The 54,196-nt window shown below is 69.7% G+C and carries 59 protein-coding genes (1 of these 59 cut by a window edge); 43 read left to right on the plus strand and 16 right to left on the minus strand.

The genetic code is table 11. The features are described 5' to 3' along the window. The first annotated feature begins 208 nt into the window (after window positions 1–208). The gene (locus AMS65_RS14240; protein ID WP_053384970.1) at window positions 209–1,243 is read left to right on the plus strand and encodes a 4-hydroxy-3-methylbut-2-enyl diphosphate reductase; all 1,035 of its coding nucleotides are present in this window, start codon (window positions 209–211) and stop codon (window positions 1,241–1,243) included. 103 nt (window positions 1,244–1,346) lie between these two features. On the opposite strand, the gene AMS65_RS14245 is transcribed toward AMS65_RS14240, so the two are convergent. Genes AMS65_RS14245 through fbaA form a run of 4 tightly spaced genes read right to left on the minus strand, consistent with a single transcriptional unit; the run spans window position 1,347 to window position 6,053 of the window. Beyond that, a complete protein-coding gene (locus AMS65_RS14245; RefSeq protein WP_053384850.1) occupies window positions 1,347–2,831 on the minus strand; it encodes a pyridoxal phosphate-dependent decarboxylase family protein in 1,485 nt (494 codons plus the stop codon). After that, a complete protein-coding gene (locus tag AMS65_RS14250; RefSeq protein WP_053384851.1) occupies window positions 2,828–4,267 on the minus strand; it encodes an MFS transporter in 1,440 nt (479 codons plus the stop codon). The genes AMS65_RS14245 and AMS65_RS14250 overlap by 4 nt, the downstream gene beginning before the upstream one ends. A gap of 2 nt (window positions 4,268–4,269) precedes the next feature. Next, on the minus strand, window positions 4,270–5,025 hold the full coding sequence (locus AMS65_RS14255) for a DUF6264 family protein (protein WP_053384852.1): 756 nt from the start codon (window positions 5,023–5,025) through the stop codon (window positions 4,270–4,272). Beyond that, complete coding sequence (gene fbaA, locus AMS65_RS14260) at window positions 5,025–6,053, minus strand: class II fructose-bisphosphate aldolase (RefSeq protein ID WP_053384853.1); 1,029 nt, start codon at window positions 6,051–6,053, stop codon at window positions 5,025–5,027. Before fbaA ends, AMS65_RS14255 begins: the two co-directional genes overlap by 1 nt. 78 nt (window positions 6,054–6,131) lie before the next feature. On the opposite strand from fbaA, the gene glpX reads away from it, so the two are divergent. Next, window positions 6,132–7,115 (plus strand): class II fructose-bisphosphatase, encoded by a 984-nt coding sequence (gene glpX / locus AMS65_RS14265; protein ID WP_053384854.1) that lies wholly within the window; start codon window positions 6,132–6,134, stop codon window positions 7,113–7,115. Window positions 7,116–7,190: 75 nt separating this feature from the next. Here the strand turns inward: glpX and rmuC are convergent, their stop codons facing one another. The 3 genes from rmuC to AMS65_RS14280 form a co-directional block, all read right to left on the minus strand. Then, entirely contained in the window at window positions 7,191–8,498 is a 1,308-nt protein-coding gene (rmuC, locus tag AMS65_RS14270) for a DNA recombination protein RmuC (RefSeq protein WP_075201021.1), read from the minus strand. A 95-nt stretch (window positions 8,499–8,593) separates the two neighbouring features. Beyond that, the gene (locus AMS65_RS14275) at window positions 8,594–9,976 is read right to left on the minus strand and encodes a hypothetical protein (RefSeq protein ID WP_053384855.1); all 1,383 of its coding nucleotides are present in this window, start codon (window positions 9,974–9,976) and stop codon (window positions 8,594–8,596) included. Window positions 9,977–10,005: 29 nt separating this feature from the next. Continuing rightward, window positions 10,006–10,590 (minus strand): 3'-5' exonuclease, encoded by a 585-nt coding sequence (locus tag AMS65_RS14280; protein WP_053384856.1) that lies wholly within the window; start codon window positions 10,588–10,590, stop codon window positions 10,006–10,008. Between the two features lie 292 nt (window positions 10,591–10,882). On the opposite strand from AMS65_RS14280, the gene AMS65_RS14285 reads away from it, so the two are divergent. The 4 genes from AMS65_RS14285 (at window position 10,883) to AMS65_RS14300 (ending at window position 13,546) form a co-directional block, all read left to right on the plus strand. After that, complete coding sequence (locus AMS65_RS14285; protein ID WP_053384857.1) at window positions 10,883–11,203, plus strand: antibiotic biosynthesis monooxygenase family protein; 321 nt, start codon at window positions 10,883–10,885, stop codon at window positions 11,201–11,203. A gap of 183 nt (window positions 11,204–11,386) precedes the next feature. Continuing rightward, a complete protein-coding gene (gene ychF / locus AMS65_RS14290) occupies window positions 11,387–12,460 on the plus strand; it encodes a redox-regulated ATPase YchF (RefSeq protein ID WP_053384858.1) in 1,074 nt (357 codons plus the stop codon). A gap of 40 nt (window positions 12,461–12,500) precedes the next feature. Further along, a complete protein-coding gene (locus tag AMS65_RS14295) occupies window positions 12,501–12,965 on the plus strand; it encodes a hypothetical protein (RefSeq protein WP_053384859.1) in 465 nt (154 codons plus the stop codon). Between the two features lie 155 nt (window positions 12,966–13,120). Further along, on the plus strand, window positions 13,121–13,546 hold the full coding sequence (locus AMS65_RS14300; protein WP_053384860.1) for a VOC family protein: 426 nt from the start codon (window positions 13,121–13,123) through the stop codon (window positions 13,544–13,546). Between the two features lie 73 nt (window positions 13,547–13,619). Here AMS65_RS14300 and AMS65_RS14305 read toward each other — a convergent pair whose 3' ends face one another. From AMS65_RS14305 to AMS65_RS14315, 3 genes are read right to left on the minus strand one after another with little or no spacing between them, the layout of a single operon-like run. After that, on the minus strand, window positions 13,620–13,931 hold the full coding sequence (locus tag AMS65_RS14305; RefSeq protein ID WP_053384861.1) for a hypothetical protein: 312 nt from the start codon (window positions 13,929–13,931) through the stop codon (window positions 13,620–13,622). Further along, window positions 13,928–14,548, minus strand: coding sequence for an Asp23/Gls24 family envelope stress response protein (locus tag AMS65_RS14310; RefSeq protein ID WP_053384862.1), 621 nt, complete (start codon window positions 14,546–14,548; stop codon window positions 13,928–13,930). The genes AMS65_RS14305 and AMS65_RS14310 overlap by 4 nt, the downstream gene beginning before the upstream one ends. Beyond that, on the minus strand, window positions 14,545–15,099 hold the full coding sequence (locus AMS65_RS14315; protein WP_053384863.1) for an RNA polymerase sigma factor: 555 nt from the start codon (window positions 15,097–15,099) through the stop codon (window positions 14,545–14,547). The genes AMS65_RS14310 and AMS65_RS14315 overlap by 4 nt, the downstream gene beginning before the upstream one ends. A 149-nt stretch (window positions 15,100–15,248) precedes the next feature. Between AMS65_RS14315 and AMS65_RS14320 the strand changes: the two genes are divergently transcribed. The 10 genes from AMS65_RS14320 (at window position 15,249) to AMS65_RS14360 (ending at window position 19,831) form a co-directional block, all read left to right on the plus strand. Then, on the plus strand, window positions 15,249–15,728 hold the full coding sequence (locus tag AMS65_RS14320) for an Asp23/Gls24 family envelope stress response protein (RefSeq protein ID WP_053384864.1): 480 nt from the start codon (window positions 15,249–15,251) through the stop codon (window positions 15,726–15,728). Further along, entirely contained in the window at window positions 15,725–15,913 is a 189-nt protein-coding gene (locus AMS65_RS14325; protein ID WP_053384865.1) for a DUF2273 domain-containing protein, read from the plus strand. Before AMS65_RS14320 ends, AMS65_RS14325 begins: the two co-directional genes overlap by 4 nt. After that, complete coding sequence (locus AMS65_RS14330) at window positions 15,910–16,317, plus strand: hypothetical protein (protein WP_053384866.1); 408 nt, start codon at window positions 15,910–15,912, stop codon at window positions 16,315–16,317. The genes AMS65_RS14325 and AMS65_RS14330 overlap by 4 nt, the downstream gene beginning before the upstream one ends. Continuing rightward, complete coding sequence (locus AMS65_RS14335; RefSeq protein ID WP_053384867.1) at window positions 16,314–16,892, plus strand: DUF6286 domain-containing protein; 579 nt, start codon at window positions 16,314–16,316, stop codon at window positions 16,890–16,892. Before AMS65_RS14330 ends, AMS65_RS14335 begins: the two co-directional genes overlap by 4 nt. Beyond that, a complete protein-coding gene (locus AMS65_RS14340) occupies window positions 16,889–17,503 on the plus strand; it encodes a hypothetical protein (RefSeq protein WP_053384868.1) in 615 nt (204 codons plus the stop codon). Before AMS65_RS14335 ends, AMS65_RS14340 begins: the two co-directional genes overlap by 4 nt. A 43-nt stretch (window positions 17,504–17,546) precedes the next feature. Continuing rightward, complete coding sequence (locus AMS65_RS14345; RefSeq protein WP_053384869.1) at window positions 17,547–17,741, plus strand: hypothetical protein; 195 nt, start codon at window positions 17,547–17,549, stop codon at window positions 17,739–17,741. 83 nt (window positions 17,742–17,824) lie between these two features. Next, entirely contained in the window at window positions 17,825–17,995 is a 171-nt protein-coding gene (locus tag AMS65_RS18815) for a CsbD family protein (RefSeq protein WP_075201022.1), read from the plus strand. 53 nt (window positions 17,996–18,048) lie between these two features. Next, window positions 18,049–18,315 carry a GlsB/YeaQ/YmgE family stress response membrane protein gene (locus AMS65_RS14350; protein WP_053384870.1) on the plus strand — a complete coding sequence of 89 codons (267 nt, stop codon included), beginning with the start codon at window positions 18,049–18,051 and terminating at the stop codon, window positions 18,313–18,315. A gap of 187 nt (window positions 18,316–18,502) precedes the next feature. Then, complete coding sequence (locus tag AMS65_RS14355; protein ID WP_053384871.1) at window positions 18,503–18,916, plus strand: zinc ribbon domain-containing protein YjdM; 414 nt, start codon at window positions 18,503–18,505, stop codon at window positions 18,914–18,916. A gap of 42 nt (window positions 18,917–18,958) precedes the next feature. After that, window positions 18,959–19,831: an alpha/beta fold hydrolase gene (locus tag AMS65_RS14360; RefSeq protein WP_053384872.1), complete on the plus strand. Its 873-nt coding sequence runs from the start codon at window positions 18,959–18,961 to the stop codon at window positions 19,829–19,831. 96 nt (window positions 19,832–19,927) lie between these two features. Here the strand turns inward: AMS65_RS14360 and AMS65_RS14365 are convergent, their stop codons facing one another. Further along, window positions 19,928–20,473: a GNAT family N-acetyltransferase gene (locus tag AMS65_RS14365; RefSeq protein ID WP_053384873.1), complete on the minus strand. Its 546-nt coding sequence runs from the start codon at window positions 20,471–20,473 to the stop codon at window positions 19,928–19,930. A gap of 133 nt (window positions 20,474–20,606) precedes the next feature. On the opposite strand from AMS65_RS14365, the gene AMS65_RS14370 reads away from it, so the two are divergent. From AMS65_RS14370 to AMS65_RS14380, 3 genes are all read left to right on the plus strand, one after another. After that, the gene (locus AMS65_RS14370) at window positions 20,607–21,203 is read left to right on the plus strand and encodes a DinB family protein (protein WP_053384874.1); all 597 of its coding nucleotides are present in this window, start codon (window positions 20,607–20,609) and stop codon (window positions 21,201–21,203) included. Window positions 21,204–21,344: 141 nt separating this feature from the next. Further along, window positions 21,345–21,926: a DinB family protein gene (locus tag AMS65_RS14375; protein ID WP_053384971.1), complete on the plus strand. Its 582-nt coding sequence runs from the start codon at window positions 21,345–21,347 to the stop codon at window positions 21,924–21,926. 76 nt (window positions 21,927–22,002) lie between these two features. Continuing rightward, window positions 22,003–22,212 (plus strand): DUF4287 domain-containing protein, encoded by a 210-nt coding sequence (locus AMS65_RS14380; protein ID WP_053384875.1) that lies wholly within the window; start codon window positions 22,003–22,005, stop codon window positions 22,210–22,212. A gap of 70 nt (window positions 22,213–22,282) precedes the next feature. Here AMS65_RS14380 and AMS65_RS14385 read toward each other — a convergent pair whose 3' ends face one another. Continuing rightward, a complete protein-coding gene (locus AMS65_RS14385; RefSeq protein ID WP_053384876.1) occupies window positions 22,283–23,080 on the minus strand; it encodes an alpha/beta fold hydrolase in 798 nt (265 codons plus the stop codon). A gap of 49 nt (window positions 23,081–23,129) precedes the next feature. Here AMS65_RS14385 and AMS65_RS14390 point away from each other — a divergent pair, with 49 nt between their 5' ends. The 8 genes from AMS65_RS14390 to AMS65_RS14425 all read left to right on the plus strand — a co-directional run bounded on the left by AMS65_RS14390 (window position 23,130) and on the right by AMS65_RS14425 (window position 29,717). After that, entirely contained in the window at window positions 23,130–24,419 is a 1,290-nt protein-coding gene (locus AMS65_RS14390) for a condensation domain-containing protein (protein ID WP_083451728.1), read from the plus strand. Window positions 24,420–24,607: 188 nt separating this feature from the next. Beyond that, entirely contained in the window at window positions 24,608–25,111 is a 504-nt protein-coding gene (locus AMS65_RS14395) for a GNAT family N-acetyltransferase (RefSeq protein WP_053384877.1), read from the plus strand. Window positions 25,112–25,158: 47 nt separating this feature from the next. Then, the gene (locus AMS65_RS14400) at window positions 25,159–25,392 is read left to right on the plus strand and encodes a hypothetical protein (protein ID WP_241489465.1); all 234 of its coding nucleotides are present in this window, start codon (window positions 25,159–25,161) and stop codon (window positions 25,390–25,392) included. 96 nt (window positions 25,393–25,488) lie between these two features. Next, window positions 25,489–26,130, plus strand: a complete 642-nt coding sequence (locus AMS65_RS14405; RefSeq protein ID WP_053384879.1) for a DUF1345 domain-containing protein — start codon at window positions 25,489–25,491, stop codon at window positions 26,128–26,130. Between the two features lie 226 nt (window positions 26,131–26,356). After that, complete coding sequence (locus AMS65_RS14410; protein ID WP_241489469.1) at window positions 26,357–27,007, plus strand: GTP pyrophosphokinase; 651 nt, start codon at window positions 26,357–26,359, stop codon at window positions 27,005–27,007. Window positions 27,008–27,295: 288 nt separating this feature from the next. Then, on the plus strand, window positions 27,296–28,069 hold the full coding sequence (locus AMS65_RS14415) for a phosphotransferase (protein WP_053384880.1): 774 nt from the start codon (window positions 27,296–27,298) through the stop codon (window positions 28,067–28,069). Beyond that, on the plus strand, window positions 28,066–28,965 hold the full coding sequence (locus tag AMS65_RS14420) for a homocysteine S-methyltransferase family protein (protein WP_053384881.1): 900 nt from the start codon (window positions 28,066–28,068) through the stop codon (window positions 28,963–28,965). Before AMS65_RS14415 ends, AMS65_RS14420 begins: the two co-directional genes overlap by 4 nt. 83 nt (window positions 28,966–29,048) lie before the next feature. Then, a complete protein-coding gene (locus AMS65_RS14425) occupies window positions 29,049–29,717 on the plus strand; it encodes a flagellar basal body-associated FliL family protein (RefSeq protein WP_053384882.1) in 669 nt (222 codons plus the stop codon). A 28-nt stretch (window positions 29,718–29,745) separates the two neighbouring features. On the opposite strand, the gene AMS65_RS14430 is transcribed toward AMS65_RS14425, so the two are convergent. Next, on the minus strand, window positions 29,746–30,552 hold the full coding sequence (locus tag AMS65_RS14430; protein ID WP_053384883.1) for a CPBP family intramembrane glutamic endopeptidase: 807 nt from the start codon (window positions 30,550–30,552) through the stop codon (window positions 29,746–29,748). A 266-nt stretch (window positions 30,553–30,818) separates the two neighbouring features. Here AMS65_RS14430 and AMS65_RS14435 point away from each other — a divergent pair, with 266 nt between their 5' ends. The 4 genes from AMS65_RS14435 to AMS65_RS14450 all read left to right on the plus strand — a co-directional run bounded on the left by AMS65_RS14435 (window position 30,819) and on the right by AMS65_RS14450 (window position 36,256). After that, window positions 30,819–32,444 (plus strand): peptide ABC transporter substrate-binding protein, encoded by a 1,626-nt coding sequence (locus tag AMS65_RS14435; RefSeq protein ID WP_053384884.1) that lies wholly within the window; start codon window positions 30,819–30,821, stop codon window positions 32,442–32,444. Between the two features lie 188 nt (window positions 32,445–32,632). Then, entirely contained in the window at window positions 32,633–33,559 is a 927-nt protein-coding gene (locus AMS65_RS14440; RefSeq protein ID WP_053384885.1) for an ABC transporter permease, read from the plus strand. Continuing rightward, window positions 33,552–34,535, plus strand: coding sequence for an ABC transporter permease (locus AMS65_RS14445; RefSeq protein ID WP_053384886.1), 984 nt, complete (start codon window positions 33,552–33,554; stop codon window positions 34,533–34,535). The genes AMS65_RS14440 and AMS65_RS14445 overlap by 8 nt, the downstream gene beginning before the upstream one ends. After that, window positions 34,532–36,256: a dipeptide ABC transporter ATP-binding protein gene (locus AMS65_RS14450; protein ID WP_053384887.1), complete on the plus strand. Its 1,725-nt coding sequence runs from the start codon at window positions 34,532–34,534 to the stop codon at window positions 36,254–36,256. The genes AMS65_RS14445 and AMS65_RS14450 overlap by 4 nt, the downstream gene beginning before the upstream one ends. A gap of 321 nt (window positions 36,257–36,577) precedes the next feature. Here AMS65_RS14450 and AMS65_RS14455 read toward each other — a convergent pair whose 3' ends face one another. Continuing rightward, a complete protein-coding gene (locus AMS65_RS14455; RefSeq protein ID WP_053384888.1) occupies window positions 36,578–37,768 on the minus strand; it encodes a multidrug effflux MFS transporter in 1,191 nt (396 codons plus the stop codon). A 170-nt stretch (window positions 37,769–37,938) separates the two neighbouring features. Between AMS65_RS14455 and typA the strand changes: the two genes are divergently transcribed. Further along, entirely contained in the window at window positions 37,939–39,846 is a 1,908-nt protein-coding gene (gene typA / locus AMS65_RS14460) for a translational GTPase TypA (RefSeq protein WP_053384889.1), read from the plus strand. A 143-nt stretch (window positions 39,847–39,989) separates the two neighbouring features. On the opposite strand, the gene AMS65_RS14465 is transcribed toward typA, so the two are convergent. Continuing rightward, a complete protein-coding gene (locus AMS65_RS14465; protein ID WP_075201023.1) occupies window positions 39,990–41,018 on the minus strand; it encodes a LacI family DNA-binding transcriptional regulator in 1,029 nt (342 codons plus the stop codon). A 209-nt stretch (window positions 41,019–41,227) separates the two neighbouring features. On the opposite strand from AMS65_RS14465, the gene AMS65_RS14470 reads away from it, so the two are divergent. From AMS65_RS14470 to AMS65_RS14500, 7 genes are all read left to right on the plus strand, one after another. Beyond that, complete coding sequence (locus AMS65_RS14470; RefSeq protein ID WP_053384974.1) at window positions 41,228–42,874, plus strand: ABC transporter substrate-binding protein; 1,647 nt, start codon at window positions 41,228–41,230, stop codon at window positions 42,872–42,874. 29 nt (window positions 42,875–42,903) lie between these two features. Then, window positions 42,904–43,854 carry an ABC transporter permease gene (locus AMS65_RS14475; protein ID WP_053384890.1) on the plus strand — a complete coding sequence of 317 codons (951 nt, stop codon included), beginning with the start codon at window positions 42,904–42,906 and terminating at the stop codon, window positions 43,852–43,854. Beyond that, on the plus strand, window positions 43,851–44,786 hold the full coding sequence (locus AMS65_RS14480) for an ABC transporter permease (RefSeq protein ID WP_053384891.1): 936 nt from the start codon (window positions 43,851–43,853) through the stop codon (window positions 44,784–44,786). Before AMS65_RS14475 ends, AMS65_RS14480 begins: the two co-directional genes overlap by 4 nt. Then, window positions 44,786–45,718, plus strand: a complete 933-nt coding sequence (locus AMS65_RS14485) for an ABC transporter ATP-binding protein (RefSeq protein WP_083451730.1) — start codon at window positions 44,786–44,788, stop codon at window positions 45,716–45,718. Before AMS65_RS14480 ends, AMS65_RS14485 begins: the two co-directional genes overlap by 1 nt. After that, on the plus strand, window positions 45,715–46,545 hold the full coding sequence (locus AMS65_RS14490) for an ABC transporter ATP-binding protein (RefSeq protein ID WP_053384892.1): 831 nt from the start codon (window positions 45,715–45,717) through the stop codon (window positions 46,543–46,545). Before AMS65_RS14485 ends, AMS65_RS14490 begins: the two co-directional genes overlap by 4 nt. A gap of 38 nt (window positions 46,546–46,583) precedes the next feature. After that, a complete protein-coding gene (locus tag AMS65_RS14495; RefSeq protein WP_053384893.1) occupies window positions 46,584–47,648 on the plus strand; it encodes a C45 family autoproteolytic acyltransferase/hydolase in 1,065 nt (354 codons plus the stop codon). Window positions 47,649–48,005: 357 nt separating this feature from the next. Further along, window positions 48,006–48,686, plus strand: coding sequence for an FMN-binding negative transcriptional regulator (locus AMS65_RS14500; protein WP_053384894.1), 681 nt, complete (start codon window positions 48,006–48,008; stop codon window positions 48,684–48,686). A 25-nt stretch (window positions 48,687–48,711) separates the two neighbouring features. Here AMS65_RS14500 and AMS65_RS14505 read toward each other — a convergent pair whose 3' ends face one another. Beyond that, window positions 48,712–49,731, minus strand: a complete 1,020-nt coding sequence (locus AMS65_RS14505; protein WP_053384895.1) for a LacI family DNA-binding transcriptional regulator — start codon at window positions 49,729–49,731, stop codon at window positions 48,712–48,714. A 196-nt stretch (window positions 49,732–49,927) separates the two neighbouring features. On the opposite strand from AMS65_RS14505, the gene AMS65_RS14510 reads away from it, so the two are divergent. The 4 genes in view from AMS65_RS14510 to AMS65_RS14525 are tightly spaced (at most 6 nt apart) and all read left to right on the plus strand, a layout consistent with a single transcriptional unit that may run on beyond the window. Then, a complete protein-coding gene (locus tag AMS65_RS14510) occupies window positions 49,928–51,571 on the plus strand; it encodes an ABC transporter substrate-binding protein (RefSeq protein WP_053384896.1) in 1,644 nt (547 codons plus the stop codon). Between the two features lie 6 nt (window positions 51,572–51,577). Next, complete coding sequence (locus AMS65_RS14515; protein WP_053384897.1) at window positions 51,578–52,549, plus strand: ABC transporter permease; 972 nt, start codon at window positions 51,578–51,580, stop codon at window positions 52,547–52,549. Continuing rightward, on the plus strand, window positions 52,546–53,418 hold the full coding sequence (locus AMS65_RS14520) for an ABC transporter permease (RefSeq protein WP_053384898.1): 873 nt from the start codon (window positions 52,546–52,548) through the stop codon (window positions 53,416–53,418). Before AMS65_RS14515 ends, AMS65_RS14520 begins: the two co-directional genes overlap by 4 nt. Further along, window positions 53,415–54,196, plus strand: partial view of an ABC transporter ATP-binding protein gene (locus AMS65_RS14525; protein WP_053384899.1) — the 5' portion only. It continues 40 nt past the right edge of the window; the window shows 782 of its 822 coding nt (coding positions 1–782); its start codon is at window positions 53,415–53,417; the stop codon falls past the right edge of the window. Before AMS65_RS14520 ends, AMS65_RS14525 begins: the two co-directional genes overlap by 4 nt.

Consider the following 54,196-nt stretch of genomic DNA (forward strand, 5'->3'; position numbering starts at 1 on the left):
ACTGACGCGCGAAGAAAAGAAGAATGAGGGGGCGGGGCGGGGCTGCGGCGGACGCGGGCGCGGGCGCGGACGCGGGCGCGGGGCCGGCGGGCATTGGGGCCGGGCATCAGCGAGGCCGGGTAAACTTCGGGGCATGAGCGAGACTCGGGCGACCGCGGAGAGGATCCGGGATCAGCGCACCGTCGGGGCGCCGGTCGTGTCTCTCGCGATGCCGCGCATGCGACGCGAGGCGGGGCGCCTCAAGGATCTGCCGGTCGGCGGAGCGAAGCAGGTGCTGCTGGCCGCGCCGCGCGGGTACTGCGCCGGGGTGGACCGTGCGGTCGTGGCCGTGGAGCGGGCGCTGGATCGCTACGGGGCGCCGGTCTACGTGCGCAAGCAGATCGTGCACAACGTGCACGTGGTGCGCACCCTGGAGAAGATGGGGGCGATCTTCGTCGAGGAGGTCGACGAGGTGCCCGAGGGAGCGAACGTCGTGTTCTCGGCTCACGGGGTCTCTCCCGCGGTGGTGCACGCGGCTGCGGATCGCGGCCTGCACGCCATCGACGCCACCTGCCCGCTCGTCACGAAGGTGCACCGCGAGGCCGTGCGCTTCGCGAAGCAGGACATGGAGATCCTGCTCATCGGTCACACCGGCCACGAGGAGGTCGAGGGCACCAGCGGCGAGGCCCCGGAACACATCACGATCGTGAACTCGCCCGACGAGGTCGACTCGCTCGAGGTGCGCGACCCCGAGAACCTGGTGTGGCTCTCACAGACCACCCTCTCGGTCGACGAGACGATGGAGACCGTGCGGCGGTTGCGCGAGCGCTTCCCGCTGCTGCAGGATCCGCCGAGCGACGACATCTGCTACGCCACGCAGAACCGGCAGGTCGCCATCAAGCAGATCGCGCCGCGCGCCGATCTGGTGCTGGTGGTGGGATCCGCGAACTCCTCGAACTCGGTGCGCCTCAAGGAGGTCGCCCTCGAGTACGGTGCGAGGGCCGCGTACCGCGTCGACTTCGCGAGCGAGGTGCGGCAGGAGTGGCTCGACGGCGTGCGCACCATCGGCGTGACGAGCGGGGCATCGGTGCCCGAGGTGCTGGTGCAGGAGCTGCTCGACGACCTCGCCGACGCGGGGTACTCCGACGTCGAGGCGACCGTGACCGCTGAGGAGGACCTGGTGTTCTCACTGCCCAAGGAGCTGCGCCAGGACGCGGCGGGCCGGACGGACGCGCGCGCACTCGGCGGGCGCGTGCGTCAGTAGGAACGCTGGGCGGAGTCGTCGCTCGGGATCTGCCGGCGATCCGAACCGCTTCGGGATCCCCGATCCGGGAAGTACCGGCGCGGGATCGGCCATCGGCGCGGGATCAGGGCTCCGAGACGCGCGCCAGCAGTTCGATGAGCAGCGCCTCGGCGACGGGCGTCGGCAGCTGCTCGGCGAGCGCCATGAGCGGTGCGAGGCGCCCGGGGAGGCCGCCGTTCGCATCGACGCGCACCCCCGCCGCCCGCAGGATGCGCCAGGCCGCGCTGGGGCCCGGCACGCGCGCGCCCGAACCGTACCCCAGCATGCGCAGGGCGGCGAGTTCCGCACGCGGGTTCGCGCGCGGCCGGCCCCGCACGGTGTCGGCCGCGCGGGTGAGCGCGGCGAGGAGTTCGGGAAGCGCGCGCTCGGTGACCGGGGTGACGGTGAGGTGCGCGCTGTGGGGCAGGCGCACGCCGTTCGCCTGGGGGAAGCCCGGCTGGTGCTGGATGCGGAACCCGAGCCGGGCGACCTCGTCGGCGAGGTGATGAGGATCGACCCGCGCTGCAGGGGGCACCGACTCGTCGGTGATGAGCGCGATCGCCGGCCCCGCCGGGCGACCCTGCACGACGAGCCCGTCGATGCGCTCCACCGCCGCGACGATGGCCGCCGTCGCGCGTACGCACCGGGCCGTCAGCTCGGCGTATCCCTGCGCTCCGAGGCGCTGTGTGATCGCCCAGGCCGCGGCGGTCGGCGACGCTGACCGCGAGCCGAGCAGTGTCGGGTTGACCACCGGATATCCCGGCCAGCGGGTGGTGGCGAAGAACTGCGCGCGGTGGCGCCTGCGTCCGCGGTGCAGCAGCACCGAGACGCCCTTCGGGGCGTAGCCGTACTTGTGCAGATCGGCCGAGATGCTCGTGACCCCCGGCACGCGGAAGTCCCACGCCGCGAGCCCCGGCCACCACGGCAGCACGAGGCCGCCGAAACAGGCGTCGACGTGGCAGGAGATGCCGCGGGCGGCCGCGGCGGCGGCCACCGGACCCACGGGGTCGAGCGCGCCGCTCGGGTAGGCGGGGGCCGAGACCACCACGAGGGCCACGTCGGGGGCGAGCCGACGGATCAACTCTTCCGAGCGCACGGAGCCGTCGGGCTCGCACGGCACCGGATCCCAGTCGAGATCGAAGGCGCGGGCCGCCTTCTGGAACGCTGCGTGCGCCGTGGTGGGAGCCACGAGCCGCGGACGGGAGCTCAGCCGCCTCGGATCCGCCGCACGCCAGAGATCCCGCGCCGTCTTCACCGCGAGCAGGCAGCTCTCCGTGCCGCCGCTGGTCACGCTGCCCACCACCCGCGCCTGTCGCGTGTCGCCGTGCAGCGCCCGTCGTGCGAACGCGATCAGGTCGCGCTCCATCGCCGCGATCGAGGGAAAGGCCGTGGGGTCGAGGCCGTTCAGCGGCCGGGCGATCTCGGCTGCCCGAGCGGCGAGATCGTCGAGCTCGGGCAGTCCCGGATCGTAGACGTAGGCGAGCGTGCGGCCGCCGTGGGTGGGCGCGTCTCGGGTGCGCAGCTCGCGCAGTCGGGCGAGGATCTCGGCGGAGCGCGAGTCCGGGCTCATCGCGAGTTCTCCGGCACGAGATCGTGCTCCCGCAGCCGGTACCGGCCCAGCGCGACCAGGCTCAGCAGCATGAGCGCTGCGGGCAGCAGGCTGAACGACGTCGCGATCCCGGCGATGGCGGCCGCCGGCTGCTGCACGGAGACGCCGGCCGTCGACTCGACGTAGCCCGTGAGGGCGAGCACCACGGTGAGCACGGTGGCGCCGAGCGCCATGCCGGCCGTCTCGCCGGCGGTCCACACCCCGCCGAAGACGCCCGCGCGGCTGCCGCGCGCCGCGGCGCGGTCTGCATCGGTGCCGTTTGCGTCGGTGCCGTCTACCGCGGTGCCGTCTACCGCGGTGCCGCTGGTCGCGGCGCCGATCCTGTCGTAGCTGATCACGTCGGGCAGCATCGCCATGGGCAGCGTCTGCATCCCGGCGTACGCCGCGCCGGCGAGGGCGACCGGTGCCACGATCCACCACCCCGGAGCCCAGATCATGCCGGTGAGCGCGAGCGTCGCGAGCAGGAACACGAGGCTCGCGAGGCGGAAGGCTCGCTCCTTGCCGACCCGGTCGGCCACCAGCCGCCACAGCGGCGCCACGAGCAGCGCGGGTGCGATCAGCGCGATGAAGAGCACGGTGACCGCGCCCTCGTCCCGCAGGATCCAGGCGGCGACGAACTGCGCGCCCGCGAGCATCAGCCCCGTCGCGAGCCCCTGCAGCATGAATGTCGCGAGCAGTGCCCGGAACGGCTGGCTCTCGCGCAGCACCGCGAGCCCGGCTCGGTAGTGGGCGAGCGCTCCGAGCGGGGGATCCGCTCCGCGGTCGGCGGCCACCGCGGGAGTTCCGCGCGGCACGACGCTCGTCGCGACGAGCAGGCCCGCGGCCAGGACGATCGCGGCGCCCAGGGCCATGACGAGGTAGCCGAGCATGGGGTCCTCGGGGAACAGCCCGCGCAGTTCGGGGCCGCCCGCGCCGAAGAGCAGGATCGCGAGCGTCAGCACGACCACTCGCCAGGTGAGCAGTCGGGTGCGCTCGCGGTAGCCGTCGGTCAGCTCGGCGGGAAGTGCGATGTACGGCACCTGGAACAGGCTGAAGAAGGTCGCTGCGGCGACGAAGGCGACGAGCACCCACAGCGCCGACGGGAGGGGACCGAAGCCGCTCGGCACGGCGAAGGTGAGCACGAAGGCGACGGGCAGGCCGATCGACCCGAGGAGCATGGGCCCGCGACGGGATCCGCTTCGGGCGAGCGCCCGGTCGCTGAGCCCGCCGATCACCGGGTCGATCAGCACGTCCCACACCTTGGCGAGCGTGACGATGGCTCCCGCCGCGAGCGCGGTGACACCCAGTGAATCGGTGAGGAAGTAGACGAGCACGAGGCCCGGAAGCGTCGCGAAACCGCCCGTCGCCAGGGAGCCGATCGCGTAGCGGGAGACGACGCCCCGCGACAGGCGGTTCATGGCTACTGCAGGCCCTGCAGGTACTGCATCATGCGCTCGAGCGAGCCCGTGGGGTCGTTCTCCAGCTGCTGCATGATCTCGGGTGCTCCGCCGATCGCGATCATCGGGATGATCAGCGCGAGCAGCACGGCGACGGCGCCGGCTGCGAGGGGCACCCAGAAGGCGAGCTTGCGCGCGCGCATGCGCTGGATCGAGAAGATGAGCGTGACCGCGAACAGCAGCAGCACCGCGAAGCCGCTCACCATGCCGAGCGTGCCCACCCAGGGTGCGATCGCGGGGGAGTCGATGCCGATCATGTTGGCGGTGAGTCGCAGCTGCGACTCCAGCGAGAAGAAGGAGGCGGCCGAGTTCAGAGCGCCGAACGCGCCGATCACGAGCAGGATGATCGTGATCACGCGGTCGGCGACGCGGGGCTTGCGCCCATCGGCAGGAGGTGCCGGCGCGGCCTGGGGCTCGGTCGCGCGGTAGGGGGACGAGTCACCCCGGTTCTGGTTCTGGTTCTGGTTCTCGCTCTGGCGCGACGGGTACGCGGGTGCGGGCGCAGCGGGACTGCCGCCTGCCCCCAGGTTGTGAGGCACCCCTGCGATGGGGGCGGATCCCTGCGCGGGCGCGTCGTTCGCCGGTGCGGCCGAGGCTCCCGCGGCCGGGTCTGACGGGTCCGCCGGGGGCTTCCACTCCCAGCCCTCCGGGGCCAGCTCGCCGTAGGCGGGAGTGGGACGGGCGGGGCGCTCGTCCTCCGGCCGCTGGTGCTCGGCCACTAGGCGCTCACCGACTTCCCGGCCGAACCGAGCTGCTCCGCGGCGAGTGCCACGCGTGCGGCCATGCCGTTCTCGGCGATCTTGCCCCAGGCGCGGGGGTCGTACTGCTTCTTGTCGCCGACCTCGCCGTCGATCTTGAGCACGCCGTCGTAGTGCTTGAGCATGTAGTCGGCGACGCGCTCGGTGTAGGCGTACTGGGTGTCGGTGTCGATGTTCATCTTGATCACGCCGTTGCGCACCGCCTCCGCGATCTCCTCGGGAGTGGATCCGGAACCGCCGTGGAACACGAGGTCGAGCGGCTTCTCGCCGGTGCCGTACTTCGCCTGCAGGCCCGACTGGATCTCGGCGAGGAGCTCGGGTCGCAGCTGCACGTTGCCCGGCTTGTACACGCCGTGCACGTTGCCGAAGGTGAGCGCGGTGAGGTAGCGGCCCTGCTCGCCGAGGCCGAGCGCCTCGACCGTCGCCACCGCGTCGTCGAGGGTCGTGTAGAGCTGGTCGTTGATCTCGTGGCTGACGCCGTCCTCCTCGCCGCCGACCACACCGATCTCCACCTCGAGGATCACGCCGATGGCGGCGAGGCGGGGGAGCAGCTGCTTCGCGATGTCGAGGTTCTCATCGAGCGGCACGGCCGATCCGTCCCACATGTGCGACTGGAAGTAGGGCAGGCCGCCCTGCGCGACGCGCTCCTCGCTCGCGGCGAGGAGCGGAAGCACGAAGCCCTCCAGCGCCTCCTTGGGGCAGTGATCGGTGTGCAGGGCCACGGTCACGCCGTACGACTGCGCGACCTCCTCCGCGTACTTGGCGAAGGCGATGGCGCCGCGGGCGCGGTTCTTGACCGTGTGACCCGAGAAGTAGTCGGCACCGCCGGTGCTCACCTGGATGATGCCGTCGGAACCCGCCTCGGCGAAACCCTGAATCGCGGCGTTGATGGTCTGCGAGCTCGAGACGTTGACCGCGGGGAAGGCGAATCCCCCGGTCTTGGCTGCGTCGAGCATGGCTGCATACTGTTCAGGAGTGGCGACGGGCATGGGTTTCGGATCTCCTTGCGTCTGAGCGGGTCGGCATCGGCCGCGGTCCCACTCCAGTCTAGGGGTAGGGTTGGGGATATGACGGAACCTGTTTCGCTTGGTGAATGGCAGCCGGATCGCAACCTCGCGATGGAGTTGGTGCGTGCGACCGAGGCGGCCGCGATGCGCGCGACGCCGTGGATCGGTCGCGGCGATAAGAACGCGGCCGACGGCGCCGCGGTCGACGCAATGCGCCGCTTCCTCGCCACGGTCAACATGAACGGCACTGTGGTGATCGGCGAGGGCGAGAAGGACGACGCGCCGTGGCTCTACAACGGCGAGGTGGTCGGCAACGGGCACGGCGCCGACTGCGACGTCGCGGTGGACCCGATCGACGGCACCCGGCTCACCGCAGAGGGGCGCCCCGGTGCGCTCTCGGTGATCGCGGTGGCCGACCGCGGCAGCATGTACGACCCGTCCGCGGTGTTCTACATGGACAAGCTCGTGTGCGGTCCCGACGGTGTGGGTGTGGTCGACATCCGCAAGCCCATCGGCGCGAACATCCGCGATCTTGCGAAGGCGAAGAAGGTCGATGTGTCCGACATCCGCGTCGCGGTGCTGGATCGGCCTCGGCACGAGCAGCTGATCGCCGAGATCCGGGAGGCCGGAGCCGGCACGCGCCTGCTCATGGACGGTGACGTCGCGGGTGGCGTGAACGCTGCCAGGTGGGACTCGCGCATCGACATGTGCGTCGGCATCGGCGGCACTCCCGAGGGCATCATCACCGCCTGCGCCGTGAAGGCGCTCGGCGGTGTCATCCAGGGCCGTCTGTGGCCGAAGGACGACGACGAGCGTCAGAAGGCGATCGACGCCGGGCACGACCTCAGCCGGGTGCTCGAGGCGAACGACCTGGTGTCGAGCGACAACTCCTACTTCGTGGCGACCGGCATCACGTCGGCCGACTTCGTCGAGGGCGTGCAGCGCCGTGGGCCGTTCGTGCGCGCGGAGAGCATCGTGATGCGTTCCCACTCGGGCACGATCCGCCACGTCATCAGCGACATGGACCCCAACCGCTGGATCTGATCCGCGGCGCGGCGGCGCATCCTCCGAGGGGGCGCTGAAGCGATCGGCTCTTCGCCGAGTGTGTGCTTCGAGCGCTCAGACGCGTTCGTCCGAGTCCTCGGTCGTACCCGGCCGAAGTTCGGGAGCGACGAGCGGGCGCACGGCGTCGTCGAGTTGCGCGGGCTCGGTGCCGATGCGGTCTCCGTTGAGCGCGCCGATCTTGCGCGCGGTGGGCAGCACCTGGCGTTCGAGGGACCCGATGTAGGCGTTGTAGTCCTGCACGCTCCGTGAGAGGGTGCGGCCCAGCTTGTCGAGGTGCGTGGCCGTGCGGCCGATGCGCGTGTGCAGCTCTCGGCTGAGGTCGAAGAGCGTGCGCGCCTCGGCCGTGAGCGATTCCTGCCTCCAGCTGTGGGCGATCGATTTGAGGATCGCCCACAGGCTGACGGGGGAGGCGAGTGCCACTCGCCGCTCGAAGGCGTACTCGAGCAGCAGCGGGTCGGTGTCGAGCGCGCTGGAGAGCAGAGACTCGCTCGGCACGAAGGCGACGACCAGCTCGGGGGAGTCGGGCAGCGCCGACCAGTAGTCGCGGTTGCTCAGCGCGACGATGTGCTCGCGGAGCGCCTTCGCGTGCTTGGCCAGGAGTGCATCGCGACGGGCCTCGGTCGCCCTCCCGTCGGCCTCGTCGGCGCTCGAAGCGCCGTTGCCGAGGTGCTGCGCCTCGAGATACGCGTCGAACGGCACCTTGGCGTCGATGGCGATCGACTTGCCGCCGGGCAGGTGCACCACGAGATCGGGCCGTGCCGCGCCGCGTTCGGTGGTGAGCTGCTGCTGCACCTCGAAATCGACGTGCTGGATCATGCCGGCTGCCTCGATGATGCGCCGCAGCTGCGTCTCGCCCCAGAGGCCGCGGGTGTTGTTCGAGCGCAGAGCCGCCGCGAGATTCTCCGCCGTGCCCCGCAGCTTCTCCTCGGCACGCGCGGCCTGCCGCAGCTGCTCGGCCAGCTCGCCGTGCTGCGCGACGCGCTGCTGCTCCATGTTCGTGACGGTGTGCTCCAGCTTGCCCAGGCTGTCGCGCAGCGGCGCGAGCTGCTGCAGCACGCGCTGCTCTTCCCGGTCCAACTCGGATCGCTGCTGCGCGTGCGCGTGCGCGTCCCGCAGCCGCTCTTCGAGCCCCTGCACGCGGGTCTCTGCGGCGGCGAGCTCTTCGCGCAGCAGGCGTGCGCCCGCTTCGGCGTCGAGTCGCGCCTGCTGCACCGCGAGTGAGCGCTCCTGCTCGGCGCGCGCGGCCGCCTCGCGGACGCGCGTTTCCCCGGCGGCGGCGGCGAGACGGTGCCCGACCGCGAGACCCGCACCGCCGAAGACCAGCGCTGCGATGACGAGGAGGAGGGTCGTGAGGGGTGTCATGGGAACATCGTCCCAGCAACCACCGACATTCACGGCGCGCGGCACGGTGGTCGCGCGAGGCGAGCGGGAGATCCGAGGATCCCGGGGAGGCAGATCTACGGCTCCGACGCCTCAGCCCCGTCCTTGATCTCGACCGAGAACTCGTCGCTGTCGGGGTCGGAGATGATGATGCGATCGAACGCCGGATCGGGCACGAGCGCCCGCACCCGGTCGCGCACGGTCTGCGCCTCGGCGGCCGAGGCCGACTCCGCGATGTCGATTCGCAGCAGCGTGCGGTCGGCATCGAGCACCCGCACCATGACCAACTCGACGCCCGTCACCTCCGCCGAGAATTCGTCGGCGACCTCGTACAGATGCAGCACCTCCTCGGACGAGAGCGCGCCGCCGAAGATGTCGAGTTCGAGTGGCTGGTCCTCGCCGGGACCGAGGATGCGGAACGGCACCTCGCCCGGGTTCTGCTCGACGAGCAGGGTCACGAGCTCGTCGAGCCCTCGGGTATCGGAGACCCTGATCACGGGGCCCGGTCCCCAGGACGTCGAGCGGTCGAACTCGATCCGCTCGACCCCGGGAAGCGCCAGCACGGCCTCAACCAGTCGATCCTCCGGACCCGGGTCATCCGATCCGGTCATGCGGGGCAGCCTCACGTCGACGGCCAGATCGTGGCCCTCCGAGGCGGCGAGGAGTCGGCTCCGCGCCGCCGGAAGGTCGGATGACGAGGCGATGGCCACCGTCAGGGCGTTGCCCTCGTAGCGCAGCGCGGCGAAGTCCTCCTTGAGCGCGAGCCCGAGCAGCTCCGGCAGCGCCGACGGGAACTCCCCCGGGGCGAGGCGCAGGGAGACCGCGGGCCCGGGCGAGCCCGTGCCGACGGTCTTCTGCTCGTCACCCAGCTCGATCTCGGCGACGAATCCGGAGACCGCCGGCCGCAGATGGTCCAGGAACGGAGCCAGCATCCCGACCTCGGCTGCAGTGGCGGTGAGCCGTAGCTCGGGGTTCAGCCCGTCGCTCGGCGCCGACAGCTCGTCGGCCTCGAAGAAGGCCAGCTCCAGCGAGCCGGAGAACGGCTCCTCACCACCTGTGGCGGCCGCGGCGATCCCGGAGAAAGCGACGAGGCGCTCGGCTGGGAAACAGGAATCCCCGAGGTCGTACGCCCTCAGATGCCAGGACCCGTCGGCCGCGTCGGCCTCGGCCTCGACTCTATCGAGGGGGCGCGACGCGGACTCGCAGCTGGTTTGCGCGATCTTGCGCGCCTGATCCGCGGTGACGCCGGGCTCGAGCGTCAGTTCGCCGGTGGAGTGCGGGCCCGAGCTGGGCCAGTTGTTGCGGTACGACCAGTCGGACGCGACGACTCCGGACACCTCCCGAAGATCGGACGCCCAGCCCCGCTCCATCAGGTGGAGCGAGCACCCGGAGAGCAGCAGTGCTGCGCTCGTCGTCGCGGCTGCCGCGGCGGTGAGCGTGCAACGCCGTTCTGCTCGCATGCGCCTCACTCTACCGACTCGCCCATCGCCTACAGCTTGAGCGGGATCGCCTTGAGCTGCTGGATGCGCAGGCCGGTCTTCTTGGCGAGCTGGACGAGATCGTCGACCTCGTGCCGGCGCGCCGCGTCCGAGATGATCGCCGCGCAGGCCTCGGCGTCGGCGAGCGCGTCGTGGTGCGCGAACTCCCCGAAGCCGGCCGCCTCGGCCGCGAGCGGGAGCCGGTGCGAGGGGATCTCGTAGGTCTTGCGCGACACCTGCACGCTGCACAGGTACTTGAGCCGGGGCGTCGGGGTCACGGTCTCGGCGCAGGCCGCGCGGATCACGCCCATGTCGAAGCTGGCATTGTGCGCGACGGTCACGTCGGCGTCGATGAACTCCCGCAGCTCGTCGAGCTGATCCTCCCAGGTGCGCGCGGACGCGACCATCTCGGCCGTGATCCCGTGGATCTTGATGTTGAAGGGGAGGAACTCGGCGTGGCCCGCCGGGGGACGGATGAGCCACTCGGCGCGATCCACCACCCTGCCGGAGCGCACCCGCACGAGGCCGACCGCGCAGGCCGACGAGGGATGGCTGTTGGCGGTCTCGAAATCGATGGCGGTGAAGTCGACGGGCATTAAATATCCATTACTGAGATGTCACCCCAGCGAGCAACGATCGTGATTGTGTGGTCGGCACTAACGGGCACGCATCTACCCTGGCATACACCGCTGACAGACCGCGCCGATCGGCCGCTCCGGTGCGTTCGGACTCCAGGCATCGAACGGGTGAGGACCGTGAGGTGCGCCCGAGCAGCCCCGCAGCAGGCCTCGGAGAGGGCTCGGTCGGGAGCGGGGGACGGGGTGGTACGGGGTGGGAGTACGTTGGAGACATTCATCACATGAATCCCAGAGCGAAAGGCCGGTGCCCATGCCCGTCGTCAAGATCAACGCCATCACGGTTCCCGATGGGAAGGGGGCGGAGATCGAAGCACGATTCGCCGCCCGCAGACATGCGGTCGACGCCTCGCCCGGGTTCCAAGGCTTCCAACTGCTGCGCCCGGTGCGGGGCGAGGACCGCTACTTCGTCGTGACCCAGTGGGAGACGGAGGAGCACTTCGCGGCGTGGAGGGACTCCCGCGAGAACGCCGAAGCCCACGCGCACGGCGCGGGCGAGCAGCCGCGCAAGCCCGTCGCGACCGGCGCCGCTCTGCTCGAGTTCGAGGTGGTGGATCTCGACGGCGCGAACTGATCCCCGTCGTCATCACAGCGGGGAAGCCCTGGGAAGCAGCGGGGAAGCAGCAGTTGGGCAGCGGGTAGGCCGCGGGCGAGACCACACATCGGACTCCGTGTTGCACGCGCGGGGTTCAGGCGGGGCCGCGGAAGATGTGCGGAGCCGCGCAGGGCGACGGCGCGACGGGTAGACTGGACCCTCGTGGCTCTGACTATCGGCATCGTAGGACTCCCCAACGTGGGCAAGTCCACCCTCTTCAACGCACTCACCCAGAACGACGCGCTCGCCGCGAACTATCCGTTCGCGACCATCGAGCCGAACATCGGCGTGGTGAACCTGCCCGACCCGCGGCTCGACAAGCTCGCGGAGATCTTCGGCAGCGAGCGGATCCTGCCGGCTCCGGTCAGCTTCGTCGACATCGCCGGCATCGTGCGCGGCGCGAGCGAGGGCGAGGGCCTCGGCAACCAGTTCCTCGCGAACATCCGCGAGGCCGACGCGATCGCGCAGGTGGTGCGCGGTTTCAGCGATCCCGATGTGGTGCACGTCGACGGCGATGTGAACCCCGCGAGCGACATGGAGACGATCAACACCGAGCTGATCATCGCCGACATGCAGACCCTCGACAAGGCGCTCGTGCGCTTCGAGAAGGAGCTGAAGAACCGCAAGATCGATGCCTCCGTCGTCGAGACCGCGAAGGCCGCGCGGGCCGCGCTCGACGCCGGCGAGGTGCTCTCGCACGCGGGCATCGACCTCGAGCCGATCAAGGAGCTGGGTCTGCTCACCGCGAAGCCGTTCCTCTACGTCTTCAACGTCGACGAGGCCGTGCTGCAGGATCGCGCGAGGCTCGACGAGCTCTCGGCGCTCGTGGCGCCGGCGAAGGCGATCTTCCTCGACGCCAAGATCGAGAGCGAGCTCATCGAGCTCGACGCGGAGGACGCCGCCGAGCTGCTGGCCTCGATCGGTCAGGAGGAGAGCGGCCTGGACCAGCTGGCCCGCGTCGGCTTCGACACCCTCGGCTTGCAGACCTACCTCACCGCCGGCCCCAAGGAGGCCCGCGCGTGGACGATCAAGAAGGGATCGACCGCGCCGCAGGCCGCCGGTACGATCCACACCGACTTCGAGAAGGGCTTCATCAAGGGCGAGATCATCTCGTTCGAGGACCTGGTCGAGGCGGGATCGGTCGCCGAGGCTCGCGCCAAGGGCAAGGCCCGCATGGAGGGCAAGGACTACGTGATGCAGGACGGCGACGTCTGCGAGTGGCGTTTCAACGTCTGAGGTAGCTCGCTTCGGTGTCCCGGTGACGAAAGGATCGACGATGACTCTTGACCGCTCCGCCCGCTCTCTCCGTCGCGTCGGAGGGCTCGCCGTCGCAACGGGTGCGCTGTTATCCGCTGCCGGCGCGGGGGCATGGTTCGCAGTCACGAAGCAGCTGCGCGACGAGAAGATCACCGTGCCGGGCAACGCGCCCGTGCTCGCCGGCAGGCGGGTGCAGGATCCGGCGACGGCGTACGTCCAGGCGCTCGTGATCAAGGGCAACGCCGAGCGCGGGGCGGGCGGGCGCACCTTCGCCGACATCAGCGAGGCCCTGCGCGGCGTCGACTCGAGCAGCGACGAGGCCCGCGAGCTGCGCAATCTGAGCTCGTCGCTCTCGACCGCGGCGGCACTGCGCACCTCGCTCATGACGTCGGTGCTCGCCTACGGTGTGAGCGCGTTCGCGACCGGGCTCGGGATGTTCCTCGCGGTCGCCGGATCGCAGCTTCGTCGCGCCGGCCGCGAGTAGCGCTGCGCCGACGCCCCGAGCGCTCGCGCAGCGCCGTCGCACCGAACCCGCCGGGTCGAAGCCGGCGCTGTGACCTCCGTGTGCGATCCGGGGGTTCCGCCCCGCGAGCCGGCATCGCATACTGAAGTGGTCAGCCCGACGTCGAAGGAGACCCCATGGCTCAGTCACTCGCCACCTACATCGCCCTGCCCGGCACGACCGCCCAGGCCATGGAGCACTGGCACGAGGTCTTCGGGGGTGAACTGCAGATCCTGCGATACGGGGATGTGCCCCTGGACGGCATGCCGTTCGAACCCGATCCCGAGGCGGTGGCGCACGCGACCCTCACACTGCCCGCGGGAGTCATCGCCGGCGGCGACGCCATGGACGACGGCAACGACTATCCGGTGCGCGGCACCGCCTACTCGCTGCTCTACACGACGGACACGCCCGAGGAGGCGCGCGAGCTGTTCCAGAAGCTGCTCGACGGCGGCGGGTCGGTGGGCATGCCGCTGGAAGTGGCGCCCTGGGGGGACCTGTACGGCCAGGTCTTCGACCGCTTCGGGGTCATGTGGGCGTTCTCGTGCGAAAGCGCCGAATAGTCGTCACGCTGCAGGGGGTGCCGGGGTCCTGGCGCGGGGCGGGCGCCGGACGGATCAGCAGGATCACCTCGCCTCAGTCGATGCTGCCGACATGCAGTCGCACGCGCAGCGTGTGATCGCCGTCCCTCTCGGCTGAGAGGTGTTCCGCGATGCGGTCTGCGAGGCGGTGGAGCGTCTGAGGCGTCGGCACCGTGCTCCGGGTGCACAGGGTCACGGTGATCTCGGTGCCCTCGTCGTTCTCGGCGACGCGCACGAGCGGGGCGGGCATCTCAGAGACGACCGCGACTGCGGCGGCGAGGCCGGGCGCCGGGAAGATCTCCCTGACGCCGGGATCGTCGCCGATGAGCTTCACGAGTGCTTCGGCGATGGTGCTCGCGCTACTCATCGCCGATCCCCCTCGCCTCGTCGCACCAGAACATCGGTGATGGTGATGTCGATCGCTGCGACCTCCAACTCGGTATGCATCCGGATCGCGGCTTGAACGGCGCTGCGAACGCGATCGGCCAGGTCCGGGAGGCGGGTGCCGGCGTAGGCCGCGATGTCGACGTGGACGACGATCGGGGCGCCCGGAACGGTGAGATCGCCGTCGAACCGGGTGCGCCCGATCGCCGCGCCGCCCAGGGCGTCGCCGGCGTTCCGGATCAGGGCCCGGAGCGCTCCTTCGGAGACGGTGAGCCTCGCGGACTCGGAGGGTGAGGAGATCGGAACCTCCCGGCCGGCGCGCACCTCTCGCGAGAGCCTGGTGAGGACTCCCTGGAACCAGGACTCTCCGATCTCGGGTTCCGACTCCGCGGTGAGCAGGGCCTCGGAGATCGCCCTGAGCCGCTCCAGCTGGTCCACGGCGTGCCTGGCCTCGGCGTTCTGCTCGATGTCGGGGCGTCGCGGGTCGCGCCCGCCGTCGACGTACTCGGAGAGCTCTTCGAGCGCGAACCCCCCGATCGGCTCGGGCAGAGCGTCGGGGTGCCGGTCTCGAGGATCGTGAGACGGGGGCTGCGGGTTCATGCCCAGTCCTCCAATCCTCGAATGAGGGCCCGCCGAGCGCGCGCGAGCGCGCCGCGAACCGTCGGTACCGGAACGTCGAGTTCCTCCGCGATCTCCTGGTAAGAGTACCCGCCGGATTCCTTGAGGACCCAACACTGCCGCTGCATCTCCGGCAGGCGATCGAGGATCCCGACGACCGCCTCGAGCTGCGAGTGCACGAGCACCCGCTGTTCGGGGCCGCTGCTGTCCGGGGCGGGCGCATCCCAGTCCTCGAGTGCGGCGTCGCCGCGGCGGGCTCGGACGCGGTCGATGGATTTCCGGCTGACCACGCGCATCAGCCACGGCTTCACGGCGGCCGGATCGTTCAGCGTGTCAAGGGTGTCCCACGCCGTGATGAACGCCTCCTGCACCGCGTCATCGGCGTCGGCGGGGGAGCGGGTGAGGCGCACGGCGTAGGCGCGCATGAGCCCCGCGTATCGTCGCACCAGCACCTCGAATGCGCGGGTGTCTCCGTCCGTCGCGCGCAGGACGAGGAATGCATCCGGGGCGTCTTCGAGCGCACCTGCTGGCACCGGCTCTCCCTCCACCGCGCAAAAAATAAAGTTGGACGGGTTTGTGACATCGGAGGCTCTCCGTCCGTCTCATTGGCAACCCTAGGTCACGCCTTCGGGCAGTGGCAACGACTTGTGGGGTACGGCCAACACACGAAAGAGGCAGGAACATGGCAACCAACCAGAACGCACAGAACACCGCTCCCTCCCCGGCGACCGCGCGCTCGGCCGCGGTCTCCGAGCCGGTGGTGCAGGGCAAGACCGTCATCGACGATTCCGTCGTCGCGAAGGTAGCCGGAATCGCGGTGCGGGACATCCCGGGCGTCTACGCTCTCGGGGGCGGCATGGCCAGGGTGATGGGAGCTGTGCGGGACGCGGTCGGCAACACGGACCTCGCTCAGGGCGTCTCCGTCGAGGTCGGCGAGACGCAGGTCGCCGCGGACATCGCGCTCGTCGCCGAGTATCCGGTGCCCCTTCAGGAGCTCGGGGATCGTGTGCGCGCTGCGGTGGCGAAGGCCGTGACCGAACTCGTGGGCATGGAGATCGCCGAGGTGAACGTCACGATCAGCGACGTGCACGTGCCCACCGAGGATGACGGACGCGACGCGGACGAGGCGGCGGGGCACGACGGCGAGGCTCGAGTCCGATGAGCCGCACGGCTGTCGGAATGGCCGCCGGCGCGGTGCTCGCGCTGACCTGGATCGTGCTCGGGTTCTGGGCCTTCCTCTTCGTGGCCGTGGCGATGGCCGTCGGAGCGGGCATCGCGCGAGTGCTCGACGGCAGACTCGACGTCCGCGCCGTGGCCGACGCGCTCCGCGGCCGCCGATCCTCATGACCGGCGAGACGGGCGCTCGGGCGGCGTCCTCGATACCGGCGGCTTCCGCGTCTCGCGGCGCACCGCCCGGCCGCACGCGGATCACGGGGAAGGCGCTGACGCAGCTGACGGCCGCGATCGCCGCGACCGTTCTCGAGGTGCCCGTGCGGCAGGTGCGGGCTTCCGTGTCGGACGCGTCCGGCGAACTCGGCATCCGAGTGCAATCGCCCCTGGTCATCGCTCCGCTCGGCCGGCCGGCCGAGCGCCGGAGCCCCGTGCCGGATGCGACGCCGGTGATGGTCCGAGCGGAGCGCGCGAGAGCACGGATCGCCGATCAGGTGACCGAGCTCTCCGGACGCCGCGTCGGAGCGGTCACCCTCGAGGCGACCGGTGCCCTGATCCGAGAGAGAGGAAGAGTCTCATGACGCGCAATCGCCTGTACCGCCGGGTCATCCGCCGTGAAAGCCACTCGGCGCGTTCCGCGGCGGTCGTCATCGTGCTCGCGGCGCTCGTCGTCGTCGCCGCGTGGCTCGGCACCGAGATCGTGCTGCATCTGCTCGGCGCGGGGGCGATCCTGCTCTCGCCCGTCGAACTCGCGTTCGGTGTGCTGCGCGCGACGGAGAGCCCCGACGGAAGCCTGGCGGCCGCCGGCGCGGTGCTGCTGCTGATCGGCGCGGTGCTGCTGCTGTGCGCACTGCTGCCGGGACGGCGCGGCAAGCACTCCCGCATGGCCGGACGCACCGCGATCCTGGTCGACGACCGCGTCATCGCGTCGGGGATCGCGACGCGGCTCTCGAACACCGCTGGGGTACCGCGCGAGCAGATCCGGGTCAGCGTCGGCCGCGGATCCGTGGAGGCGGCGATCACGCCGATATCCGGTGTGCCGGTCGACCGCGCGCAGGCGGTGGCGGCGATGGAGGACGAGATCACGGAGTACGACCTGACCCCGCGCCTCACGGGCCGGGTGCGCGTCGGAGAGAGGGGACTGGTGGGCGCATGAACACGACACCGAGATGGCTCAACCGCAGCATCCTCCTGATCCTCGGAGCACTCCTCGCGGCGGGCGGCGCGGCAGTGCTGCTCCTGGCTCTGAGCCCGGACACGAGCGAGCGGTGGGCGGCCTCGGCGGCGCAGGCGTCCGAGGCCGTTCAGGAGCTCGGCGCCAGCACACGGCTCGAGATCCTCGGCCACTCGTGGATCTGGCTCGCGCTGCTCGCGGTGCTGGTCCTGCTCATCGTGCTCGCGGTGATGGTCATGGCGGGCCAGGGAGGCGGACGAGCCTCTCGCGTCCTCCAGCGCACCGGTCCCGAGGGTGCGGTCGCCGGGTCGGTGATCGTCGATCTCGGGCTGGCCGAGCAGTCGCTCTCGGAGGCGATCCGCACGGACACCGATGTGCTCTCCGTGCATGTCACGGGCCACACCCTGCGGAAGACCACGGCGCTGAGGATCTCGGTTGCCGCGAGGAAGGGCGCCTCTCCGTCCAGGATCGCCGGCGAGATCCAGGCCATCGTGGACAGATGGGACCAGGCCTTCGGCACGGAGATCCCCGTCGTGGTCGACATCGCGGGAGGCATCCGCACCCGCACCAGCGGGGCGCGCCGCATCCAATAGGTCCCGGGGGATTCCGGGTACCCGACAGAAAAGAGGGAGACAGATGAGACTCAGCACGGTTCTTCTCGCGGCGGGCGCGGGTGCGCTCGGCTACGTGCTCGGCGCACAGGCGGGGCGCGGCCGATACCGAGAGATCCGCGATCAGGCGAAGAAGACGTGGAACAGCCCAGCCATCAAGAAGGCCCGGAAGCGCACCGAGAAACAGCTCAAGAGGGCTTCTCGGAAGCTCGCCGGCTGACGCGCCCGCTCCTCCCGGGAGCGGAGCCGCATCACCCGCGCATATCCGGACCGGGGTATGCGCACGACGAAAGGAAACGCAGCATGAGTGCTGAAGACAAGATCAAGAACGCGGCCCAGGATTTGGCCGGCAAGGCCAAGGAGGTCGCCGGCAAGGTGACGGGCAACGACGAGTTGCAGCGAGAGGGTCAGGCGGACCAGACGAAGGCCGACCTGAAGCAGGCCGGAGAGAACGTCAAGGACGCCCTCAAATAGTCTCGGGCCGCGTGAGCGGCACATCACGAACTTCGGAAGTGAAAGGGAACACAATGGGTTTCTTCGGTTTTCTCCTCCTGGGCCTGATCGCGGGCGCCATCGCGAAGCTCATCCTCCCCGGGAAGCAGGGCGGCGGCTGGATCGCGACCCTCATCCTCGGTGTGGTGGGCGCGATGCTCGGCGGCTGGCTCGGGAGCCTGCTCTTCGACGCGAGCCTCGAGGAGTTCTTCTCCCTGCAGACCTGGGCGCTGGCGATCGGGGGATCGATTCTCGTCCTCCTGATCTGGGGGCTCATCACGGGTCGGAAGAAGAGCAGCTAGGACCCGCAGGAGACGGCCCGGGGTGCGCCCTCCCGGAGGAGGCGCACCCCGGGCCGTCCACGCGGTTCACCGCATCGATGCCGGGCGGCGGCACGAGGGCCGCCACAGGCCGCCACGACCGAGAAGGTATATTTGTGCGACGAAGGCGGTCGCCGCGACCGCTCCGAGAGACGGCGGGTACTGAGAGATGAACGCGGATTCCGCGAACGGTGCGGCATCGGCCGATGAGACCGAGCCCCGGCTGCCGCCGTGCCCCGAGTGCGCGAGCGAGTACGCCTACGAGCAGGGGGCGCTGCTCGTCTGCCCGATGTGCGGGCACGAGTGGGCCGCGGGCGAGGCGGACGCTGCTGCGGATGACGCCGCCGATGGCGAACGGGTGGTCCGCGATGCGGTCGGGAACGTGCTCAGCGACGGCGACACGGTCACGCTCGTGAAGAGCGTGAAGGTCTCCGGAGGGGGTGGCGGCGCCATCAAGGTCGGCACGAAGGTGACCGGGATCCGTCTCATCACCGACGGAGTGGGGGATCACGATATCGACGCGCGGGTGCCGGGATTCGGCAAGCTGCAGCTCAAGTCGAGTGTGGTCACGCGCGTCTCCTGACCGGCACGCGCTGCGACAACGCCGAGGCGGTAGATTGAGGGCGTGACCGACCAGCTCTCGACCCCGCTGCACTCCGCGACCGTCGACGGCCCTGCGCGATCCGCGCAGTCCGGGGCAGATGCGGCCCCGCATCGTGTCGTCTTCCTGCACGGGCTCTTCGGGCGGGGCAAGAACTTCACGAGGATCGCCTCCGGCCTGCTGCCCGAGGCGCAGAGCCTGCTGGTCGACCTGCCGAATCACGGTCAGTCGGGCTGGACCACCCGCTTCGACTACCTCGAGATGGCCGATCTGGTGGCGGCGCACCTGCGGGAGGGCTTCGCGAGCGACGGTCCGGTCGACGTGGTGGGGCACTCGATGGGCGGCAAAGTGGCGATGGTGCTGGCCCTGCGTCACCCGGATCTGGTGCGCAGGCTCGTCGTCATCGACATCTCGCCGGCGGCATCGGCGTCGTCGCGCGGCGACTTCGTGCACCTGCTGAGCGCGCTCGCGGGGCTGGACCTCGCGACGCTCGAACGGCGGGTCGACGCTCACGAGCGGTTGCGCGAGGCGATCCCGAACGAGACCGTGCGGGGTTTCCTGCTGCAGAACCTGCGGCGCACGGAAGCGGGGGATCCCGCTGAGCGGGCCGGGGCCGACTTCGCGTGGGAGCCGAACCTGCGCCTGCTGCACGAGGAGATCCAGACCGTGATGGGCTTCCCCGACATGCGCGGCGGCGTGTTCGACGGGCCCGTGCTGTGGATACGCGGCGACAGGTCGGACTACGTCTCCGACGCCGACGGGCCGGCCATGCGCGAGCTCTTCCCGCGGACACGGCGCATGACCGTGCGCGGCGCCGGGCACTGGGTGCACTCGGAGAAGCCCGACGAGGTCGTCGCCGCGCTGCGGGCCTTCCTGCTGGGGTCAGGGGCGGCGTAGGGTGCGCCGACGTCGCAGCGGACCGGGGGTTCCCTGATTTCGATACTGCGACTCGTCGCTGTGCTCGTCGCTCAGCACGACGCTCGCTCCGCTCGCTCAATCAGCGGAGGGAGGCTCCGCTCGCTCAGCCGACGGGCGGTCGACGGCGAACGCCAGATGCGGCATGTCCACGCCGCGGTAGTGCTTGACGAAGCGGGTGCGCACGGTCATCCCGAGCCGGATCGCCACGTTCATCGACGGCAGATTGATGTCGCGCACCTGCGCATAGACGCGATCGGCGCCGAGCACGTCGAACGCGTAGTCGCGGCACGCGGCGGCCGCCTCGGTCGCGTAGCCGCGGTGCCAGTGCTCCCGCCGGAAGAGGTAGCCGACCTCGATCACCTGCTCACCGGAGATCCACTGCCTGGTCAAGCCGCACTGCCCGATCATCTCCCCGCTCTCCCGCAGGAGGACCGCCCAGAGACCGAAACCGTCCTCGGCGTAGCGGTCCCGCATGCGCGCCAGCCACGCATCGACCTCAGCGTCGTCGAAGGGTCCCTCGTAGGCGGTCATCGTCTCGGGGTCCTGCAGAATCGCGCGCAGCGCGGGCAGATCCTCTGCGGTCAGCTCGCGCAGCCGAAGGCGCTCGGTCTCGTGTCGCATACCTCCATTCTGCCCGCCGTGCCGAGGGCACCGGCCGCCCGCTCTGCCGCGCTCCGTCGCTTCGCGCCTTGCTCCGGCGACCGCGCAGCGCCGCCCTCCACCCGGTGTCGGATGCTGCCGATACGCTGTGCGCATGCCACCCGAAGACGAGATCGAACTGCTGCTGCGCTACCTGCAGGCGTCCCGCGATGCGCTGCTCTGGAAGCTGGAGGGCCTCGGCGAGTACGACATCCGCCGGCCGCTCACGCCGACGGGCACGAACCTGCTGGGCCTCGTGAAGCACGTCGCCAGCACCGAGCACGGCTATCTCACCGAGTGCCTCGGCCGCACGCCCGTGTTCGAGACGCCGTGGCTCGCCGACACCGCCCCCGACAACGCCGATATGTGGGCCGCCGCTGACGAGTCGCGCGAGTTCATCGTGGGGCTCTATCGGACCGCGTGGCGGGCAGATGACGCCGCCGTGCGCGAACTCGGGCCGTACGCCACGGGCGTCGTGCCGTGGTGGGGCGACGAACGGGTCACCGTGAGGCGTCTGCTCGTGCACGTCATCGCCGAGACGAACAGGCACGCGGGGCACGCCGATATCCTCCGCGAGCTCATCGACGGCGAGGCCGGAATGCGAGCGGGCGCATCGAATCTGCCCGGGGGAGATGCCGAGTGGTGGCGCGGGTACGTCGCCACCGTCGAGGAGGCCGCGCGCGAGGCCGAACGGGGCTTCGACGCGCAGTAGGGGAGGTCGGGCCTCGCTGCGTCGGGCCTCCGCCGCGCCGGGCCCTCACTGCTTCGGGCCCCGCCGTGTCGGGCCGAGGCAAGCTGAATGCTCTCTCCCGAGATCCGAGTCATCATGGAACTGTCGACCGGAGGAGGCATCATGAACGCTCGCGCCGCGGAGCAGGAGACCTGGAACGCGCTGCTCAGAGAGCAGGTCGAATGGCACTGGGTGCATCAGGTGCGCGAGCGGCTCGCGGGGTTGAGCGACGAGGAGTACCTCTGGGAGCCGGTGCCGGGGTGCTGGAACCTGCGCCCGAAGGGCACGAGTGCAGCCCCGGTGCAGGGCGGATCCGGCGCCATGACGATCGAGTTCGCGATCCCGGCGCCCGATCCGGCGCCCCTCACGACGATCGCCTGGCGGCTCGGTCACGTGATCGTCGGTGTGCTGGCCATGCGCAACGCCTCGCACTTCGGCCGCGAACCGGTCGACTACTTCACCTTCGAGTACGCCGAGACCGCGGCGGGAGCGCTGGAGCAGCTCGACGAGGAGCTCGATCGGTGGCTGAGGGGTGTCGAGTCGCTCGGCGAGGCGGGGCTCTCGCGGCGCTGCGGCGAGGCCGAGGGGCCGTACGCGGACTGGTCGATGGCGGCGCTCGTGCTGCACATCAACCGTGAGCTGATCCACCATCTCTCGGAGATCTGCCTGCTGCGCGATCTGTTCGTGCACACGGATCGGGCGTGACGAGCCGGGGGTTTCGCTGCTAGCGTCGGACCGGACAGGACCGCGCAGCACCGCGCCGAGTTGCAAGGAGACCGCCATGAGCGAACCGGTGAAGGGGCCGAAGTCGTACTTCCCCTCGATCGAGGCGAAATACGGCAAGCCCATCGACGAGTGGATCGAGCAACTGCGCCCGCTCGCCGGGAAGAAGCACATGGACCAGGTTGCATACCTGAAGGAGCAGGGGATGGGGCACGGGCACGCGAATGCGCTCGTGCACGTGTTCCGCTCCGAGCACGACGGGGCCTGACCGCCGAACGCGCCGGCTGCGTCAGGCGGCTGCTGTCCCCGGCTGGGCCGCGGCTAAGCCCGTCGGCCGCTCACGATCGGGCGGGGGCCTGCCCGTGCCGCGCGACGTCCGTGCGGAGCACACCCGGCCAGGTCGAGACCTCCGCCGGGGTCGAGGCCACCGAGAGCGTCGCCCGCGGCAGCAGATCCATGAGCCTCTCCGATGTCGAGACCGGGTGGGCCGAGTCGTCGGTCCAGGCCAGCACCGTCGTGGGGACATCGATCCGCGCGATGTCGTCGAGGGCGGGGAGATCGCTGAGCGCCGCGCCCCGGAACACCGCGGGCAGGATCCGCTCCGCGACCTCCGGGCGCGTCTCCGGGGTGCCGACGGTCGCGGGCGGCTGGCTCGCGGCTCGTGCGATGCGGCTGAACGCCTCGAGGCCGTGCTCCTCGATGAACGCGGCGGCGTGGTGGTACTCCTCGGCCTTCGCGACGCGGGTCTCCCACGCGGTGGGCGGCAGCAGCAGCGTGAATCCGCTGAAGCGATCCGGATCCCGCACCGCGGCGTGCAGCAGCGTGCCGCACCCCATCGACGGCCCGACGCCGTGCACCTGCTCGCCGGGGAACCAGTGATCGAGCAGCCGCAGCAGATCGTCGGCGAGGTTCGGCCAGGTGTAGTCGTCGGGCACCGCCCGGCCCGACGAGTGCCCGTGTCCGCGCGCGTCGTAGCGCAGCAGACGCGTGCCGCTGAGGCCGCGGCCGAGGTCGAGATCGAGTACCCGATCGCGGTAGCGGCTGGAGGTGAGGCCGTGGAGCTGCACCACCGGGTGCCCTCCCTCGTCGCTGATCTCCACCTCGAGCTCGGCTCCGGCTACGGGGAATGTCGGCATCGGGACTCCTCTGAACGCAGTTCGGGTCTGCAGGGGATAGGGTACCGCTATGCGGTTGACCAACGTGGCTCATCTCCGGCTGCCGTTCGGGCGGCTGCTGGGCTACGACGTGACCATGTCCCGCCCGGGCCGCGCACTCCCGATCTCGTTCGACCAGAAGCGGCACGTGAGCGGCGGCGACCGCGCCGGCTCCTGGATGGCGCTCTCGTTCCGGCTGCACGAGCCGGTGGCGAGAGAGCTGCTCGAAGCGGCGTGGCTGCGGGTCGTCTCCCGTCATGGCACCCTGCGCTCGGTGTTCGTGCCGGGCGACGACGGAGAGGCGCAACTGCACGAGATCGAGGTCTTCCCCGGGGCCTGGGTGGAGCACACGATCGCACCCGGCCAGGCGGTGAACGACGCCATCCGCGAGGTGCTCGACCGCCACTGCGCCCCGTTCGACCGTCCCTCGCACCGCATGTGCGTGCTCGAGACCGCGGCGGGTCCCACCATCGTGATCGGGGCCGACCACTCGCACGTGGACATGTGGTCGATGCTCGTGATCGCGCGCGACTTCCTCGCGGCGCTCGAGGCCGCGCGCACCGGCGCGGAGCCGGAGCTGCCGCCGGCACCGGCCTTCGCCGAGCACACGCGGACGCTGCAGGATCTCCCCGACGCTCCCGTCGAGATCCATCGCCGCTGGGCCGAGGTGATCGAGGCCAGCGGCGGCGTGATGCCGCTGTTCCCGCTGCCCCTGGGCCCCGGCGGGCCGCAGCCCGAACGGGTCGAGGTGCGCGATGTGCTCGACGTCGATCGCAGCGCCGCCTTCGCCGCGCGTGCGCGGGATCACGAGGTCTCCACGCTCTCGATGGCGGTGTCGGCCATGACCGCCGTGACCCGCGAACTCGCCGACGCGCCGCTGCGGGCGGTCTTCCCGGTGCACAGCCGGTACGACGGCACCTGGCACGACTCCGTGGGATGGTTCATCACGAACTCGGTGATCGAGGCGGCGGATTCCGGCCCGGCGGCCTGCGCCGCCGCCATCAAGGAGGCGGTGCGGCTGGGATCGTGGCCGCTCGAGCGGATCCTGCAGCCGTGGGGCGGGATGCCCGAGGCTCCCGGCATGTTCGCGATCTCGTGGCTGGATCTGCGCCGCCTGCCGGTGCGCGTCGACGCCGTGGGACTCGAAGCGCAGTACGTCGGGGCCACGATCCGCACCGACGGCGTGATGCTCTGGTTCATCCTCGACGAGTCGGGTCTGCACCTGCGCTGCCGATATCCCGATACGCGCGAGGCTCGGGAGCACGTCGGGGCCTGGCTGGATCTGCTGGTGGATCGCCTGCAGTCCATCGCCCGGGCCTGATCGGGCCCGTCTCCGGTCCGGATCCTCTGTTCTGCCGGATCCTCTGTTCTGCCGGATCCTCTGTTCTGCCGGATCCTCCGTTCCAACGGATCCGCTGCGCTCCGCAGGATCCTCCGTTCTGCCGGGTCCGCTGCGTCTCGCTCGGCGTGTGCACGCACCCGCCGCGGTTTCGGAGAGATGATGAACCCATGGGTGCAGCGCTTCCGGTGACCTACCGCCCGCTCGGGGCGGAGGAGGACGCGCTGCTGCTCGAGGCCTCGCTCGGCAACTTCAACTGGAAGACGCCCCTGTTCACCCCCGATCAGGTGCTGCGGCGCCCCGACCTGGCGCGGTACACGAGGGTCGATCCCGATCGCGGTGACTTCGGTGTGGTCGCGCAGCAGCGCGGCGAGCCCGTCGGAGTGGCCTGGGCCCTCTATCTGCCGGCGGACGCTCCGGGCTACGGCTGGATCGACCCGGTCACCCCTGAATTCTGCGTCTGGGTGGACGAGCCGTGGCGCGGTCGCGGCATCGGGCGACTGCTCACGCGCCAGCTGCTCGCCGCGGCGCGAGCGCGCCTGATTCCCCGCCTGAGCCTGTCGGTCGACCGCCGCAACATGCGCGCGAAGATGCTCTACATGGACCTGGGTTTCGTGCCGGTGCCGGGCGGGGAGACCTACGGAGTGCTGCTCTGGACGAGTCCCGGCATGTGAGCTCTCGAGTCCCGGCGAGGCGATCGGTGCTCGCTAGGCTGATCTCGATGACAGCACACGACGCACCGATGCCGGAGGGACTCGCGGACGACCCGTTCGCCTATCGGATCACCAAGTCCGGCGAGGTGCACGTGACCCGCGGCGGTCGAGCGGTCGTGGTCGTGCGCGGAGCCGCCGCCGAGCGTCTGGCGGCTCGGCTCGGCCGGGATCCGGTGCGGGACCAGCACCTCCTCGCCCGAGTCACCGGCAACTACAAGCGGGGCAACGAGCGCCGGGCCTGAGACCGGCGCGGCGCCCTCGCAGCGGCGACGTACGACGTGCGGCGCCGCACGTGCCGGCTCCATCGCCACCGCCGCGGCGGCGCGTAACATCTGGGTATGGGCGAGTCTTCGGCGCGAATCGGTGTGCGACTGCGGTGGGCGGTCTCCGTCGCGTGCGGTGCGGTCGCGGGGGTGGCGACTGCGGGACCGCTCGGGATCGCGGCGGGCCTGCTCGCGGCCTGGGCGGCGCTGGCGCTCCTGAGCAGCGCCTGGACGCTGCTGCAGATCTGGCCGATGGACGCGACGGCGACGCGCGAGCACGCGACGACGGAGGATCCGGGCCGCCGGATCGCCCGCATCATCGCGATCATCGGCAGCGTGATGAGCTTGACCGCGGTGGGCGTGGTCCTCGTGCAGGCGCGGAGCGCGAGCGACCTCGAGGCGTCGCTGCTCGCGGGGGTCGCCGTGCTCAGCGTCGTGTCATCGTGGGTGCTCATCCAGACCGACTACCTGCTGCACTACGCCCGGGTGTACTACGAGGGGGATGCCCGCGGTATCGACTTCAACCAGGACGAGGATCCGGAGTACACCGACTTCGCCTACTTCTCGGTGGGGCTCGGCATGACCTACCAGGTCTCCGACACCGACATCACCCGCAACGCGATCAGACGTGTCGTGATCGCGCAGACGCTGCTCGCCTATCTCTTCGGGGCGGGGATCCTCGCGACCGTGATCAACCTCATCGCCGGTCTCGCCTGATGGACCGCCGCCGGCGCCGATCCGCAGGTGACGCTGAAGCAATCCGAAAAGTCTCAGCGCGTTCATCGGGAGCGTGGTTAGGCTGGTCGGCATGAGCACTGCTGCACTCGATACGTTCGATACGGGCTCGACCGGGGGAGGTCCGAGCAGAGGGCACGGCGGCGGGGGTGTCGCGGGAGACGAGATCACCATCTCGGCCAGTGCGCTCCGCTCGCTCGGCGACCGGATGCAGCGCTTCCTGCTCGAGTACCGCTTCGCCATGGAGGAGATCGAGACGAAGCTCTCGATCCTGCGCGAGGAGTTCCTCCACATGCACGAGTACAACCCCATCGAGCACGTCTCGAGCCGGGTGAAGTCGGTCGACAGCCTCGTCGCCAAGCTGGAGCGCCTGGGCATCGGCAACGACTTCGACGAGATCCGCCGCGAGGTGCGGGACATCGCCGGCGTGCGCGTCACCTGCGCGTTCATCCGCGACGTCTACCGGCTCTTCGATCTGCTCACGCAGCAGGACGACATCACCGTGCTCGAGGTCGAGGACTACATCGAGTCGCCCAAGCCCAACGGGTACAAGAGCCTGCACACCATCATCTCGGTGCCCGTCTACCTGTCGAGCGGGAGGGTCGACGTGCCGGTCGAGGTGCAGTTCCGCACGATCGCAATGGACTTCTGGGCCAGCCTCGAGCACAAGATCTACTACAAGTACGACCGTCAGGTGCCGAACACGCTCACCCGCGAACTCAAGCTCGCGGCCGACATCGCGGCCGAGCTCGACACCCGGATGGAGCGCCTGCACGTGCAGTTGCACGGCGAGCCGCCGACCCACACCGCTCCGCTGGAGCTGCGCGCCGTCGAGCAGCGCATCCACCCCGCCGGTTGAGCGAGCGTAGCGAGTCGAAACCCGTCCGCCGGTTGAGCGGTCGTCACTCTCCCTCCGCCGGTTGAGCGAGCGAAGCGAGTCGAAACCCTCCCGCGCGACCGTGCTCTGCTCACGCGCGTCAGTAGTTGTCACCAAACTTCAGGTTTGGTGACAACTACTGACGCGCGTAGATACTGACGCGTGCAGGAGGTGCGGGTGCATTGCGCAGAGCGGTGGGACGGCGGGACCGGACCGAGGGCGGGGAACCGAGGGCAGGAGACCGAGGGCGGGGACCGATAGGGTCGAAACGTGGAGAGCGAGTACATGCCCGGGGGATCCGGGGGCGTCTGGCGGATCGGAGCCCGCGACGGCACGACCCGGGTGCACCGCCCGACCGGACCCTGGACGCCCGCGGTGCACGAGCTGCTGGAGTATCTCGGCGAGCACGGTCTCGACGGCGTCCCCCGCGTGCGCGGTTTCGACGACGAGGGCCGCGAGGTGCTCGACTACCTGCCGGGGGACACCCTCGATCCCGAGACCGAGCAGGTGTCGGACGACGCTCTGGGGGATGCCGCGGCGTGGCTGCGCCGCTTCCACGACACCGTGCGCGGATTCCGGCCCGGGCCGCTCGAGTGGCGGCAGGGTGTGCAGGACCTGGGCGAGGACGAGGTGATCTGCCACAACGATCCGGGCCTCTACAACTGGGTGGTGGCGGACGGCGGCTTCGCCGGCATGATCGACTGGGATCGCGCGGGCCCCGGGAAGCCGGTCGACGACCTGGCCTTCATGTGCTGGACGGGGGTGCCGCTGCTGCGGGGGATCCCGATCGCCGACGCCGCGCGCAGGCTGGCGCTCGCCGCAGAAGCGTACGGCGACGTCGACCCCGGCGAACTGCTCGACGCGGTGGACGCCCGGATGGGGCTCATCGCGCAGCGGTGGCGCGCGGGGATCGAGCGCGGCGATCCCGGCACGCTCGCGCTGCGCGACACGGGGATCATGGACCGTCATCTGGCGAAGGTGCGCGACTTCGGCACCAGGCGAGAGGCGATCCGCGAGGCACTGCGAGGAAGGATCGGCACATGACCGAGCTGGTACTGACCGACGGCGGGATCGAGACCGCGCTGGTGGATCGCCTGGGGCAGGAGCTGCCGGAGTTCGCCGCGTTCGTGCTGCTCGACACCGCAGCCGGGCGCGAAGCGCTGCGGGCCTACTACCGGCCCTTCGTCGAGCTGGCGCGGGAGCGCGGGCTCGGACTGGTGCTCGACACCCCCACCTGGCGCGCCAACTCCGATTGGGGTGCGCGTCTCGGCTACGACGCCGATGCGCTCGAGCGGGTCAACGCCGATGCCGTCGCACTGGTGCGGGAGATCGGCGACGACGAACCCGGCGCTGCGGCGCCGGAGGTGCTCGTGAACGGCTGCGTCGGTCCCCGCTCCGACGACTACACGGCCTCGCAGCGCATGACGCCGGAGCAGGCAGAGCAGTATCACGCGCCGCAGGTGCGCGCTCTCGCCGAGTCCGGCGCGGATCGGGTGACATCGGTCACCACGCTCGATGCCGCGGAGGGTATCGGCGTCGTGCGCGCCGCGCAGCAGGCTCGGATCCCGGCGGCGGTCTCGTTCGTCCTGGGCGCCGACGGGCGGATGGCCGACGGCGGATCGATCGCCGAGGCGATCGCCGAGGTCGACGCCGCGACCGGGGGCGCCGCGATCGGCTTCCTCGTGAACTGCGCCCACCCGAGCGAAGCTGCGGCGGGCCTGGCCCGGTGCGCGGGAGCCCCGGAGCTGTCGCGGATCATCGGGTTCCGCCTCAACGCCGCGAAGCACGGCGAGGAGGGGGCCGGCGACGAGCCGGCGCGGTTCTCGGAGCTCGCGGCCGGCCTGCGGGAGTACGCGCCGAACGCCGCTGCGTTCGGCGGCTGCTGCGGAACCGACGTGCCGCACGTGTCGGCTCTCGCCGACCGCGGGGCGCCCGCATGAACCGGGGCGCCCCTGGGCCGGAGCGCGCCTGACCGCAGCGCCGCGGTTACGGGACACGCAGCGGAAGTGGTTAGGGTAGGACCGTGAGTAAAGATCCACTCGAGGAACTCTTCGGACCGACGCCCGAGCAGCCCCAGCCCGTTCCGGCGCGCGAACGGCTCGCTCAGGAGCAGGCCGAGCGGGTGCGCACGGCGCAGCTCCCGATGGAACAGCGCAAGCCGAAGCGCAGCCGGGGCGGATCGGCGGCAAAGCCGTGGATCGTCGTGGGACTGGTCGCCGTACTGGCGATCATCGCCTCGATCGTCGTGGTGAACATCGTCCGCGGCGGGGACGACGAGGGACCGGCCGCGGCCCCTACGACAGAGCAGCCGAGCGAGCAGCCCTCGCAGACCACCCCGCCGTCGGAAGATCCCGACGAGACCGAAGCGCCCGACGATGAGGCGCCGGCCGACGACGTGCCCCGGGTGGAGGTAGGCGACACGACCTCTATGGCGATCACGCAGTGGGGGGTAAGCGGCGACGTGAGCGTGAAGTTCGGCTCGACACAGTACCGCCTCGAGAACGGCAACACCGAGCTCTGGCTCGACAGCCCGCTCATCCGGGATCTGCCGTGCGAGGGGAACTGGGGTGCCGTGCAGACCGCCGGCGGCCAGTACGAGGTGCTCAGGCCCGCGGAGCGCTGCGCTGCGGCGCCCGAGCTCTACGACGAGCTGTGGGGCCTCACCGACGCCTTCGTGCAGAGCATCCAGTAGCGCCTCGCTCGCTCGACCGGCGGAATGCTCAGCCGCCGGTCGCGGCGGCGAAGAGTGCCGGCCAGAGCGCGACCGCGATCGGGTAGGCGGCGAAGCTGACGATGTCGAGGATCCAGTGGGCGACGATCAGGGGGAGCGCTCTGCCCCAGCGATGGTAGGCCCATCCGAAGACGAGACCCATGACCACGTTGCCGATGAAGCCGCCGAAGCCCTGGTAGAGGTGGTAGCTGCCGCGCAGCAGCGCACTCGTCACGATCGTCGCGACCGGGCCGACGCCGAGGCGCTTCAGCCGGTCGAAGAGGTAGGCGACCACGATCAGCTCCTCGCCGAGGGCCGCCCGGAGGGCCTGCAGCACGAGCACGGGCACGGTCCACCAGTACGCGTCGAGCGCGGTCGGCACCACCGTCGTGTTGATGCCGATCCACTTCGCGAAGAGATAGAAGCCGATGCCCGGTATGCCGATGAGTGCAGCGAGGCCCAGGCCGCCTCCCGTCTCGCGCAGCCAGCGCCACCTGCCTCCGTCGATCGGGGCTCCGAGGCCGAGCCCGGCGAGATGCGGGCGCGCACCCCGCCACAGCAGGAATACGACGAGCGCCACCGGCGCCAGCCCGAACGCGAACGCGAGCAGCTGGTACACGAGGTCGAACACGGGCCGCTCGGCCAGCGGGCGGTTGATCGTGGCGGTCTGCGAAGCGAGCGCGGTGTCGCGGGTCACGCGGTCGAGAATGGCGACGACCGCGTAGACCGCCGAGGCGCCGAAGGAGAGGGCGAGCACGATGCCGAGCTCCCAGCGCAGTCGAGCGCGGAACCGGGGACGGACGGTTTTCGAGGTCACCGCTTCAGCGTACTGCCGGAGTCTGCGACAGAGTATTCCTAGTGCCCTGCAGAGAATGGTGGAACCGCACAGTCGAAACTGGATTCCAGCCCGAATAATTTTCGGTCTCCTACAGACATGGATCACGAAGGCGTTACGAGCACGGGATTTGGCGCTGCGGGCTGTACCGGGTCGCTAGGCTGAATCTGTTGTAAACATCGGATCTTCTCGCGGGGGCGACGTACCGGTCAGCTCTTGCGCGAGTCGGAAATTCAAGGAGGAATCCAGTGAAGCGATCACGAATCGGCCTGGGGTTCATCGCCCTGGCGGCCGCGGGCGCGCTGGCGCTGTCCGGCTGCTCGTCGAACGGCGGCGGTAACGAAGGCGGCAACGGCGGCGACGCCGTTGCCGGGGGCATCATCTCGGTCAACGGCACGGAGCCCCAGAAGGGTCTGATCCCCGCCGACACCACCGAGGTCGGCGGCGGCAAGGTCGTCGACGCCCTGTGGGAGGGCCTCGTCTACTACGACGCCGAAGGTGTCGCTCACAACGGCGTCGCCGAGTCGATCGAGGCGACGAACGACGAGAAGACGACCTGGGAGATCAAGCTGCGCGACGACGCCGTGTTCTCCGACGGCACCCCGGTGCTGGCGCACAACTTCGTGGACGCGTGGAACTACGCGGCGAACGTGGACAACGCGCTCGGCAACCAGTACTTCTTCTACCCGATCAAGGGCTGGAGCGAGGAAGAGCCCGTCGAGGAGCTCGAGGGTCTGACGATCGTCGACGACCACACCTTCACGGTCGAGGCCACCCCCGACTTCCCGGATCGCCTCGGCTACTCGGCGTTCTACCCGCTGCCCGACGTGGCCTTCGAGGACATGGACGCCTTCGGTCAGAACCCGATCGGCAACGGTCTCTACCAGCTCGACGGCGAGGGTGCTTGGAAGCACGACGTCGAGATCAAGACCGTGAAGAACGACAGCTACGTCGGCCCCCGCGAGGCGCTGAACGACGGCGTCCACTTCAAGATCTACGCGTCGCTCGATGCCGCTTACACCGACGTGCAGGCCGGCAACCTCGACATCATCGATCAGATCCCCGAGTCGGCTCTGGCGACCTTCGAGGCCGACTTCGGTGACCGCGCCATCAACCAGACCGGCATGCTCATCACGACGCTGACCATCTCGGAGAACCTGCCGCACTTCGGCGGCGAGGAGGGCAAGCTCCGACGCGCCGCGCTCTCGATGGCGGTCGACCGCGACGAGATCACCGAGGTGATCTTCAAGGGCACCAACCTGCCGTCGAAGGACTTCACCTCGTCGGCGGTCGCCGGCTACACCGAGGACCTTGCGGGCAACGAGGTGCTGGAGTTCAACGCCGAGGAGGCGCAGAAGCTCTGGGCCGAGGCCGACGCCATCAGCCCCTACGAGGGCACGCTCGAGCTCGCGACCAACACCGACGGCCCGCACCTCGTGTGGGTTGAGGCCGTGACGAACCAGTGGAGCAACGTGCTCGGCATCCAGACCGCGCCGAAGTCGTACCCGACCTTCGCCGCGTTCCTCGAGGATCGCGAGAACGACGCCGTCGGCGGTGCGTTCCGCGCCGGATGGCAGGCCGACTACCCGGGCATGTACAACTTCCTGGCCCCGCTCTACGCGACCAACGCGAGCTCGAACCACGGCTTCTACTCGAACGCCGAATTCGACGACCTGCTCTCGGAGGCCAGCCTCGCCGACAGCCCGGAGGCCTCGGTCGACGCGCTGCGCAAGGCCCAGGAGATCCTGCTCGAGGATCTGCCCTCGATCCCGCTGTGGAACCAGGCGACCACGGGTGCCTTCGCCGAGACCGTCGACAACGTGTCGTTCGGCTGGAACTCCGTGCCGATCTTCAACGAGATCACCAAGAACTAATAAAGTTCTCCGAGGCCCCGGGCGCATTGCTCGGGGCCTCGGCCCGTCCGCCGGCCCGATCGGCGCGGCGCACGGGCCACATACCTCCGGACCCGCTCCATCGACACAGCCGTCGATGTGCGGGCGCGCCGAAACTGCGAGAGAATACGCAACATGTCAACTCATTCAGTGCAGGAGGGGAGCAGCGCATGCTGAGATACATCCTCTTCCGAGTGCTCCAGGTGATCCCGGTTCTGCTGGGCACCACCTTCCTGATCTACTTCATGGTCTTCGCCATGCCGGGCGACCCGGTCGCCGCGATGTTCGGCGACAAGGTGCCGAGCGAGGCCGTGCTCGAGCGGCTGCGCGAGCAGTACAACCTCGACAAGCCCTTCTTCGTGCAGTACCTGCTGTACCTCGGCGGGATCTTCGTGGGCGACTTCGGCACCAGCTTCTCGGGTGAACCGGTCTCCGAGATCCTCGCCCGCACCTTCCCGGTGACCATCCAGCTCGCCGCGATGGCGATCTTCTTCGAGCTGGTGCTCGCGATGATCGTCGGTCTCTTCTCCGGCATCCGCAAGGGCCGGTTCTTCGACAACATCAACCTGATCATCGGACTGCTCTTCCTGAGCATCCCGATCTTCGTGATCGCGTTCTTCGCGCAGTACGGCCTCGGCCTCAAGCTCGGTTGGTTCAGTCCAACCGTGGGCGCGGGCGCCCCGCTGCAGGACCTGCTGCTGCCGGCGATCGTGCTCGCGGTGAGCCTGTACGCCACGAGCATGCGGCTCACCCGATCCTCGGTCATCGACACGCTCAATCAGGACTTCGTGCGCACCGCCTACGCCAAGGGCCTCAGCCGCCGCCGGGTGATTCCGGTGCACGTGCTGCGCAACTCGATGATCCCCACGATCACCAACACGGCAACCGACTTCGGCGTGCTGATGGTGGGCGCGACCGTCACCGAGGGCATCTTCAACGTGCCCGGCGTCGGCAACGTGCTCTTCCAGGCCATCCTCAAGGGGGAGAACTCCACGGTGGTCTCGTTCGTGACCGTGATGGTGCTGATCTATCTCGGCGTCAACCTGGTCGTCGACCTTCTCTACGCCGTGCTCGACCCGAGGATTCGTTATGCCTGAGCCGCAGAACACCAGCAACCAGCCGGCGCGCGGGCAGCGCCCGCCCATCGAGCACTTCGTCGCTCCCGTGGTCGAGACCCCCGTCGCCTCCGTCGACGCGGTCAAGATCAAGGAGAAGAAGTCGAACCTCTGGCTCGACGCGTGGCGAGACATGCGCCGCCGCCCCATGTTCTGGATCTCCGCCGTGATCATCCTGCTCGTGGTGCTCGTCTCCCTCTTCCCGGGCTGGTTCACCGACGTGAATCCCCGCGAGAACGTGCTGTCGAAGTCGAACGCGGGCCCCGAAGCCGGGCACCCGCTCGGCTTCACCGTGCACGGGTACGACGTGTACTCGCGCATCGTCTACGGCGCATCGACCTCGGTGTCGGTGGGTCTGATCGTGATCGCGATCACCTTCGTCGTGGGTACGGTCATGGGTGCGATCGCCGGGTTCTTCGGCGGCTTCGTCGACACGGTGCTCTCGCGCATCGGCGACATCTTCTTCTCGATCCCCTACATCCTCGCGGCGGTCGTCGTGATGAGCGTGCTCGCGGCGCACCGCAACCCGCTCGTCATCGCGCTCGCGATCGGCGGGTTCTCGTGGCCGATCACGGCGCGTATCGTGCGCGGCGAGATCCTCCGGGTGAAGAACGCCGACTTCGTGATGGCGGCGCAGTCTCTCGGGCTCTCCCGCTTCGCGACGCTCGCGCGCCACGTGCTGCCGAACGCGCTCGCCCCGGCGATCGTGGTGACCACGCTCTCGCTGTCGTCGGCCATCGTCGCCGAGGCGACGCTGTCGTTCCTCGGGGTCGGCCTGCCGTCCGGCCAGTTCATCAGCTGGGGCAACGACATCAGTCTCGCGCAGCTGTCGCTGCGCACCGATCCCATGCCCCTCATCTATCCGTCGCTCGCCCTCAGCATCACGGTGCTCGGCTTCGTGCTGCTGGGTGAAGTGGTGCGAGACGCCCTCGACCCGAAGGCGAGGGCACGACGATGAGCGCGGCGAACTCCGAGAGCGGACAGACATTCATGCAGCCACTGCTGAGCGTGCGCGACCTCAAGGTCGCGTTCAAGGTCGACAAGGCCATCAAAGAGGTCGTGCACGGCGTCGACTTCGACGTCTACCCGGGCGAGACGGTCGCGATCGTCGGCGAGTCCGGTTCGGGCAAGTCGACCACGATGCACGCGGTCATCAACCTGCTGCCGGGTACCGGCCGCATCACCGAGGGCTCGGTGCGCTGGAACGGGCGCGAGCTCGTCGGCGTCTCCCGCCGGGACATGGAATCCATCCGCGGCCGGGAGATCGGCCTCGTGCCGCAGGACCCGATGTCGAACCTGAACCCGGTGTGGTCGGTCGGCTTCCAGGTGGAGGAGGCGGTGCGCGCCAACGGCCTGGCCAAGGGCCGCAAGGCGGTGAAGCAGCGCGCTGCCGAGGTGCTGGAGCAGGCCGGCCTGCAGAACGCCGCGCAGCGCATGAAGCAGTACCCGCATCAGTTCTCGGGCGGAATGAAGCAGCGCGCGCTCATCGGCATCGGTCTCGCGGCCGAACCCCAGCTGCTGATCGCCGACGAGCCGACCTCGGCTCTCGACGTGACGGTGCAGCGGGTGGTGCTGGATCACCTCGCGAAGCTGACGGGTGAGCTGGGCACGGCGGTGGTGTTCATCACCCACGATCTGGGTCTCGCCGCCGAGCGCGCCGAGAAGCTGATCGTGATGTACCAGGGCAACATCGTCGAGGCGGGTCCGAGCCGGGAGATCCTGCAGAACCCCCAGCACCCCTACACGAAGCGCCTGGTCTCCGCCGCGCCCAGCCTGGCTTCTCGGCGCATCGGCGCCGACGCCGAGCTGCCGGCCGCTCCCACCGAGTCCTTCGACCTCGCGGCGCTCGCCGAGGAGGAGAAGCCCGCGGTGAAGCACGGCGATCCCATGATCGAGGTGACCGGCCTCGGCAAGATCTACAAGCTGCGCAAGGGCAACTTCGGCCACGAGGACTTCCATGCCGTGCGCGACGCCACCTTCACAGTGAACCGCGGCGAGACCATGGCGCTCGTGGGCGAGTCGGGATCGGGCAAGTCGACCATCGCGAAGATGGTGCTGCAGCTCGAGAAGCCCAGCTCGGGTTCGATCCGGATCGCGGGGGAGGAGACGGCGGGCCTCTCGGGCAAGCGCCTCTTCGATCTGCGGCGCACGCTGCAGCCCGTGTTCCAGGACCCGTACGGCTCGCTCGATCCGCTGCACAACATCGGCAACACGATCATGGAGCCGCTGAAGATCCACGGCGTGGGCGACACCGCGAGCCGCAAGGCGCGCGTGCTCGAACTGCTCGACCAGGTGGCGCTGCCGCGCGAGCTCGCGACGCGCTACCCCAACGAGCTCTCGGGCGGTCAGCGGCAGCGTGTCGCGGTGGCGCGCGGACTCGCGCTCAAGCCGGACATCCTGGTGCTCGACGAGGCGGTCTCGGCGCTCGACGTGCTGGTGCAGGCGCAGATCCTCGATCTGCTCGCCGAACTGCAGCGGGATCTGGGTCTCACGTACCTCTTCATCACCCACGATCTCGCGGTGGTGCGACTCATCGCCGACCGGGTGTGCGTGATGCAGCAGGGCCGCATCGTGGAGCAGGCGACGACCGAGGACGTCTTCGAGAACCCGCAGCAGGAGTACACGAAGAACCTGCTCGCGGCGATCCCGGGCGCCAAGATCGAGCTCGGAGCCGGCTGAGGCCATCTCCGGCCTCAGCCCCGAACGCGGAGTCCCGGATGGCTGCTTCCCCTCGAGAGGAGGCAGCCATCCGGGACTCCGCGTTTTCGCCGGGGGTCGTCCGCCGGTTGAGCGAGCGCGGATCGCTGGTTGAGCGAGCGCGGATCGCTGGTTGAGCGGAGCGCGAAGCGCGGAGTCGAAACCGAGCGGAGTCGAAACCGGATCCTCGATTTCGATACTTCGACTCGTCGCTGCGCTCGCTCAATCAGCGGCGCTCGCTGCGGTCGCTCGATCCGCTGCACTCGCTCGGCTGGCGGATGCGCCGCCGTTCGCGCGGCGGGGCTACCGAGTCAGGCGCACGTAGCGCAGGGCGCCCGCGCAGGCGAGCGCCGACGCGGTGAGCACGAACAGCGCCATGGGCAGCGCCGTGTGCTCGCCCCAGGCGCCCACGAGCGGGGACGCGAGGCCGCCCACCGCGAACTGCGAGGCGCCCAGCAGGGCCGAACCCGACCCGCGCGCCTCCTCGGAGAGGGACAGCGCGATGGCGCTCGCGTTCGACATGGTGAGGCCGGCGCCGCCGGTCAGCGTGAACGCGCACACGATGAAGAGCACGGGGGAGAGCGCGCCGCTCGCGCTGAGCGCGGTGAGTGCGACGCCTGCGGCCAGCGAGAGCACGCTGCCGATCAGCATCATGCGCTGCGCCGGAACGCGCCCCGCGAGGCTCGCGTTGATGGAGTTGGCCAGGATCATGGCGGCCGCGCCGGCGGCGAAGGCGAGCGAGTAGAGGATCGGCGGCATCCCCAGCACGATCTGCCCGACGAACGGGGAGGCCGAGATGTACGACATCATGCTGCCGAAGCCGAGCCCGAACACGCACATGAGCAGCACGAAGCGGCCGTTGCCGAGCATCGTCCCGAAGTTCCCCAGGGCCGTGCGGAGTCCCGCCCCGCTGCGCGCCTCGCGGGGCAGCGACTCGGGCACGAAGACGGCGGCGAGCACGAACATGGCCGTGGCGATCGCCGCGAGGGTCGCGAGCACGGTTCGCCAGTCGCCCACCGCGAGAACCGCGCCGCCGATGGGCGGAGCGACGAGGGGACCGAGCCCGACGAACATGGCGATGAGGCTGATGGCGCGGATGGCGGCGGCGCCCTCGGAGAGATCGACCGCGATGGCGCGCGAGACGACGACGCCGGCGGATCCCGCGATCCCCTGCACCGCGCGCAGCGCGACGAAGACGGCGATGTTCGGGGAGAAGACCATCGCGATGCTGGCGGCCGCGAAGACGGCGAGCGAGATGACGAGCACGGGGCGCCTGCCGCACTGGTCGGAGAGCGGGCCGAGCAGCAGTTGCCCGAGGCCCATGCCGATGAGGAACGCCGTGAGGGTGAGCTGCACGGAGGAGGGCTGCGCCCCGAGATCCCGGGCGATCGAGGTGAACGACGCCAGGTACATGTCGGTGGCGAAGGGGCCCACGGCGGCCAGGAACGAGAGCACCGCGAGAAGCCCGGGTGTGAGCTTGGGAGGCGCGGCCATAAGCGGATCATATACGATTTGCGTCGATATGTTCGAGTTCTCAGGGGCACCCCGCGCGATCCGATAGAATAGTACGTCGGCTTCTTCTGGCAAACCGGGTCCCGCATCCCGGTCGTGCTCGGCATCCCGCTGCGCCGGCGCTCCGCTCGTCTCGTTAGGACTCCACCTCTATGGCTCTCGCCACCCGCGAAGACCTCCGCAACGTCGCCATCGTCGCACACGTCGACCACGGCAAGACCACCCTCGTCGACGCCATGCTGCGCCAGACCAACTCCTTCGACGCCCACGCCGAGGTCGACGACCGCGTCATGGACTCCAACGACCTCGAGCGCGAGAAGGGCATCACCATTCTCGCGAAGAACACGGCGATCACCTACGAGGGTGCGCACGCGAAGAACGGCCCCATCGTCATCAACGTGATCGACACCCCGGGGCACGCCGACTTCGGCGGCGAGGTCGAGCGCGGCCTGTCGATGGTCGACGGCGTCGTGCTGCTCGTCGATGCCTCGGAGGGCCCGCTGCCCCAGACCCGCTTCGTGCTGCGCAAGGCGCTCGAGGCTCACCTCCCCGTGATCCTCGCGGTCAACAAGACCGACCGCCCCGATGCCCGCATCGAGGAGGTCGAGGGCGAGGCGCAGGATCTGCTGCTCGGTCTCGCCTCCGATCTCTCCGAGGATCACCCCGACATCGACGTGGACGCCGTGCTCGACGTGCCCACGGTCTACCTCTCCGGGCGCGCGGGCGCCGCCTCGCACGCCCGTCCCGCAGACGGTGCACTGCCCGACAACCCCGATCTCGAGCCGCTGTTCGAGACGATCCTCGAGCGCGTGCCCGCCCCCAGCTTCGACGATGAGGCGCCGCTGCAGGCGCACGTCACCAACCTCGACTCCTCGCCGTTCCTCGGCCGCATCGCGCTGCTGCGCGTGCACAACGGCTGGATCCACAAGGGCGAGACCGTCGCGTGGGTGAGGCAGGACGGCAGCGTGCAGAACGTGCGCATCACCGAGCTCATGCTCACCAAGGCGCTCACGCGCTACCCGGCCGAGAAGGCGGGCCCCGGCGACATCGTCGCGATCGCCGGCATCGAGGACATCACCATCGGCGAGACCATCTGCGATGCCGAGGACGTGCGGCCGCTGCCGACCATCACGGTCGACGAGCCCGCGATCTCGATGACGATCGGCGCGAACACCTCTCCGCTCGTCGGCAAGGTGAAGGGCCACAAGCTCACAGCGCGCATGATCAAGGATCGCCTCGACCGCGAGCTCATCGGCAACGTGTCGCTGCGGGTGCTGAACACCGAGCGCCCCGACGCCTGGGAGGTGCAGGGCCGCGGTGAGCTGGCGCTCGCGATCCTCGTCGAGAACATGCGCCGCGAGGGCTTCGAACTGACCGTCGGCAAGCCGCAGGTGGTGACCAAGGAGGTCAACGGCAAGACGCACGAGCCGTACGAGCACCTCACGATCGACACCCCCGAGGAGCACCTCGGTGCGATCACCCAGCTGCTGGCCGCACGCAAGGGCCGCATGGAGAACATGGTGAACAACGGCACCGGCTGGGTGCGCATGGAGTTCATCGTGCCCTCGCGCGGGCTCATCGGCTTCCGCTCGGAGTTCCTGACCACCACCCGCGGCACCGGCATCGCGAACGCGATCTCGCACGGCTACGACGCGTGGGCCGGACCCATCGTCACCCGCAACAACGGGTCGATCGTGGCAGACCGCTCCGGTGTGGTCACCCCGTTCTCGATCATCAACCTGCAGGAGCGCATGACCTTCTTCGTGCAGCCCACGCAGGAGGTCTACGAGGGCATGGTCATCGGCGAGAACTCGCGCTCCGAGGACATGGATGTGAACATCACCAAGGAGAAGAAGCTCACCAACATGCGCTCCTCGACGGCCGACTCCTTCGAGTCGATGACGCCGCCGCGGCAGCTCACGCTCGAGGAGTGCCTCGAGTTCGCCCGCGAGGACGAGTGCGTCGAGGTGACCCCCGAGGTCGTGCGCATCCGCAAGGTGGAGCTCGAGGCCTCGCTGCGCGCCCGCGCCGCGTCACGCCTCAAGAACCAGTCGAAGTAGGGCCGGGCTTCCAGCTCTGCAGGGGCGCCTCGCGGTTGCGAGGCGCCCCTTCGCGTTTCCGGGCGCTGCCCGCGGTGCGTGGTACTGGCCAGGACCCTGCGCATTCCGCGCGTCGCTCCGGCCTCGTGGCGACCCGCGGGGGATCAGCCGCGGGTGGTCGACTCGCGTATGTCGAGGGTGGCCGAGGGGGCGGTGATGGGCCCCTCCAGGGGGCGGCCCTCCGCGAGCCTGACCGCGACCTCGACCGCCAGCTGGGCGATCTCCTCGGGGTGCAGGTCGAGCGTGGTGACGGTGGGGCGCGAGGAGCGGTTCTGCGCTGCGCCGGAGCCCGCGGCGACGAGCAGATCCTCGGGTACGCGGATGCCCCGTCGGATCGCGGCGGCAGCCACACCGGACGCGTGGCGTCCGGTGAGGCAGAAGATCGCGTCCGGGTGCTCCGCCGGGTCGCCGCCGAAGAAGTGATCGATGACGGCCTCACCCACCCGCTCTCCCTCGACCTCGGGGAGGGAGAGCACGAGCGGCTGCTGCTCGCGGGCCGCGCTCCACTCCGCCAGAGTGTGCTGCGAGCCGAGATTCCAGTCGTTGCGGTCGGTGCCGGTGACGAGTGCGATGCGCTGCGCGCCGGCCTCGGCGAGGTGGGACAGCATCAGCCGTGTCTGGTGCTCGGCGCCCTCGTCGATCTCGGGGAAGAGGCCGCGGCGGGCGGGATCGGCGCCGACCGTGACGAAGGGGATGCGCTGCTCGGAGAGCATGGTCAGCACGGGGTCGTTCTCGAACGGCTCGGTCACGATGTAGACGTCGGCCGCGAGTGCGCTGAAGGGCACGCCCGGTCGAGTCGGGTCGTCGATGAGCATCATGCTGTATCCGTGCTCCATTGCGCTGAGCGACGCCGCGCCCGCGATCCGGAGGAAGTAGTCGACACCCTCCGGGAGGAAGGTGTCGAGGCTGTGGAGAGGCCGGATCACGAGTGCGATCAGCCCCAGGCGAGACTTCTGCAGCCCCCGGGCGATGGCGCTCGGGCGGTATCCGATCTCGGTCGCGATGCGCTCGATGCGCTCGATCGTCTCGCGTCGCACGATCCCCTTGCCGTTGAGAGCGTGCGAAACGGTCGTCGGTGAGACGCCCGCTGCCCTCGCCACGTCCTTGATGGTCGGTCTGCCGCTCTGCTGCACCCCGTCAGGATATCTCCTCGTGCGCTTCGGACCGGCCGGAAATGGGTTGGGAAGACGGGAAAACCTCTGGAGGAGATGATTCCCAAACCGTTTTGCACAAACCGTTTTGGGTGCTAGCATCCTCGTGGGTCTTCATCCAGCCGTGTGCCGGATCAAGGGGATTCAACGACGAAACTTCGAATGGAGAAACTCACGTGAAACTCGCAAAGATGAGGGCGCCCATCGCCCTGCTTGCCATCACGGGTCTGGCGCTCGCCGGCTGCGCCTCGGGGAGCCGCGGCGGCGACGCGCAGGAGAGCACCGGCGGCGGCACCGGGATCGAACTCGTGCAGCTCACGCCGGAGGCCACCGGCGAGGTCGACCGGGTCACCTGGAACTCGACCTACGGCGAGCTCGCCAGCCTCGATCCCGCCAAGGCCTTCAACTACTCCGAGAACACGATCGTCTCGAACCTGTGCGAGCCGCTCTTCCAGATGCAGCCCGACTTCTCGGTGCAGCCCAACCTCGCCACCGGCGCCGAGACCGAGGACGGTCTCACCTGGACGATCGGGATCCGCGATGACGTCACCTTCTGGGACGGCTCGCCGATGACGATGGACGACGTCGTCTACTCGCTGAAGCGCCACAACGATCCGGCCGAGGGCAGCTACTGGACCGGTGGAGTCACCGCCAACATCGCCGATGTCGAGCAGACCGGCGACTGGGAGGTCACGATCACGCTGAACACTCCCGATCAGCTGCTGTCCTCGTCGCTCTCCACCGTGCTCGGCGTGGTCGTGCAGGAGGAGCAGCGCAAGGCCGCCGGCGAGAACTACGGCAACCCCGACACCGGCGTCATGTGCACGGGTCCGCTGCAGTTCACCCCGGGGGACTGGAAGCAGGGACAGTCCATCACGCTGACGCGCTACGACGGCTACTGGAACGCCGACCGGGCAGCGAAGGCCCAGGAGGTCGAGATCGGCTTCGTGGTCGATCCGACCGCCATCGCCAACGGCCTCTCGACCGGTGAGATCCAGGGCTCCTACGACGTGCCGCTGCCGGCGCTCGGCCAGCTCTCGAGCAGCACGAGCGGCTCGCTCTACTACGGCGAGGGCATGCAGATCATGGCGATCATCTCGACGGGCAACGGCCTGTTCGGCGATCCCGCCGTGCGCCGCGCACTGACTCGCGCCACCGACCGCCAGGCCATCGCCGACACGGTCTACGAGGGCACCGGCACGCCGTCGCGCTCGGTAGTGCCGCAAGCGCCGTGGGACGCGATCTCGGGCGTCGAGGAACTGCGCGATGAGCAGCTGCCGGATCTGAGCTACGACATCGAGGCGGCGAAGGCCGAACTCGAGCAGACCGACGTCGACCTCACCCAGCCCATCAAGATCGCCTACCCGAGCGAGCGCTCGTTCTACGCGGACATCCTCAACGAGATGGCGAACGGTGCCAAGGAGCTCGGCATCACGCTCGAGCCGACCGGCGTGCCGAGCGCGCAGTTCGGCTCGTTCTTCTCCGACCCGGCCGCACGCGAGGGCTTCGACGGCTTCGTCACGACGAACTACCTGAGCGCGCCCGAACCGCTGCTCCACCTCGTGAGCGTGGCCAAGACCGGCAGCGATCAGAACTACGCCGGGTTCTCGGATCCCGCGATCGACGCGGCGCTCGAAGCCGCGCTCGCCGAGGGCGACCCGCAGCGGCGCGCCGAGCTGACCGTCGAGGCCGAGGCGCTCGTCATGCAGCAGCAGCCCTGGGTGCCGATCAACGACCTCGCGGTCCGTCTCTACATGGACGGAGCCGTCACCGGTGCGCCCGCGTCGTTCGTCTACCTCTACTACCCCTGGGCCGCCGACCTCGGCTCGGCCGAGTAGGCGCTGAATCCCGCAGGAAGGGATCGTCCATGATCTACGTGCTCAAACGGCTCGGCGCACTCGCCGCAGTGCTCGTCGTCTCCAGCTTCATCGTGTTCTCGGGGATGTATCTCGCTCCCGGGAGTCCCGAGCAGTTCCTCGTGCAGGGACGAACGGTGAGCCCCGAGGTGCTCGCGTCGATCCGCGCGCAGTACGGGCTGGACGATCCCTTCCTCATCCGCTACTGGAACTGGCTGATGGACGTGCTGCAGGGCGATCTCGGTCGCTCGCTGCTCACGCAGCAGGACGTGTCCGCCCTCGTGGCGTCGCGTCTGCCCACGACGCTGTTCCTGGCGGCCTTCGCCGCGATCCTCATCACCGTGCTGGGTGTGGGGCTCGGGGTGCTCGCGGCGACGCGCTCGGGTGCCTTCGAGAAGCTCGTGGTCTTCGGTTCGAACCTCGGGTTCGCGGTGCCCACCTTCTTCGCGGCGCTCGTGCTCATGTTCGTGTTCGGCTCGAATCTCGGCTGGTTCCCGGTTGCCGGATCCGGTGAGGGATTCGTCGACCGGCTCTGGCACCTCACGCTGCCGGCCATCGCGCTCGCCTTCCCCGGCATCGCCGTCGTGGCCCGCATCACCCGCACCGCGGTGCGGGAGGAGCAGGGCTCGGAGCACGTGATCATGGCGATCGCCCGCGGTGTGCCCAAGCAGTTCGTGCTGTGGCGGCACACCATCCGAAACTCGATGCTGCCCGTCACCACGGTGCTCGGCACCAACATCGCCGGACTGCTCGCGAGCGCGTTCGTGATCGAGTATGCCTTCACCCTCGACGGCATCGGATCCCTGCTCGTGAACTCGGTGCAGAAGAAGGACTTCGCGGTGGTGCAGGCCATCGCGCTCATCATGGTGCTGGCATTCGGCCTCATCAATCTCATCGTCGACCTGCTCTACGCGGTGATCGACCCACGTGTCCGGCTGAGCAAGGGAGCGGCAGCACGATGACTCAGCAGAAGATGAAGCGGGATCCCGGCGCGAACACGAGCGCGCAGGACACGGTTGCGGTGCAACTGCTGCGCAAGCATCGCAACGACGTGCCGATCTCGGGCTGGCGGCTGCTCGCCAAGCGTCTCGGGCCGGTCGGGCTGATCAGCCTCGGCATCATCGCGATCGTGGTGCTCATGGCGCTCCTCGCTCCGGTCATCGCACCCTACGACCCCTACGAGGGGAGCGTCACCGCGCGCCACGAGGCCTGGAGTCTCGCACACCTCATGGGCACCGACCAGTCGGGCCGCGACATCCTGTCGCGCATCATCTGGGGTGCGCGCACGAGCCTCATCGGCCCCACGATCGTGATCCTCGTCACCGCGTTCCTCGCGACGACGCTCGCGCTCACGGCCGTGTGGTTCGGCGGCCGGGTCGACGCGCTCATCAGCCGCGTGCTCGACATCCTCTTCGCGTTCCCCAACATGCTGCTCGCGATCCTCGCGGTGGCGATCTTCGGCCCCTCGCTGATCACCGCCTCAATCGCACTCGCGATCGGCTTCACGCCCTACTCGGCGCGCGTCATCCGCTCCGTCGCGCTGCGGGAGCGCAACCTCCCGTACGTCGCCTCGGCGCAGCTGCAGGGCATCTCCGGATTCATCATCACCGCGCGGCACATCCTGCCCAACGTGCGCACCCAGATCCTCACGGGCATGACGATCAACTTCGGCTACGCCATGATCGAGCTCGCCGCGCTCTCCTTCCTCGGCCTCGGCGTGCAGCCGCCCACCCCCGACTGGGGCCTCATGGTCTCGAACGGGCAGGCCTCGCTGCAGCAGGGCTACTGGGAGCAGAGCATCTTCGCGGGCCTCGCCATCGTGATCACGGTCGCCGCCTTCGGATACGTCGGCGAGCAGCTGGGCGGCCGCCGCGCTTCGGGAAGGACACGCTGATGCTGAAGATCGACGGACTGGTACTGACGGTCGTCGACCCCGATACGGGGCACGAGACCGAGATCCTCCACGGCAATTCGTTCGAGCTCGCGCAGGGGGAGGCCCTCGGCCTCGTCGGCGAGTCGGGATCCGGCAAGTCGATGACGCTCAAGTGCATCCTCGGCATCGAACCCGGCGGGGCGCGCGTCGAGGGGGCGATCGAACTCGACGGCACCGACCTGCTGGCCTCGGGCGGCGAGACGCTGCGCCGCATCAGGGCGGAGGACCTCGCGCTCATCGCGCAGAACCCGCACGGCGCGCTCAACCCGGTGCTGCCGGTCGGGCGCTTCCTCATCGAGGGAATGAGCGACGCCCGATCGATGGGCAAGGCCGAGGCCCGCGAGAGGGCCGCGGATCTGCTGCGCCAGGTGGGCATCGCCGACACCGAGCGCGTGCTGCACTCCTACCCCCACCAGCTCTCCGGCGGCATGCTGCAGCGCGTGGTGATCGCGGGGGCGATCTCGGGCGACCCGAAGCTGCTGCTCGCCGACGAGCCGACCACCGCGCTCGACGTGACCACGCAGGCCGAGGTCGTCGCGATCCTCGACGAGAAGCGCCGCGAGCACGGCCTCTCGATGATCTTCGTCACCCACGATCTCGACCTCGCCGCGGCCGTGTGCGATCGGCTCGCGGTGATGAAGGACGGCGAGATCCTCGAGATCGGCACTCCGGAGCAGATCCGGGATCGGCCCCGGACCGACTACACCCGCAAGCTCATGGCCGCACGGCCCATGCTCTACCCCGAGGGGCACCCCGCCGCGTTCCTCGGGGGCGGCGCCGGGGCGAGCCCGCTGGGAGACGGCTCCGGCGGGATCACGGAGAAGAGCGGGATCACGGAGAAGAGCGGGATCACGGAGAAGAGCGGGATGAGCGGCGAGGAGGCCGGCGCATGAGCACCACACCGATCATCGAGGTCGAGCACCTGAAGCGCACCTTCCACCTCGGCCGCAAGGCCAGCGTCGCCGCGCTCGACGACGTCTCCTGCGAGCTGCGCGAGGGCACCTGCCTCGCGGTGGTCGGCGAGTCCGGCTCGGGCAAGTCGACCCTCGCCCGCGTGGTCGTGGGCCTCGAATCGGCCGACGCGGGAACGGTGCGCATCGCCGGTCGCGACGTGCGGCCGACCACCGCGCGACGTCAGTTGCGCGAGCGGGCCGCGCTCGTGCAGATGGTGTTCCAGGACCCGCAGGGTTCGCTCAACCGTTCGCTGCCGGTCTCCGCCACGATCGACGAGATGCTGCGCGCGCACCGCCCCGACCTCGACAAGCGCGGCCGCCGGGCCCGCGTGCTCGAGTTGTTCGACGAGGTCGGTCTCACGGAGCGCCACGCCGACGCCAAGCCGGCCGCCCTCTCCGGCGGCCAGAAGCAGCGCGTCGCGATCGCCCGCGCGCTCGCGGCCGAGCCGAAGATCATCGTGCTCGACGAGGCCGTCTCGGCGCTCGACGTCTCGGTGCAGGCCCAGGTGCTCGACCTGCTCAAACGGCTGCGCGCCGAGCACGGCCTCTCCTACCTCTTCATCACCCACGACCTCTCGGTGGTGCGCGATATCGCCGACGACGTGGTGGTGATGCGCACGGGCCGCATCATCGAGCGCGGCACCGTGCACGAGGTGCTCGACGACCCGCAGCAGCCCTACACCAGGCTGCTCATCGCATCGGCCCCGAGGCCGGGCTGGAGACCGCAGCGCGGCCTGCGCGACGCGCTCATGGGCGCCGACGCCTGATCCTCGACCCCACGACCATCAACACCCGAAGGACCGAAATGACCGACAAGACCGAACGCCTGCACCTCGAGGTCGCGGGCGCCACGCACCGCGAGCTGGGCCTCAGCCGGGGCGCCGCGCTGCGCGGGAGCCTCGGCGGCGCCTACGCGAAGTACGCGGAGCTGTTCCGGGTGCTGGGGGTGGACGAGGAGCGCGAGCGCGACGGTGTGGCGCGGGTGATCGCTGCGCTGCGCGGCTGGCGGCCGGAGCTGCTCGAGGCGTTCGAGGGCATCGCCGAGGGGGCCGGCGTCGAGTTCGAGAAGATCGTCGCGCTCAACGCCCGCACCGAGCTCATCGCGCTCGGCGACAAGCCGTCGAGCGAGTGCTCGACGCTCACCGCCGAGATCGGGGAGCAGCGCTACGGGGTGCAGACCTGGGACTGGCACATCGAGCTCGATCCGTTCTGGCACACGCACACGGTAGCCGGCCCCGGGCTGCGCTACGCGGGTCTGACCGAGCAGGGCATCCTCTCGAAGATCGGCGTGAACGAGGCCGGCCTGGCGCTGCACTTCAATATTCTCGGGCACCGCGACGATTGTCCCGACGGGGTGCCCATGCATGTGCTCTCGAGCGTGGTGCTGTCCGAGTGCCGCACCGTCGATGAGGCTATCGCGCTGATCCGCGAGGCGCCGGTCACCTCCTCGTCGGCCTTCACCATGCTCGACGCGCAGCGCGCGGTGTCGGTCGAGATGAGCCCCGAGGGCGTGTTCGTGATCGAGGCGGTCGCCGGATCCGTTCAGCGCACCAACCACTTCCAGCACGAGACGCCGCTCTCCGCCCAGAAGTCGGAGATCTACGAGCCCGACTCCTCGGAGCGCCTCGCGCTGGTGCGCGCACGCCTTGCGGAGGGGCGACCCGTCGCGCCGGCCGACCTGGTGCGGGTGCTGTTGACCGAGGAAGGCGAGCCGCCGCTCACCTGCCGCGCTGATATGTCCAAAGGATACGGCGAACGGTGGGCCACCCTCGCGACGCTCATCACCGACCCGCAGGCCCGCACGATCCGGATCCTCGACGGCATGCCCACCGACGCCGAGACGGGGGAGTGGCGCGTGCTCGCGGTGTAGGGCGGCGCGGCTGGTCCACGCCCCGCGGCGCTTGAAATGCGAGTCCCGAATGGCTGCTTCCCCGCTCGGGAAGCAGCCATTCGGGACTCGCGTTCTCGGCGTGCGCGCTCTGGGAGTCGGGGATGCATGGAGCGTCGGCGCTCGCGATGGCCCTCGCAGCGGGCATCGCGCCGGGCATCTCGACGGGAATTGCGACGAGCATCTCGGCGGGCAGCTCGACGGATAGCTCGCCGGGCATCTCGCCGGGCATCTCGCCTTTCATAAAACGTTTTACTTTGATATGGTCATGAGATAAAACGTTTTATCCGGGGTGGATCGCGAGAGTCATCGCCCCGCTGCCGCAGGGAGGCGGTACCGATGCACACCTACCCCAGCTACCCCGCTCCATCGGGGCGAGCCATCACCGAGTTCGTCTGGAACAACCCCTTCGCCGTCGTGGTCACCTCGACCGACGGAGCGCCGCTCGCGACGCACACGCCGATCGTGTTCCCGCCGGGGGTGCAGCCGGGGGAGACGCTCGTGGGCACGCGCCTGTGGGGGCACCTCGGCCGTGCCAACGAGCACTGGAAGCTCTTCGCCGAGCGGCCGGAGGTGCTGCTGGTGTTCGCGTCGTCGCACGCCTACGTGTCGCCGAGCACCTACGGGTTCACGCCCGCGGTTCCCACCCTCGACTACGCGACCGTCCATCTGACGGGCCGCGTGACGGTGCTCGAGGAACCCGCCGAGAATCTGGCGGTCGTCGAGCGCACCGTGGAGCAGCTCGAGGGGCGTCGGGCGGAGCCGTGGGACCCCGCGGAGTCGAAGCACGTCTTCGAGCGGATCCTCGCCGGGGTCGTGTCGTTCACGATCGACATCGACTCCGAGTCGGCGATGTTCAAGCTGAGCCAGGACATGCCGACGGACGTGCACGCGCGGGTTCGAGAGGACCTGGTCCGAGGAGATCACCCCCACCCGGATGTCGCCGATCTCATGGGGGAGGTCGGCGTGACGGCGACCGAGGAAGTGGCCGGGGAGGAGACCGAGGAGTCGGCCGGGTGACCCCGGCCGTGCGCCGGCTCGCGGCTCAGCCGTCGCGCATCGAAGAGCGCCGCACGAGCAGCTCGGACGATACGAGGCGGCGGCCCGCGGGGGCCTCGCCTCGGGTGATGGCGACCAGGAGGTTGACGGTCTCCCTCGCGAGGATCTCGGGGCGCAGGTCGATCGCGGTGATCGGCGGATCCGACGTTCTCGTCTGGTCCGCGTCGGTGCCGCAGGCGAGAAGGTAGTCCCGCGGCGCCACGAGCCCGCGTTCGCGCATGGCCTCCTGGATCCCCGCCGCGTGCCGCCCGGTCACGGAGTAGATGGCGTCGGGCATGCCGTCATCGAGGATCGCGGGCACGAGGTCGCGCCCGCCGGCCTCTCCGAGGCCCTCGGGGCTGCGGAGGAAGCGGACCGGCTGGTCGGTGCGCTCGCACCAGTCGCGGTAGGCGATCTCGACGTCGGCGTTCCACGAGTTGTCATCGGTTCCCCCGACGCAGACGATCGTGCGCGCGCCCTGCTCGTGCAGATGCTCGAGCGTCATCCGCGCCGCGTCGGCGTCGGCTGAGGCCACCCAGTTCGAGGCGTCGGGCCGGCCGAGATCCCGGCCGAGGGTGACGTAGGGGATTCCCCGCTCCTCGAGGAGGCCGACGACGGGATCGTCGCGCACCGGATCGGTGACGATGTACCCGTCGAGGGAGAAGGCCAGGGGGGTGACGGGTCCCTTCACGAGGTCGGCCACCTGCATCAGGCTGAGGCCGTGGTCGAGGGTGCTGACCGCCGCGGCACCGGCGAAGCGGAGGAAGTAGTCGACTCCCGGGGGGCTGTAGTTCTCGAGTGCGTCGAGCGGGCGCAGCACGATCCCGATCACGCCGATCTGCGAGCGGCGCAGTCCGCGGGCCAGCGCGTCCGCCTGGTAGCCCATCGACTGCGCGACCCCGCGGATGCGCTCGCGGGTCTCCTCGGAGAGGGTGCCCTTGTCGTTGAGGGCGTGCGACACCGCGGTGATCGACACGCCGGCGCGAGCTGCGACGTCCTTGATCGTGACGTTGGGGTATCGGGCCATTGCGCCTCCTCGGGCTCTCCGTACGAGGATAGCGGGATCAGGCGGGATAAATGGATTTATGGATACAGATCGAAACTTGCATAAAACGATTTATGTATGTACCGTGATCATCCAAGGCGCGCCCATCGGCGGGCGCGACCGGCCGGAGTGCACTGCCGCAACCCGGGCCACCACCACTGTCGAAGGAGTCACCACGGTGTTGATCAACCAACGAACCCGCTCCCGAGCGGCCGCCGGCGCCGCGATCGCGCTGAGCCTCGCGTGCGTTCTCACCTCCTGCGCCGCACCCGGCGCGGAGCCGGGCGGTGCCGGACAGACGGAGGCGGCCCCCGGCTTCCTCGCCGTCGCCGACGAAGCCCTCACCGGCCAGGGCGCCCTCACCGTCCAACTGGACTACGACACGAGCGAGGCCGACGGGCTCGATCCCCAGACCGCGCAGACCGCGCGATCCTGGATGATCATGGGCCTGGTCTACGAGACGCTCGTGACCACGGACGAGAACTTCGAGATCCAGCCGAGGCTCGCGACCTCGTGGGAGCAGCCGGACGACACGAGCTACGTGTTCACGATCGACACCTCCGCGACCTTCTCGAACGGGCGCGAGCTGACCGTGGACGACGTCGTGGGCAGCCTCGAGCGCCAGGTGGCGAGTCAGAGCGTGTGGTCCGGCCAGATGGGCCCCGTGGAGTCCATCGAGGCCACCGGCGATGATCAGGTCACGGTGACGCTCAGCAGCCCGTACGCTCCGTTCCTCGCCGCGCTCGCGAACACCCCGGCCGCGATCCTCCCGATGCAGGAGGTGAACGACGGCAGCGTCGACCTCACCACGACGATGCTCGGCACCGGCCCGTACCTCGTCGCCGACCACCGGCAGGACGAGTCGTGGACCTTCACCGCGAACCCCGACTGGCACGGCGGCGATGACATCGCCGTGCAGACCCTCGAACTGCAGATCGTGGATCAGGAGTCGACCAGGCAGGCGGCGCTCCGCGAGGGCAGCGCCGGGATGGCGAACTTCGTCAACATCGACTCGCTGTCGCAGCTCGGCGGCAACGAGGGCCTCCAGATCGTCAACCAGACGCAGAGCGACCTCTACTACGTCTTCGTCAACTCGCAGAAGCCCGACTCCCCGCTGAACGACCAGGACGTCCGCTTCGCGATCAACACCGCGATCGACCGTCAGGCGATCGCCGACATCGTCTTCGCCGGCGAAACGACCCCCACCGGCATCACCCCCTCGAACCTGCCCGGCGCCTGCCTGGTCGACGAGCTGCCGTCGGAGCAGGCCGCGATCGAGGACGCGAGGGCGACCATCGAGGAGACGGGAGCGGGCGATGTCGAGCTCGACCTCATCGTCTACACCTCGGAACCCGTCATGGCGCAGATCGCCCAGCTCGTGCAGCAGCAGCTCGCGGAGATCGGCGTCACGGTCCGGATCGAGCAGTTCGATACCGCGACCTACAACGAGCGGGTCTTCTCGGCGCAGCCGGGAGACTTCGACCTGTCGATCGGCTGGTTCGCGGGCTACTCCGACCCGTCGATGGTGACCAAGTGGTGGAACCCCGAGCAGGCCTTCTTCAACGTCGGCTTCACGGGTGTGCACGAGGATCTCAACGAGCTCATCGCCGAGGGCGCGAGCGAAACCGATCCCGATGCGCGCGCCGAGGTGCTGACCCGGCTGTGCGCTTCCGCCGACGAGTACGCCGAGATCGTGCCGCTCGTGCATCGGCCGTCCATCATCGGCTTCGACACCACGGCCGTGAGCCCGACGATTCAGAGCAACGAGGGATACGGCAACATCCTCCGCAACATCGTCGACTACCGGATGGCCGGGGAGTAGTTCCGGATGCTGCAGATCCTTCGCTGGTCCGCCGGGCGGGTGGTGAGCGCGCTCATCACCCTGCTCGGTGTCTCCGTGCTCATCTTCGTCGCGATCCGGCTCATGCCCGGCAGCTACGAGGACATCATCCTCGGCCCGCTCGCCTCCGCCGAGGAACGGCAGCTGCTCGCCGAGGCGTACGGGCTCAACCAGCCGATCTTCGTGCAGTACTTCGCATGGATCGGACAGGTGCTCACGGGCGAGCTCGGCACCTCCTACGTCACGCAGAGCTCCGTCTCCGGCGAGATGATCGAGCGGATCCCGGTGACCGCGATGCTCACGATCATGGCGATGGCCGTGACGCTGCTCGTGGGGGTTCCGCTCGGGATCTGGACGGGCGTGAGGTCCGGAGCGAAGCAGGGCGGTGCCGTCGGCCGCGTCGTGTCGAGCATCGGCATCAGCGTGCCGGAATTCGTGCTCGGCAGCATCGTGATCTTCCTCTTCTCCCAGTTCTCGCTCGGATTGAAGGTCGGCGGGTTCGCGAGCATCGGCACCGGATTCTGGCCGACGCTCGGGGCGCTCCTGCTCCCCGCCCTGGTGCTCTCCGTCTTCTGCGTCGCAGCGACCGCGCGCACGACGCGGGACGCCGTCATGGGCGTGCTCGTGGAACCGCACATCACGGCGGCCGTGGCACGCGGGGAGACGACCCGGCACATCGTGCGCCACCACGTGCTCCGCAACGCCGGCATCCCGATCCTGACCCTGCTCGGCACCATCACCGCCTACCTGCTCGGTGGCGCCGTCATCATCGAGACCCTGTTCAACCTGCCCGGTCTCGGATCATTCATGGTCACCGGGCTCGGCCGCCGGGACTTCGCGGTCGTGCAGGCCACCGTGCTCTTCGCCGCGGCCGTCTTCGTCACGCTGAGCCTCGTGCTCGACCTCATCACGAGCGCGCTCGATCCGCGCGTCGCCGTCACCGGGAAGGCAGGATCATGACCACCTACTCCCTCCCGCTCTCGAAGAAGAAGCGAGCGGTCAAGACCCGGCCGCCGCGCGACGCCCTCTTCACCGTCGCGGCCTGCGCGCTCGGCCTCATCGTGCTCGTCGCGGTCGCCGCCGCCGTCATCCCGTTCGCGGGCGACCCGGCGAAGATCGTCGGCACCCGGCTCAGCCCGCCGTCGGCGGCGTACCCGCTCGGCACGGACGCCCTCGGCCGCTCGGTGCTCGCGCGCCTGCTCGAGGGGACGCGCACCACGCTCGTCCTCTCCACTCTCGCCGTCGTGTGCACCGCGGTCATCAGCGTGATCCTCGGCCTCATCGCCGGCTACGCGGGCGGCTGGGCGCGCGAAGTCATCATGCGACTGAGCGACGTCCTCTACTCCTTCCCATCGATCGTGCTCGCGATCCTCATCGCCGCGGTCGTGGGCCCCGGCCAGGTGGCGGTGCTCTCGAGCATCGTGCTCGTCACGGTGCCGCTCATGACCCGCATGGTGAGCGCCGCCGCGATGTCCGTCGCCAAGCGCGACTTCGTCACCACCGCGAAGATCAGCGGGGTGTCGGCCCCGGTGATCCTCTTCCGCCACCTGCTGCCGAACGTCAGCGGCACCGTCGCGGTGCAGGGCACGTACGCGCTGTCGGTCGGCATCCTCGTCGAGGGCGGGCTGAGCTTCCTCGGCTACGGCGTGCAGCCGCCGCGGTCATCGCTCGGCCTGCTGATCCAGGAGGGGGGAAGCTACATGCTGCAGGCGCCCTGGCTGCTGTTCGCCCCGGCCGCGGTGCTCGTCGTCGCGATCCTCGCCATCAACCTCATCGGCGATACGATGCGCGACCGCCTCGATCCCCGCGAGACAAGGAGCCTCGTATGACCACCAGTGTTCTCCGGCCCCCGGTGGTCTCGCTCACCCGATTCAGTGCCGAGTACCGCACCCGTCTCGGTGTGACCCGCGCACTCGACGAGATCGACCTCGACGTCGTTCCGGGCGAGCTGCTCGCGATCGTCGGCGAGTCGGGATCGGGCAAGTCCACCGTGTCGCAGGCCATCGGCCGCATGCTGCCGCGCGTCTGCCACGTCACCTCCGGGTCGGTGCGCGTGCTCGGCAGGGACATCGCGAGTCTCGCGCCCGACGCGATACGCGAGCTGCGGCGGGAATCACTGGGGTTCATCCCGCAGGATCCCATCGCGTCGCTCAACCCGACGATGCGGATCCGTCGCCAGCTCGAGCTCGCGCTCAGGCCGCTCGGACGACCGACCGACCTGGAGTCGCTCACCGAGCTGCTCGCGAGCGTCAAGATCCTCGAGCCGGATCGGGTGCTCCGACTCTATCCGCACGAGGTGTCCGGCGGAATGGCGCAGCGCATCGCCATCGCGCTCACCATGGCGCGCGAACCCGAGATCCTGATCGCCGACGAGCCCACGGCGTCGCTCGACGCCCAGGTGCGAGACGAGATCCTGACCCTCATCGTCGACCTGGTGCGGCGCTCCGGCGCGAGTCTCATCTGGATCAGCCACGACCTCGGCGCCGTACGCCGCTGGTGCGACCGGATCGTCGTGATGCACCAGGGCCGTATCGTCGAAGAGGGGCCGGCCGCGCAGGTGCTCGACCGTCCGCAGGCGGAATACACGAGAACGCTGGTCGCCGCGAT

Source organism: Leucobacter celer subsp. astrifaciens (genome assembly GCF_001273835.1).
GTDB classification, from domain to species: Bacteria; Actinomycetota; Actinomycetes; order Actinomycetales; family Microbacteriaceae; genus Leucobacter; species Leucobacter celer.

Coding starts and splice junctions, on each gene's coding strand:
- AMS65_RS18815 (WP_075201022.1), top strand. CDS start 17,825: ATGAGTGCTGAAGACAAGATCAAGAACGCGGCCCAGGATTTGGCCGGC.
- AMS65_RS14440 (WP_053384885.1), top strand. CDS start 32,633: ATGCTGAGATACATCCTCTTCCGAGTGCTCCAGGTGATCCCGGTTCTG.
- AMS65_RS14485 (WP_083451730.1), top strand. CDS start 44,786: ATGCTGAAGATCGACGGACTGGTACTGACGGTCGTCGACCCCGATACG.
- glpX (WP_053384854.1), top strand. CDS start 6,132: ATGACGGAACCTGTTTCGCTTGGTGAATGGCAGCCGGATCGCAACCTC.
- AMS65_RS14355 (WP_053384871.1), top strand. CDS start 18,503: ATGAACGCGGATTCCGCGAACGGTGCGGCATCGGCCGATGAGACCGAG.
- fbaA (WP_053384853.1), bottom strand. CDS start 6,053: ATGCCCGTCGCCACTCCTGAACAGTATGCAGCCATGCTCGACGCAGCC.
- AMS65_RS14475 (WP_053384890.1), top strand. CDS start 42,904: ATGATCTACGTGCTCAAACGGCTCGGCGCACTCGCCGCAGTGCTCGTC.
- AMS65_RS14285 (WP_053384857.1), top strand. CDS start 10,883: ATGCCCGTCGTCAAGATCAACGCCATCACGGTTCCCGATGGGAAGGGG.
- AMS65_RS14325 (WP_053384865.1), top strand. CDS start 15,725: ATGAGCCGCACGGCTGTCGGAATGGCCGCCGGCGCGGTGCTCGCGCTG.
- AMS65_RS14280 (WP_053384856.1), bottom strand. CDS start 10,590: ATGCCCGTCGACTTCACCGCCATCGATTTCGAGACCGCCAACAGCCAT.
- AMS65_RS14420 (WP_053384881.1), top strand. CDS start 28,066: ATGACCGAGCTGGTACTGACCGACGGCGGGATCGAGACCGCGCTGGTG.
- AMS65_RS14450 (WP_053384887.1), top strand. CDS start 34,532: ATGAGCGCGGCGAACTCCGAGAGCGGACAGACATTCATGCAGCCACTG.
- AMS65_RS14445 (WP_053384886.1), top strand. CDS start 33,552: ATGCCTGAGCCGCAGAACACCAGCAACCAGCCGGCGCGCGGGCAGCGC.
- AMS65_RS14350 (WP_053384870.1), top strand. CDS start 18,049: ATGGGTTTCTTCGGTTTTCTCCTCCTGGGCCTGATCGCGGGCGCCATC.
- AMS65_RS14515 (WP_053384897.1), top strand. CDS start 51,578: ATGCTGCAGATCCTTCGCTGGTCCGCCGGGCGGGTGGTGAGCGCGCTC.
- AMS65_RS14275 (WP_053384855.1), bottom strand. CDS start 9,976: ATGCGAGCAGAACGGCGTTGCACGCTCACCGCCGCGGCAGCCGCGACG.
- AMS65_RS14335 (WP_053384867.1), top strand. CDS start 16,314: ATGACGCGCAATCGCCTGTACCGCCGGGTCATCCGCCGTGAAAGCCAC.
- rmuC (WP_075201021.1), bottom strand. CDS start 8,498: ATGACACCCCTCACGACCCTCCTCCTCGTCATCGCAGCGCTGGTCTTC.
- AMS65_RS14410 (WP_241489469.1), top strand. CDS start 26,357: ATGCAGCGCTTCCTGCTCGAGTACCGCTTCGCCATGGAGGAGATCGAG.
- AMS65_RS14340 (WP_053384868.1), top strand. CDS start 16,889: ATGAACACGACACCGAGATGGCTCAACCGCAGCATCCTCCTGATCCTC.
- AMS65_RS14470 (WP_053384974.1), top strand. CDS start 41,228: ATGAGGGCGCCCATCGCCCTGCTTGCCATCACGGGTCTGGCGCTCGCC.
- AMS65_RS14305 (WP_053384861.1), bottom strand. CDS start 13,931: ATGAGTAGCGCGAGCACCATCGCCGAAGCACTCGTGAAGCTCATCGGC.
- AMS65_RS14295 (WP_053384859.1), top strand. CDS start 12,501: ATGACTCTTGACCGCTCCGCCCGCTCTCTCCGTCGCGTCGGAGGGCTC.
- AMS65_RS14390 (WP_083451728.1), top strand. CDS start 23,130: ATGCGGTTGACCAACGTGGCTCATCTCCGGCTGCCGTTCGGGCGGCTG.
- AMS65_RS14500 (WP_053384894.1), top strand. CDS start 48,006: ATGCACACCTACCCCAGCTACCCCGCTCCATCGGGGCGAGCCATCACC.
- AMS65_RS14495 (WP_053384893.1), top strand. CDS start 46,584: ATGACCGACAAGACCGAACGCCTGCACCTCGAGGTCGCGGGCGCCACG.
- AMS65_RS14380 (WP_053384875.1), top strand. CDS start 22,003: ATGAGCGAACCGGTGAAGGGGCCGAAGTCGTACTTCCCCTCGATCGAG.
- AMS65_RS14365 (WP_053384873.1), bottom strand. CDS start 20,473: ATGCGACACGAGACCGAGCGCCTTCGGCTGCGCGAGCTGACCGCAGAG.
- AMS65_RS14345 (WP_053384869.1), top strand. CDS start 17,547: ATGAGACTCAGCACGGTTCTTCTCGCGGCGGGCGCGGGTGCGCTCGGC.
- AMS65_RS14385 (WP_053384876.1), bottom strand. CDS start 23,080: ATGCCGACATTCCCCGTAGCCGGAGCCGAGCTCGAGGTGGAGATCAGC.
- AMS65_RS14520 (WP_053384898.1), top strand. CDS start 52,546: ATGACCACCTACTCCCTCCCGCTCTCGAAGAAGAAGCGAGCGGTCAAG.
- AMS65_RS14245 (WP_053384850.1), bottom strand. CDS start 2,831: ATGAGCCCGGACTCGCGCTCCGCCGAGATCCTCGCCCGACTGCGCGAG.
- AMS65_RS14395 (WP_053384877.1), top strand. CDS start 24,608: ATGGGTGCAGCGCTTCCGGTGACCTACCGCCCGCTCGGGGCGGAGGAG.
- AMS65_RS14310 (WP_053384862.1), bottom strand. CDS start 14,548: ATGAACCCGCAGCCCCCGTCTCACGATCCTCGAGACCGGCACCCCGAC.
- AMS65_RS14330 (WP_053384866.1), top strand. CDS start 15,910: ATGACCGGCGAGACGGGCGCTCGGGCGGCGTCCTCGATACCGGCGGCT.
- AMS65_RS14250 (WP_053384851.1), bottom strand. CDS start 4,267: ATGAACCGCCTGTCGCGGGGCGTCGTCTCCCGCTACGCGATCGGCTCC.
- AMS65_RS14240 (WP_053384970.1), top strand. CDS start 209: ATGCCGCGCATGCGACGCGAGGCGGGGCGCCTCAAGGATCTGCCGGTC.
- typA (WP_053384889.1), top strand. CDS start 37,939: ATGGCTCTCGCCACCCGCGAAGACCTCCGCAACGTCGCCATCGTCGCA.
- AMS65_RS14490 (WP_053384892.1), top strand. CDS start 45,715: ATGAGCACCACACCGATCATCGAGGTCGAGCACCTGAAGCGCACCTTC.
- AMS65_RS14375 (WP_053384971.1), top strand. CDS start 21,345: ATGAACGCTCGCGCCGCGGAGCAGGAGACCTGGAACGCGCTGCTCAGA.
- AMS65_RS14320 (WP_053384864.1), top strand. CDS start 15,249: ATGGCAACCAACCAGAACGCACAGAACACCGCTCCCTCCCCGGCGACC.
- AMS65_RS14300 (WP_053384860.1), top strand. CDS start 13,121: ATGGCTCAGTCACTCGCCACCTACATCGCCCTGCCCGGCACGACCGCC.
- AMS65_RS14505 (WP_053384895.1), bottom strand. CDS start 49,731: ATGGCCCGATACCCCAACGTCACGATCAAGGACGTCGCAGCTCGCGCC.
- AMS65_RS14480 (WP_053384891.1), top strand. CDS start 43,851: ATGACTCAGCAGAAGATGAAGCGGGATCCCGGCGCGAACACGAGCGCG.
- AMS65_RS14400 (WP_241489465.1), top strand. CDS start 25,159: ATGACAGCACACGACGCACCGATGCCGGAGGGACTCGCGGACGACCCG.
- AMS65_RS14370 (WP_053384874.1), top strand. CDS start 20,607: ATGCCACCCGAAGACGAGATCGAACTGCTGCTGCGCTACCTGCAGGCG.
- AMS65_RS14405 (WP_053384879.1), top strand. CDS start 25,489: ATGGGCGAGTCTTCGGCGCGAATCGGTGTGCGACTGCGGTGGGCGGTC.
- AMS65_RS14455 (WP_053384888.1), bottom strand. CDS start 37,768: ATGGCCGCGCCTCCCAAGCTCACACCCGGGCTTCTCGCGGTGCTCTCG.